Raw genomic sequence first — 52,961 nt, forward strand, 5'->3', positions numbered from 1 at the left:
AGATGGTGATGCCGGGCGACAACCTGAAGTTCAATGTTGAACTGATCGCTCCGATCGCGATGGAAGAGAAGCTGCGCTTCGCCATCCGCGAAGGCGGCCGCACCGTTGGTTCGGGCGTTGTGTCGAAGATCATCGAGTAATCGAATCTCCGATGCTTGACCGGAAAGGGCGTCCAGAGGGACGCCCTTTTTGTGTCACGCCGAGAGATGATCCCGAGACGCACAATCAAACACGTGTCGAAGATCATCGAGTAAGAAAGCCCAGCGTTCTGACAGCGACAGGCGATTTGGCGGCGACGCCAAATCTGCCGAGAGCCTGATCGACAGAAGATAACGAAAGGGCGCCCAGAGGGCGCCCTTTTGCGACTGTGTTACGCGGTGTGATTGACGGATCGTGAAGTTACCCATCCAGACGTTTGACAACATGATCTGCGAACGCGGCAATTATACCATCATAATATTCCTTGCTGTCCGTGGTCAGGGCCGTCACGTCAAAATCTTCGGGCAGGAACAGGATGGCCTGATCGAACGTCACCGACAGATCATAGGTTTCGAACTTGGAATTATCGTTCGGGCTAAGGATCTTTACGGTGCCCGACAGGGATGAATCGGCAACCCCGGCAGCAGATTGTAGCGTGCTGGCTAGCTCGACCTCATCTATGTCGATGCTGACACGCACGCCTTCATCGTCAGTCCGGCCCACCAAACGCTCGACAATCGCGTTTTCCAGATCGTCCGAAATCATGTTCCAGTGTTGAGCAGCCTTGGCGTTGGCCAAGTCCTCCAGCTCCACTTCAACCTCGACCTCTTTCACCATGGTCATATCTGCGAACGCGGCGGTGCTCAGCATGGTTGCGGCCATCAGGCCAGCGGTTATGGTCTTGAAATTCATCATCGGATTACTCCTTTGCTGTGACGAGGCACCATCGGCGCCTTTCACTGTCACAACGTGAACCCGGCACATTGGTTCCATTAAAGAAGAAGTTGAATGGTCGTAGTCTGATGGATGCAGCGTTGAATGACCGAATATTGGCATTGCCCCTTGCCACACTGATCCAACCCCTGTAAGACGCGCGAGTTCGCTGGGGAAAGCGGCGTTGGCGGGATTCGGTCCCGCTTTTCGTTTTTCCTCGGGGTTCGACGAGGGCAGGGGGAATGAGCTTCCTGTCGTCCTATCAACTCTCTGCCTGAAAGGGCGAATGCTATGACAAGTCAAAACATTCGTATCCGTCTGAAGGCGTTTGACTATCGCGTGCTGGATGCCTCCACACAAGAGATCGTCAACACTGCCAAACGGACCGGTGCAAACGTTCGCGGCCCCATCCCGCTGCCGAACAAAATCGAGAAGTTTACTGTTCTTCGTGGCCCCCACGTTGATAAAAAATCCCGCGATCAGTTCGAGATCCGCACGCACAAGCGTCTGCTCGACATCGTTGACCCGACCCCGCAGACCGTGGACGCGCTGATGAAGCTCGATCTGGCTGCTGGTGTTGACGTCCAGATCTCGGTCTAAGGAGGGTATCACAGATGCGCTCTGGAATTATCGCAAAGAAAGTCGGCATGACCCGGCTTTTCATGGAAGACGGCAAGCAGATCCCTGTGACCGTTCTTCAACTGGACAACTTGCAAGTTGTGGCCAACCGCACCGCGGAACAGGACGGGTATACCGCTGTTCAACTGGGTGCCGGTGACGCCAAGGCAAAACGCACCTCGAAGCCGATGCGCGGCTACTTCGCCAAGGCGGGCGTGGCCCCCAAGCGTAAGCTGGTGGAGTTCCGCGTTGACGCTGACAACCTGATCGCCGTTGGTGAAGAGATTTCGGCCGAGCATTATGTGGAAGGTCAGAAGGTCGACGTTGCGGGTACGTCCATTGGTAAAGGCTTTGCCGGCGCCATGAAGCGCCACAACTTCGGCGGTCTGCGTGCCACGCACGGTGTGTCGATCAGCCACCGTTCGCACGGTTCGACCGGTCAGTGTCAAGACCCGGGCCGCGTGTTCAAAGGCAAGAAGATGGCCGGCCACATGGGTTCGGTCCGCGTGACCACACAGAATCTAGAAGTTGTGAAGACCGATGCCGATCGTGGCCTGGTGTTTATCAAGGGCGCTGTTCCCGGCTCGAAAGGTGGCTGGGTCACCGTGAAGGATGCCGTGAAGAAAAAACTGCCAGAGAACGTTCCGTTCCCGGCGGCGCTGAAATCGGCTGCAACTGCTGCAACTAAAGCACCTGCGGAAGAAGCACCTGCGGAAGGTGGTGAAGCATGAAACTTGACGTAATCAAACTTGACGGCAAAAAAGCCGGTTCGGTTGATCTGGACGAGGCCCTGTTCGGTCTTGAGCCGCGCGCAGATATTCTGCACCGTGTGGTCCGTTGGCAGCGCAACAATGCGCAGGCTGGCACCCACAAGGTAAAGACGCGTTCGGAAACCAGCTATTCGACCAAGAAGATCTATCGCCAAAAAGGCACCGGTGGCGCACGTCACGGTGACCGTAACGCGCCGATCTTCCGTAAAGGTGGTATCTACAAAGGTCCGACACCGCGTTCGCACGGCCACGACCTGACCAAGAAATTCCGCAAACTGGGTCTGAAACACGCCCTGTCCGCCAAAGCGCAAGCTGGCGAACTGGTTGTGATCGACACCGCAGATGCTGACGGCAAAACTGCCGTACTGGCCAAAGCGGTGAAGGATCTGGGCTGGAAACGCGCTCTGGTTATCGACGGCGCTGAAGTGAACGAAAAGTTCGCTATGGCGGCTCGTAACATCGACGGGCTGGATATCCTGCCGTCGATGGGCGCCAACGTCTATGACATCCTGAAACGTGACACGCTTGTGCTCACCAAAGCAGGTGTCGAAGCTCTGGAGGCTCGCCTGAAATGACCGATAAAGCTGCACTCTACGACGTGATCCGCAAGCCGCTCATCACTGAAAAAGCAACCATGGCATCCGAAAACGGTGCTGTTGTTTTCGAAGTCTCGATGGACGCTAACAAGCCGCAGATCAAAGAAGCTGTTGAAACCCTGTTCGGTGTGAAGGTGAAAGCCGTCAACACCTCGATCACCAAGGGTAAAGTCAAACGCTTCCGCGGCCAGTTGGGCAAGCGCAAAGACGTCAAGAAAGCCTATGTGACCTTGGAAGAAGGCAACACGATCGACGTGACCACCGGTCTCTGATCGCTAAGTTGAATTGAGAAACAGAAAAGCCCCTGCCGAAAGGTGGGGGCTTTTTCTTTGTGGGATAAAGTCTGCAGGATCCTATTTCCGAAACCGAGACTTCACTTGGACAAACTCAGGCATCATGTTTAGCGTGATGCGATCAGATAAACCGAGCAGGAACTAAAGAGAATGCCAGAGTGGGGCTTAACTGAAGAACACTGCACGTCTGCAGGAAGGGTGGCAGCTGGAAAAGCCGGACAGGGACCGGCATTGGTCTTGGCACATGGGTGGCCATGGTCGTCCTATTCCTGGCATCGGGTAATCCCGCGGCTCTCAGAACGATACACCGTGCACTGGTATGATATGCCCGGATATGGCCAGTCAGAGAAACGAGGCAGTCAACGTACTTCTTTGGATGTCCAAGGTAAGGTCTTTGCAGAGATGCTTGCTCATTGGGGCTTGGAAGAGCCAACGGTCATTGCGCACGATTTTGGTGGAGCAACGACCCTACGGGCGCACCTTCTTCATGGATGTGAATTTCATCGCTATGTCCTTATGAACGTCGTTGCAATGCGACCTTGGGGGTCGGATTTTTTCGACCATGTCGGACGGCATGTTGAAGCATTTGAAGGGCTGCCGCCTCATATCCACAAAGCTATTGTCGAAGCATATATATGTGGCGCGCTAATCCGTGAAATATCGAAAAAGGACACTGGTAATCTTGTAGCGCCCTGGCTCACAGAAGAAGGCGCCAAAAGCTTCTATCGGCAGTTTGCACAGGCAGATGAAAAATATACGGCCGAAGTTGAACCGATGTTTGGCGAAATTCGATGTCCTGTGAAAATCATCTGGGGTGAAGATGATCCCTGGATTCCCGTAGAACGTGGCATTGAGCTTTACAGTTTGATCGGCCAGGAACGTCTGCAGATCATGAGTGGCATCGGCCATTTGCCGCAGCTAGAATCGCCTGAGCAGGTTTTGGAAGTACTGTCCGACTTTCTCTGAGTGGCACAAAAAACCATCAGGCTTTTCGTTGTCCGCTACCCTTCCATTGGGGACATCAGGTCACGCATAGCTTTCCCTTTGCACCCCACACAGTATTTTGACTCGCGATTTGCGCCGATTTGAATAAGTTAGAGCGGTTCGATGATCTGCTCATCTGGAAATGAGGTTTGTACTAATGTTGACCCGACGCCATTTTGTTATCACGTCTGCCGCGATGTTCTCGGCGCCGATTGCTACGCCTGTCTGGGCACAGGACGCGACGCCTACGCCGACTGCCGCGCCTGCACCGACGAAAACCAAACGACGTCCGGTGTCAGATAGTTCAAGATGGGCGGCGTATGACGCGCAAGTGACGCCGGCAAACTACGATCCGGCAACGTCAAATCCGTGGGGGTTGCACCCGCGTTTCCTGCCGAAACTGGTGCAAGCGAATTCTGGGCTGAAGCCGGGTGACATTCACGTCGATGCAGTTGCGCGCTATCTTTATCACATCCGGGATAACGGCACCGCGATGCGTTACGGTGTGGCGATTGCACGCGGTAATTTGTACGAGCCGGGCACTTACACGATCCGTCGCAAAGCCAAATGGCCAACCTGGATTCCGACCAAAGAAATGGTGAAACGCGATCCGAAGGTCTATGGCCCACTTGAAGATGGTATGGATGGTGGCCCACGCAATCCGTTGGGGTCGCGGGCATTCTATCTTTATAAAGGCAATCGCGACACCTATCTACGCATCCACGGTTCACCTGCTCCACGATCCATCGGTGGTCGCGCAAGTTCGGGCTGTGTGCGTATGGTGATGGCGCATATCATCGGGCTGTATGATCAGGTTGAGACCGGTGTGACCGCGCATCTTTACCCCGCCGAAAGCATCACGGCGCGCAGCTAAGGCACGCCGTCTGGACGTTAGGCAGCGGGTGTCTCTTCACGCTTGGCGCAGATTGGCTGACCCTTGCGGTTTCTGAGCGGCAGATAGGTTGTCTCGACCGGGCCTTGATAGCGATAGACAAAACATCCGTCCGCGTTGTTGAGCCGCACATCGCTAAGGTCTTGCCCCGGCGCCGCAATCGCGCGCACGTTTTCTGGCACTGATCCAAACGACCGTGTGTCCGCCCCACCGCTGGCACCTTCTGGACTGACGCAGGCCGACAGTGAAATCACAACCGCGCCTGTTAGAATACCCAACTTCTTCATCACAAATGTCCCCATAGACTGCTTTTGGGGAGGATGGGGGATTTTGCGGCAGAGGGGAAGGGGGTTGTTGTGCCACACTTGATGCATGATCAACGTATATTGTACGAGGCACTGAAACCTCAACAAAGAAACATTCACACATCATCTCTGCCTGAACGAGGGAACTAGACAATGGCCAAGCTAGCAAAACCGGTGCTTTCGATCATTGTCAGGCGGTTTCAGTTCGAACAAAAAGAAGAGATTATGCTTTCACTAGGTCAATTGCAGAAGGCTGCCGGTGAATACCCCGGATATCTGGGAGACCAAAACAGCCTTGTCGAAGATGATGACAACTACGAACTTGTTAATGTATTCGCCTTCAATTCTCGAGAGAACCTTAAAAAATGGGAGGAATCTGAACAGCGACGCTCGCTTCTGGCTGATCTCGATCGACATCCCCAGAGTTTCACAAGACACGAGAATTTGGATGAAATCACCCAGCTTTTGCACCCCACTTCTTCGGTGAGTAAGTTTGAAATCGTCCTCATCCTGATATTCTGGATTCTTGTGGCTGGCGCTGCTCTAGGCATGATTGCAGACCTAATACTGCCGACAACATTCCCACCGATGTGGCGATCCGTATTTTTAGTGTCGGTGAATGTTATATTGATAAGCTACTTTCTGCTTCCGTGGTCAAGCAGTCTGCTTGGCAAAATGAAAGCAAAAGTGTTTGGGCCAAAATCGAGCTACTGAGAAGCAGACTTTGCGGAACATCTAACAGGTGAGGCTGGATATATGTCGTGTGTCAGGGCGTGCTTTGTAACGAACGGCCAATATTTTCGGAATCTGTTGAAGTACTATGGTGAGGTGAGGCGGTAATGCACCCGAAAACCCAACCGATCCCCTAGACACCCCCCACCAACCCTGATACATCGCGCAGGTCGCGTGGCCTCGGATTCGTTCCGGGGCCTTGTGACATTTGGAATTTGGGGACCTTCGGGGCCCTGTAACTCAGGCAGGTGACTGCCTCAAAGCAACGGAAGACAGAAAGCATGGCACTCAAGTCGTACAAACCGACGACGCCAGGCCAGCGTGGGCTGGTTCTGATCGACCGTTCGGAGCTTTGGAAAGGTCGCCCGGTTAAGTCCCTGACAGAGGGTCTTACGAAATCGGGTGGTCGGAACAATACCGGACGGATCACGTCGCGCCGCCGTGGTGGTGGTGCAAAGCGTCTCTATCGTATCGTGGACTTCAAACGGAACAAGTTCGACGTTACCGCAACGATCGAGCGTATCGAATACGACCCCAACCGCACCGCGTTCATCGCGCTCGTGAAATACGAAGACGGCGAACAGGCTTACATCCTGGCCCCGCAGCGCTTGGCTGTTGGCGACCAGATCATTGCATCGGCCAAGGCCGACGTGAAACCCGGTAACGCGATGCCCTTCTCGGGCATGCCCATCGGAACCATTGTGCACAACATCGAGATGAAACCAGGCAAAGGCGGCCAGATCGCCCGTGCAGCCGGCACATATGCTCAGTTTGTTGGTCGTGACGGCGGTTACGCTCAGATCCGTCTGAGCTCGGGTGAACTTCGCCTCGTACGTCAGGAATGCATGGCCACCGTAGGTGCCGTTTCGAACCCCGATAATTCGAACCAGAACTACGGTAAAGCCGGTCGTATGCGCCACAAAGGCATCCGCCCAAGCGTCCGTGGTGTTGTCATGAACCCGATCGACCACCCCCATGGTGGTGGTGAAGGCCGGACTTCGGGTGGTCGTCACCCGGTGACCCCGTGGGGCAAGCCGACCAAGGGTGCGCGCACTCGCAACAAGAACAAGGCGTCGTCGAAGCTGATCATCCGCTCGCGTCACGCCAAGAAGAAGGGGCGTTAAGATATGGCACGTTCTGTCTGGAAAGGCCCTTTTGTTGACGCTTACGTCCTCAAAAAAGCCGAAAAAACCCGCGAGTCGGGTAAAAACGAGGTCATCAAGATCTGGTCGCGTCGTTCGACCATTCTGCCCCAGTTCGTGGGTCTGACCTTTGGCGTTTACAATGGTCAGAAGCACATTCCGGTGAGTGTGACGGAAGACATGATCGGCCAGAAGTTCGGTGAGTATTCGCCGACCCGTACCTATTACGGTCACGCGGCTGATAAAAAAGCGAAGAGGAAGTAAGCCATGGGTAAGGATAAAAATCCCCGCCGCGTGGCCGATAACGAAGCAATGGCGAAAACTCGCATGCTTCGCACGTCCCCGCAAAAGCTGAACTTGGTTGCTGGCATGATCCGCGGCAAGAAGGTCGACAAGGCTCTGAATGACCTGACCTTCTCGAACAAGCGCATCGCGCAGGACGTGAAGAAATGCCTTCAGTCCGCTATCGCCAACGCCGAGAACAACCATAACCTGGACGTTGATGAACTGATCGTGGCGGAAGCCTATGTCGGTAAGAACCTGACCATGAAACGCGGTCGCCCGCGTGCCCGTGGTCGTTTCGGCAAAATCATCAAACCGTTCTCGGAACTCACCATCAAGGTGCGTCAAGTTGAGGAGCAAGCCTAATGGGTCAGAAGGTAAATCCGATTGGCATGCGTCTTCAGGTCAACCGCACCTGGGACAGCCGCTGGTACGCAGACACGAAAGATTACGGCGATCTTCTTATGGAAGACCTGAAAATTCGTGACTTCATCAAGACCGAATGCAAGCAAGCCGGCATCAGCCGTGTGATCATCGAACGTCCGCACAAAAAGTGCCGCGTTACGATCCACACTGCCCGCCCCGGTGTGATCATTGGTAAGAAAGGCGCAGACATCGAAACCCTGCGCAAGAAAATCGCCAAGATCACCGACTCGGAACTGCACCTCAACATCGTTGAAGTTCGTAAGCCCGAGCTGGATGCCGCATTGGTCGCAGAATCGATCGCTCAGCAACTTGAGCGCCGTGTGTCCTTCCGTCGTGCCATGAAGCGCGCCGTGCAGAACGCAATGCGTATGGGTGCTCTTGGCATTCGTGTGAATGTTGCTGGCCGTCTTGGTGGTGCTGAAATCGCCCGTACCGAATGGTATCGCGAAGGCCGCGTGCCGCTGCACACCCTGCGCGCTGACATCGACTACGCCCACGCCGAAGCAATGACGCCTTACGGCATCATCGGCATCAAAACCTGGATCTTCAAAGGCGAAATCATGGAGCACGACCCTGCTGCTCGTGATCGTCGTCAAGCGGAACTCCAGGAAGGTCCCGCGCCCCGTGGCGCCGGCGGCCGTCGTTAAGGAGGGCTGAGATATGCTGCAACCAAAGCGTACAAAATTCCGCAAGATGCACAAAGGCCGGATCAAAGGTGAGGCCAAAGGCGGCTCTGACTTGAACTTCGGTTCTTACGGTCTGAAAGCGACTGAGCCTGAGCGTGTGACTGCACGCCAGATCGAAGCTGCCCGTCGTGCCATGACGCGTCACATGAAGCGTCAGGGTCGTGTATGGATCCGCATCTTCCCGGACACCCCGGTCACCGCCAAGCCCATCGAAGTTCGTATGGGTAAAGGTAAAGGTTCCGTGGACCGTTGGACCTGCAAAGTGAAGCCGGGCCGCGTGATGTTCGAAATCGACGGCGTCAATGACGAAGTGGCACGCGAGGCCCTGCGCCTTGCTGCGATGAAGCTGCCGATCAAATCACGCGTCGTGGTTCGCGAGGACTGGTAAGGTCGAAAGCGCTCAGCATTTTGACCTAGGTTAAGAAAAGAAACCCCCGCCGAGAAATCGGCGGGGGTTTTGGTTTGTGCGCTGACAAAATCGCAAAGCCAGATTGGTCAGTCGCAGCTCGGCCTACAGTTGCTTATCGCAACAACTCATCCATCAACCCAATCACCTCGAGCACTTTGAACGTGGTTGGATCGGCGCGATAAATCATCTCGCCTACGCGGTAATAGCGATAGTTGGGGTCGAGTCGATAGCGGTCATAATCGGTAAAGCGACGATACGTGTAATCGTCGATGTAATCGCCAACCCTCGGTTTCACGTGTCCGGGCGGGATGCAGGGCGGGTTCTTCTTGGCAAGGCCAGGAGGGCAACCTTTGGCAAAGGCACCCATGTTCTTTGCATGACCCTTCCCTTGACCTTGCCCCTTGCCGTTACCGGCAAAGCTGGCCGTTGCCATCAGCGGGACCAAGACGAGAGCCAAGGCAGTTTTTGTTGCGGTTTTCATCATTCACTCCGTCCATTGTTTGCGCGACCTTGGGTTAAACAACGGCCAGCCAACCTGCGGGTTCCAATCGTGATGAAATTGGGCGAGACCGGATTGATATACAATATCACCCGCTGATTTGCCTGCGCGGATTGCGGCTTTCCGCCCGTGTCGGGGTCTGGTTACGCAGAATGGCTCCGACAAACGTGCTTACTCACCCCACTTATAGTTAAAGCTGACCGACAACCGCTCCTCATCCCCGGTGTTCTGCATCACCTCGTGACGCAGCCAGCTTTCCCACAGCAGCACGTCGCCCTCGGCGGGGCGTTTGGTGATGAAGCTCTGCAGTTCTTCACGCGCGTTTTTGCGGCGAGGTGGGGCGGCCATCATCATGGCGTGGCGGGGGTCTTCATAGCGCAGTGCGCCCGCGCCTTCGGGCAGGGCCAGATAGGTGGTGCCAGAGATCACGGAATGCGGGTGGATATGGGCTGAGTGATAGCCGCCGGGCGGCAGGATGTTGATCCAGATGTCCTCCAGCACCAATTCGCGTCCATCAAGGTTGAATTCTAGATCCTCAGCAAAGGCCGCAACGTGCTTGTCCAGGCTTTCGACCAGATCCTTGAAGATCGGGAACCGCCACGGCAGGTCAGTCAGGGATGCGTAGGAGGTATAACCAGGATACCCCTCGGCCTCGCACCATTCCTGCCCCGCCTCGTCATCCTCGGCGATCGAGTAGCAGCTGTCATAAAGCTCGCCCTGGTCGACCTTCGGGTCAAACTCGGACAGTTGAGCATGGTAAAGGCGGGTCACGAAGAGGGAGGATATATTGGGCATGGGGCAGGGGTACCGGATTTGTTTGGAAAAGGCGAGCAGTGCTAAGCGCCCATCATCCACACTATGTGGAAAAGTAGGTGACTATTCCGATTGCACCTATAACTGCGATGGTGGCAGAAACTGCTTGCAATATACAAAGCGTCTTATCCACCTTGGCTTCTATTCGTTCCTGACGTTCTAGGACGATTGCCAATCAGCGCGATGATGTTCTTGCCTCAATAGCACTGGTCAAAATCGTCTAGGGATTTCCTTCATGGTAAACGGCATCTGTCATGACGCTTTCGTAGGCGCGGATTCCTTGGAATTCGTAAAGATAGTTGGGATCATTTTTATCTAATTCGCGAAAACGTTGCTCCACGGCTTTTTCGACCTTTTTCATCTCGCTCACTATCTCGGACATTGTTAGCCTTCTAAGTTGATCATCCTTGCTGACGAACCTTAGGCGCGACAATCATGCTTCTGCAATACAGTCCAGTCCCGTCGCCGAGATCTATCCGGGTTAGCCAATTTCACTGGCCAATCGAAACTTTCCCTTGCCCCCACCCCCTAACACTCCTATAGAGCCACATCTCATGGATTCCGGCGACGGGATTCGTGTGTTTTGACATTCACCCACCAGACATAGGGTGACCTGCTACAAACTGGGCAGAGCTCTCTGGTGCAAGGAAAGGAATAGGCGAATGAACGCCAAGGAACTGCGTGATCAGTCTCCTGACCAGCTTCGTGAAAAGCTGGCAGAGCTGAAAAAAGAGGCCTTCAACCTGCGTTTCCAGCAGGCAACTGGTGCAATCGAAAACACTGCCCGTATGCGTACAGTACGTCGCGACGCCGCGCGCGTTAAAACCGTATTGAACGAACAAGCCCGCGCTGCGGCTGAGTAAGAGGAGCCTGAAGAATGCCCAAACGTATCCTGCAAGGTGTTGTCACCTCGGCCGCCAACGAACAAACCGTCACTGTTTCAGTTGAACGCCGTTTCAAGCACCCGCTGCTTCAGAAAACCGTTCGTAAGTCGAAGAAATATCGCGCTCACGACGAAAAGAATGCCTTTAAGGCAGGCGACACCGTCCGCATCATCGAATGCGCGCCGAAGTCGAAAACCAAACGTTGGGAAGTTTTGGAAGGCTAAGTTCTGCCTTCCCGGACGACTTAACAAGTCGAAACCCTGGGGGTTACGCCACGCATCGGCGCCCCAAAGGTCGGGAGAAACCACATGATCCAGATGCAAACAAATCTGGATGTAGCTGACAACAGCGGCGCTCGCCGAGTTCAGTGCATCAAGGTTCTGGGTGGTTCCAAGCGTAAGTACGCATCCGTTGGCGACATTATTGTCGTCTCGGTTAAGGAAGCCATCCCGCGCGGTCGCGTAAAGAAAGGTGACGTCCGTAAGGCCGTCGTCGTGCGCACCGCCAAGGAAGTCCGTCGTGAAGACGGCACCGCCATCCGCTTCGACCGCAACGCGGCCGTTATTCTGAACAACAACAACGAGCCTATCGGCACCCGGATCTTCGGCCCGGTTGTTCGCGAACTTCGCGCGAAGAACTTCATGAAGATCATCTCGCTGGCTCCGGAGGTGCTGTAAGATGGCTGCTAAGTTGAGAAAAGGCGACAAGGTTGTCGTTCTGGCCGGTAAAGACAAAGGCAAAGAAGGCGAGATCACTTCGGTTGATCCCAAAGCCGGAAAAGCTGTTGTTGACGGTGTGAACGTTTCCATCCGCCACACCCGTCAGAGTCAGAACAGCCAAGGTGGCCGTATCCCGAAAGCGATGCCGATCCAACTGTCGAACCTGGCCCTGCTGGACAAGAACGGCAAAGCAACGCGCGTCGGCTTCCGCGAGGAAGACGGCAAGAAAGTGCGTTTTGCCAAAACCACAGGGGAGACTGTCTGATGCTTGATACTGCAAACTACACCCCCCGTCTGAAAGCCGCTTACAAGGACAGCATCCGTGCCGCCCTGAAAGAGGAGTTCGGTTACAAGAACGACATGCAGATCCCGCGTCTGGAAAAGATCGTTCTGAACATAGGTTGTGGCGCTGAGGCCGTTAAGGATTCGAAGAAAGCCAAGTCGGCGGTTGCTGACCTGTCGATCATCGCAGGTCAACAGGCATTGACGACGAAAGCCAAGAAATCCATCGCTGGTTTCCGTGTCCGCGAGGACATGCCGCTGGGTGCGAAAGTAACCCTGCGCGGCGACCGGATGTATGAATTCCTGGACCGTCTGATCACTATTGCGATGCCCCGTATCCGCGACTTCCGTGGCGTTTCGGGTAACTCGTTCGACGGCCGTGGCAACTATGCCATGGGCCTGAAAGAGCACATCGTGTTCCCGGAAATCGACTTTGATAAGGTTGATGAGAACTGGGGCATGGACATCGTGATTGCCACCACCGCGAAAACCGACGCGGAAGCAAAGAGCATGTTGAAGCACTTCAATATGCCCTTCAACAGCTGATCCGCGGGAAGGAATAGACATGGCTAAAAAAGCAATGATCGAACGCGAGAAGAAGCGTCAGAAGCTGGTGGAAAAATATGCCGCCAAGCGTGCTGCGCTGAAAGAGATCGCAAACGACGAAAGCAAGACGATGGAAGAGCGTTTCACCGCCCGCCTGAAGCTTGCACAACTGCCGCGCAACAGCTCGGCGACCCGGCTGCACAACCGTTGCCAGCTGACCGGTCGTCCGCACGCTTACTATCGTAAGCTGAAAGTGTCGCGGATCGCGCTGCGGGATCTTGGGTCGAATGGCCAGATCCCCGGCCTGGTGAAATCTAGCTGGTAAGGGAGAGACAGATATGAACGATCCTATCGGCGATATGCTCACCCGTATCCGCAACTCGCAAATGCGCGGCAAATCGGTTGTTTCGACACCGGCTTCCAAGCTGCGTGCTTGGGTTCTGGATGTTTTGGCTGACGAAGGCTACATCCGCGGTTACGAAACTGGCACTGACGAGCGTGGGCACCCCACCCTCGAAATCAGCCTCAAATACTTCGACGGTGTTCCGGTGATCCGCGAACTCCAGCGGGTTTCGACCCCTGGCCGTCGCGTCTATATGGGCGTGAAAGACATCCCGCAGGTCCGTCAGGGCCTTGGCGTTTCGATTGTCTCGACCCCCAAAGGCGTCATGTCCGATGCAAACGCTCGCAGCCAGAATGTTGGTGGCGAAGTGCTTTGCACCGTATTCTAAGGAGGCCTTCGAATGTCTCGTATTGGTAAAAAACCGGTCGAGCTGCCCGCTGGCGTAACAGTTACGCAGTCGGGTCAGACCGTAGAAGTAAAGGGCCCGAAAGGCGTCCTTAGCTTCACCGCAACCGATGATGTCACCATCACCGTTGAAGACAACCAACTTAACGTCGAGCCGCGTGGCAAGTCCAAGCGCGCCCGTCAACAGTGGGGCATGAGCCGCACAGTGGTTGCCAACATGGTCACCGGTGTCACCGACGGTTTCAAGAAAGAGCTGGAAATCAACGGTGTTGGTTATCGTGCTCAGATGCAGGGCAACGTCCTGAAACTGAACCTCGGCCTGTCGCATGACGTTGATTTCGTTGCACCGGAGGGCGTCACCGTGACCGCTCCGAAGCAAACCGAAATCGTCGTTGAAGGCATCGATCCACAACTCGTCGGACAAGTCGCGGCCAATATCCGCGCATGGCGCAAGCCCGAGCCTTATAAAGGCAAGGGTATCAAATACAAAGACGAGTATATCTTCCGCAAGGAAGGTAAGAAGAAGTAAGGACCAGACAGATGGCAAACAGCAAACGGACCCTGTTCCTCAAGCGCCGCCTGCGCGTCCGGAACAGCCTGCGCAAGCACAATGTAGGCAAGATGCGCCTGTCGGTGCACCGCTCGAACAAGAACATCAGCGCACAGCTGATCGACGATGTGAATGGCGTCACCCTGGCTTCGGCTTCTTCGTTGGAGAAGGATTTGGGCGTGGTTGGCAAAAACAACATCGATGCAGCCAGCAAAGTGGGTGCAGCGATCGCAGAACGTGCCAAGAAAGCTGGCGTCGAAGAATGCTATTTCGACCGCGGCGGCTTCCTGTACCACGGCAAAGTGAAGGCTCTGGCCGACGCTGCGCGCGAAGGTGGCCTGAAGTTCTAAGTGAACTGAGAGGGGCGTCGGACCTGATCCGCTGCCCCTCCGATGATCCGGGGGTACATTTCGTGCCCACCAGGATTGAGACTAACGGCGCACAGCGCGCCACCATGAAAGGAATGCCTGATGGCAGAACGTGAGAACCGCCGGAACCGTCGCGACCGCGACGAAACTCCGGAATTTGCTGATCGTCTGGTCGCGATCAACCGTGTGTCGAAAACCGTGAAGGGTGGTAAGCGCTTTGGTTTCGCCGCTCTTGTCGTAGTTGGCGACCAAAAAGGCCGTGTTGGCTTTGGCAAAGGTAAAGCGAAAGAGGTCCCCGAGGCCATTCGCAAAGCCACCGAGCAAGCCAAGCGTCAAATGATCCGCGTGCCGCTGCGCGAAGGCCGCACCCTGCACCACGACATCGAAGGTCGTCATGGCGCTGGTAAAGTGGTGATGCGGACCGCTCCGGAAGGTACTGGTATTATTGCTGGTGGTCCGATGCGTGCCGTGTTCGAAATGCTGGGCATCAAAGACGTCGTGTCGAAGTCGATCGGTTCGCAGAACCCATACAACATGATCCGCGCCACCATCGACGGCCTGAACAAAGAGGCCAGCCCCCGCATGATCGCCCAACGTCGCGGCAAGAAAGTCGCCGACATTCTGGGCGCTAAATCTGAAGCTCCGGCAGACGCCGAAGCTGCAGACGCGTAAGGAGACTGATCCATGGCTAAAACCATCGTCGTCAAGCAGATCGGTTCCCCGATCCGCCGCCCCGCCAAACAGCGCCAAACGTTGATCGGCTTGGGTCTGAACAAGATGCACAAAACTCGCGAACTCGAAGACACCCCTGCCGTGCGCGGCATGGTCTCGTCGATCTCGCACATGGTTGAGATCATCGAAGAGAAGGGCTGAGTTCAGCCGCTTTCTTGAAGATTTGAAGCACCCCGGTCAGAAATGGCTGGGGTGTTTTCTATTCAGCACCTATCAACTCTGTCTCTAGAGTTCTAAGTTGATGTCGCCACCAGTAAACGGCTTCTCTGAATTTATGTAGTTTTTGATAGACAATGGGTTCCACCACATATTCTTCGGGCTCGAGGTACGGGCCGAGAATAAATCCCAGTTCAAATTCTTTGAGAATGTTGTTTCGTTCTTTTTCGATGAACTCAAAAAACACCCAATTCCGGTCCTTATCAGCTTTCCATGATTTCCACCGGCGATCTATTGTTGCCGCCCGATCATCAGAGCTTTCACAATCAATTTTTGCAAGCACATGCCCGGTCGCGCGCAGGAGGCTCAATCCAGCCACCCATTTGATTTTCCAGTGGCCCCAGCGAGGTTCTACTTCGGAGTGCTGAAAATCGAACAAAAGGTCAACACAGAGGTCGTAGGGGCGCCATGCCTTCAGCGTTCTTGCGCTTTCGGATGACGTGAATATGTCTCCAGTTATGTGGGAATGGTTGTAGTTGGCCATATTAATTTCCCGTAGTAGTGGGCAGTTACATGCAAATCTTTCACTGGCATCCACGCGGGTACGGACATTAGCTTAAGATCATGGGCAATGTATCCGACGCTCTCCGCCGCGAAAATGGTGGACTTCAGACTTAATTGAGCGCTTTACGTCCATCCAGGGTCAGGCACTGCCCTCTGTTGCGTACTCTTTCACATCAACCCATGCATTCCCCGCAACGCGGGGTTTCGGATTCAACTGTGGTCCCCTCCGCGCACACCTCCTATCAGGGCGCGAACACATCACCCCCGTTTAGGACCACAGACATGAACGCCCTCGTTACCCCCGTCGCCCCGCTGGCCAATGCCATCGCCGAGGTGATTACCGCCGTCCAATCGGCCACGCATCGTTTCCTGACCTCGGACTGCGTTCCGACCTGGACCGAGTATCTGCGCGGCTGCAACAAGTAACGTCCGCCAACAGCGCATCGCGATGGACGCCAGACTTGCGCGGAGCGCGACGAGGGTCTATACGCCCCCGGTGGCGTGTTGCGCCACAGAATCAAAATCAAGAAAAGCCGTGTTTGGCCCCTTCCGCTTCGTGGGTCAGTTCCGGCAAGGAGAAGCGAAATGAAATTGAATGAACTGCGCGACAATCCTGGCGCAACCAAACCCCGTAAACGCGTTGGTCGTGGTCCCGGCTCGGGCATGGGTAAGACCGGTGGTCGCGGTATCAAGGGTCAGAAATCGCGTTCGGGCGTTGCCATCAAGGGTTTTGAAGGCGGGCAAATGCCCATCTATCAACGTCTGCCCAAGCGTGGATTCAACAAGCCGAACCGCAAAAAGTTCGCTGTTATCAACCTGGGCCTGATCCAGAAATTCATCGACGAGAAGAAGCTGGACGCCAAAGACATAACCGAAGACACGTTGGTTGCTTCGGGTCTGGTGCGTCGCAAGCTGGACGGTGTGCGCGTTCTGGCCAAAGGCGAGATTACCGCCAAAGCCGCAATCACTGTTACCGGTGCGTCGAAGTCGGCTGTTGAAGCTGTTGAAAAAGCTGGCGGTAAATTGACCGTCGCTGCTCCGGCTGCAGCTGAATAAGACCTTGTGAGGGGCGACGCTGCCCCTTACATATCTTGCTATGTTTTCAAGCGCCGCCGGAGCCGGGAACGGTCCGGCGGTGTTTTACTTGACGAGGGGGCCTTATGGCATCTGCAGCAGAACAAATGGCCGCAAACATGAGCTGGGGCGCCTTTGGTAAGGCGACCGAGCTGCGTCAGCGGATTTTCTTCACGATCGGGCTTCTGATCATTTACCGCCTTGGCACCTATATTCCCATTCCGGGAATCGACGGCACGGCCCTGCGCGAGTTTATGGATCAGGCACAATCCGGCATCGCGGGCGTGCTTGGCATGTTCACCGGTGGCGCGCTGAGCCGCATGGGTGTGTTCGCCCTTGGTATCATGCCCTATATCTCGGCTTCGATCATCGTGCAGCTTCTGTCTTCTATGTGGGAGCCGTTGAAGCAACTGAAGAAAGAAGGCGAGCAAGGCCGCAAGAAGATCAACCAATACACGCGCTATGGCACTGTTCTGCTGGCTACGGGACAGGCGTTTGCACTGTCAAACAGCTTGCAGGCTGGCGACCTTGTTACCAACCCCGGTGGGTTCTTCATTGCTGCCTGCGTGATCACCCTTGTCGGTGGCACCATGTTCCTGATGTGGCTGGGCGAGCAGATCACTGCACGCGGGATCGGAAACGGAATCTCGCTGATCATCTTCGTCGGCATCGTGGCCGAGATCCCGGCGGCTTTGGCACAGTTCCTGGCTTCAGGCCGGTCTGGCGCAATCAGCCCGGCCGTGATCATTGGTGTACTGGTGATGATTGTCGCCGTAATTGCCTTCGTTGTATTCATGGAACGCGCGCTGCGCAAAATCCACATTCAATATCCCCGCCGTCAGGTGGGCATGAAAGTCTATGACGGTGGTTCGTCGCACCTGCCGATCAAGGTGAACCCCGCCGGCGTTATCCCGGCTATTTTTGCTTCGGCACTTCTGCTGCTCCCGACGACGATCTCGACCTTCTCTTCGGGGCAGGCGGGTCCGGTCATGTCGGTCATTCTGGCTTATTTCGGGCCAGGTCAACCGCTGTATCTGCTGTTCTTTACGGCCATGATCGTGTTCTTCACCTTCTTCTACACCCGCGAAGTGGCGTTCAAGACGGATGAGGTCGCCGACAACCTGAAAAACCAGAACGGTTTTGTACCTGGCATCCGCCCTGGCAAGAAAACGGCCGAGTACCTTGATTACGTCGTCGTGCGTTTGTTGGTACTTGGGTCGGGCTATCTGGCCGCCGTCTGTCTGCTGCCCGAGATTCTGCGCAGCCAATTGGCCATTCCGTTTTACTTTGGCGGAACGTCGGTTCTGATCGTTGTGTCGGTGACGATGGACACGATCCAACAGGTTCAGTCGCATCTGCTGGCGCACCAGTATGAGGGTTTGATCGAGAAGTCGCAGCTGCGCGGTAAAAAACGCTCGAAGAAGGCTCCGTCGCGTCGATGAACATCATTCTGCTTGGACCGCCCGGTGCCGGCAAAGGCACGCAAGCCCGCCTGCTTGTTGAGGAGCGTGGCATGATCCAGCTCTCAACGGGTGACATGCTGCGCGAGGCGAAAGCCTCTGGCACCGAGATGGGCAAGAAGGTCGCCGCGATCATGGATGCGGGCGAGCTTGTCACAGACGAGATCGTCATCGGCCTGATCGAGGAGAAGCTGGAAGGCGACAACGGAGGAGGCTTCATCTTTGACGGCTTCCCCCGGACGCTGGCGTAAGCGGACGCTCTGGGCGAGCTGTTAGCCCGGCACGATACAAAGTTGGATGCCGTGATCGAAATGCGCGTGGATGATGAAGCGCTGGTTGCGCGCATCACCGCCCGGTCGACCTGCGGCAATTGCGGCGAAGGCTACAACGACGTTTCGAAGCCGATCCCCGCGGATGGCAAATGTACGAATTGCGGCGGGACCGACTTCAAGCGCCGCGCAGACGACAACGAAGAAAGTCTGCGCACTCGGTTGATGGAATATTACAAGAAGACGTCGCCTCTGATCGGATACTACCATGCCAAGGGCGATCTGCGGTCGGTGAACGGGCTGGGCGAAATTGACGAAGTGAAGGCTTCGATCGCGGGTGTCCTCGGTTGATTTGACCCAAAGCGAGCTTCTGATACTGGTTTTCTTTCGGCTCCCGTGATCTGTTTGTCAAAATCACTGGAGCCGTTGATGTTTTCAAAACCCCTTGTTGCGGGCATTATCCTTGGCCTTTTGCCTTCCATCGCAACCGCGGACGGCATGATCGTCACCTTGCCTGAGTATTGTGATTTGGATGAAAGCGCCGTCTTGGATAATGGTGGATATGTCCTGCATTCGAATGACATTGAGGGGATAGAATACATCTGCGAGTTTGACCCACTTCCGGCGCGATTTTGGGAAGATAACAATGTTGACATACGCACTGGCTATTGTGCGTCTGGAATTGAGTTTACGCCTCAGGTGTTTGCATTCACCGAAGGACACCAAATGCCTGGCGAAATTCGGGTGATTGGGGCCGGAGGGCTAAGGGAAATGAAGATCTTTTACGTTTGCGATCTTCAACCTTCGAGGTGACCCGAACACAGGCCCTTGACCGCCGGTCCAAAACGCATTAGTTCACGCCATCCCTAACGGGAATCGGTGTGTATTCGGGGTCGCTCCCCTATCCCACCAGACCAGAAATTCAGCGCGGCCCGCAGGAATAATCCGGCGGGCTTCCGTTGTGAAAAAAGGTTCCGGCATTACGGAACCGCAACGAAAAGGAAAGTGACACGTGGCACGTATCGCCGGCGTAAACATCCCGACCCATAAGCGGGTCCCGATCGCCCTGACATATATTACCGGAATTGGTCATACTTCGGCCAAAGCTATCTGCGAAGCCGTTAAAATCGACGAAACCCGTCGTGTTAACGAACTGTCGGATGCTGAAGTTCTTGCCATCCGCGAGCACATCGACGCGACCTACACCGTTGAAGGTGACCTGCGTCGTGAAGTGCAAATGAACATCAAGCGTCTGATGGATCTGGGGGCCTATCGTGGCCTGCGCCATCGCCGCAACCTTCCCGTGCGCGGTCAGCGTACCCACACCAACGCTCGTACACGCAAAGGCCCCGCAAAGGCCATTGCCGGTAAGAAGAAATAAGGGAGGGTTTGACCAATGGCTCGCGAAAAGACTCGTGCAAAGAAGAAAGAGCGTAAGAACATCGCCTCTGGCGTTGCTCACGTAAACTCTTCGTTCAACAACACCAAGATCCTGATTTCGGACGTTCAAGGCAACGCTATTTCGTGGTCGTCGGCTGGAACCATGGGTTTCAAAGGGTCGCGTAAATCGACGCCTTATGCAGCTCAGATGGCGGCTGAAGATGCTGGTAAAAAAGCACAAGAGCACGGCGTCAAGACGCTGGAAGTCGAAGTGCAAGGCCCCGGTTCGGGTCGTGAATCGGCTCTGCGTGCTTTGGCTGCTGTCGGTTTCAATATCACGTCGATCCGTGACGTGACGCCGATTGCCCACAATGGTTGCCGCCCGCCGAAGCGCCGCCGCGTGTAATCAGATTTTTCGCCGGGCTGCGGTTGTCGCGGCCCGGTTTCCGTCATTTTAACCTCGGGCGTCCTGCCCTTTGGACATGGGGACAGGACTGGTATGGAGGGACGCATGATCCATAAAAATTGGGCTGAACTGATCAAGCCGACACAGCTGGAAGTTAAACCCGGCAACGACCCTGCGCGTCAGGCAACCGTGGTCGCAGAACCGCTGGAGCGTGGCTTTGGTCTGACTCTGGGCAACGCCCTGCGCCGTGTTCTGATGAGCAGCTTGCAAGGTGCGGCTATTACATCAGTTCAGATTGACAATGTGCTGCACGAATTCAGCTCGGTCGCAGGTGTGCGTGAAGACGTGACCGACATCGTTCTGAACCTCAAAGGTGTTGCGATCAACATGGAAGTCGAAGGCCCCAAGCGTCTGTCGATTTCGGCCAAAGGGCCCATGGTTGTCACTGCTGGAGACATCTCGGAAACCGCTGGCATTGAGATTCTAAATAAAGATCACGTGATCTGTCACCTCGACGATGGCGCCGACCTGTTCATGGAACTGACCGTTAACACCGGTAAAGGCTATGTCGCGTCGGACAAGAACAAGCCGGAAGATGCGCCGATCGGCCTGATCCCGGTCGATGCGATCTATTCGCCGGTCAAGAAAGTCAGCTATGACGTTCAGCCGACCCGTGAAGGTCAGGTTCTGGACTATGACAAGCTGACGTTGAAGCTGGAGACCGATGGGTCGGTCACGCCGGAAGATGCCGTCGCATTCGCTGCGCGTATCGTTCAGGATCAGTTGTCGATCTTCGTGAACTTCGACGAGCCGGAAGCAGCTGGTCGCCAAGACGAAGATGACGGACTTGAGTTCAACCCGCTTCTGCTGAAGAAAGTGGACGAGCTGGAACTGTCTGTCCGTTCGGCAAACTGCCTGAAGAACGACAACATCGTGTATATCGGTGATCTGATCCAGAAGACCGAAGCAGAGATGCTGCGCACACCGAACTTCGGCCGCAAGTCGCTGAACGAGATCAAAGAAGTGCTTTCGGGCATGGGTCTGCACCTCGGTATGGATGTCGAAGAATGGCCGCCTGAGAACATCGAAGAGCTGGCCAAGAAATTCGAAGACCAGTTCTAAAGTATTCAGGGGCTGCTTCGGTGGCCCCTTAATGCCCGCCTGATGCGGGGAACATCTGGGCAATCCTGCCCCAAGGAGAGGGACCGACACGCATCGGTTCTCGGACAAAGCACCGCTCGTTCAAGAGCACCAAAGAAGGATTAAGAAAATGCGTCACGCTCGTGGTTACCGCCGCCTGAATCGCACACATGAACACCGCAAAGCGATGTTTGCAAACATGGCTGGTTCGCTGATCGAACACGAACAGATCAAAACGACCCTGCCGAAAGCGAAAGAACTGCGCCCGATCATCGAGAAGATGATCACGCTGGCCAAGCGCGGCGACATTCATGCCCGTCGTCAGGCCGCGTCGCGCCTGAAGCAAGACCAGCACGTCGCCAAATTGTTCGACGTCCTTGGCCCACGTTTTGCTGAACGCCAAGGCGGCTACGTTCGCGTTTTGAAAGCTGGCTTCCGCTATGGCGATATGGCGCCGATGGCGATCATCGAGTTTGTTGACCGCGACGCAGACGCCAAAGGCGCTGCTGATCGTGCACGTCTGGAAGCAGAAGAAGCTGCTGACGCGGCAGGCGAATAAAGATTATCCCCAACGGGATTTAGGAAGCCCCGCGCTGTCTGCGCGGGGTTTTTTTATTTGTTGATCGCGTAAGATCTGCAGAAAAAGTCATTGCGCGCTCAGAAAAACTGAATAAACAATTTAGGGTTGTTTGACTCCAGCGCGACTGTCTAAAAGGATAGGTGTGGGGATTGGGGATACGAACGATGGTCGAAGAATTTGGCCTTGATCAAGGTTTGGCCAAGCTGTCTGACTTGGCGCCAAAAGGCTATGCGTTGGGGCTGCATATTCGGTATGCCTCGGCGCATATCATGATTCAGACCTATGACCCACGTTGGAGCCAGCTTTACACCGAAAAAGGGTATATGTTGGCGGACCCTATGGTGTTTTGGGGCTTCGGCAACGAAGGTTCCATCCGGTGGAGCGAATTGAACTTGCCTGACCCGCATGGGATCCTGTCGCAAGCAGGGGGCTTTGGTCTGAAATTCGGGGTGGCGGTTTCGCACGGGTCCACTGCATCGCGCACCATCGGCGGCTTCGCACGGGACGATCGGGAATTCACAGATGACGAAATCAAGAAAATCCACGATCTGGTAGTGGAGTTGCACGAGAAGTCGACGCCGCCCGAACACCTGACCTCCGCGCAACGAATGGCATTGCGCCTGATTGCCAAAGGCAGCAGACATGCTGAGGCTGCCGCCCTTCTGGGCATATCGGAAAGTGCGTTGAAGGCACGGTTGCGCAGCGCGCGAGAACGCTTGTTTGTGCGAACAACCGCCGAAGCAATTCAACGCGCGCAAGAATATAACCTTCTGTAACCCACGCAAAGCGGCGGTTTTCGCCTTTCAACTGGCGGGCGGCATCCTTAGATTTGGATCATGGCTGACCTGTTTGATAATGATCCTGCGTCCAAGACGTCCGAAGGTGGAAAAGACGCGCCGCGCCCTTTGGCCGATCGGCTTAGGCCGAAATCCCTGTCCGAGGTCATCGGACAAGAGCAGGTTCTGGGGCCGGAGGCGCCGCTTGGCACAATGCTTACAGCGGGCAGCCTTGGGTCGTTGATCTTCTGGGGGCCGCCCGGTGTTGGCAAGACCACAATCGCGCGCCTGCTGGCACAGGAAACCGACCTGCATTTTATCCAGATCAGCGCGATCTTCACCGGCGTGCCCGAGTTGCGCAAGGTGTTCGAGGCTGCACGGCATCGGAGATCTAACGGACAAGGCACGTTGCTGTTCGTGGATGAAATCCATCGCTTCAACAAAGCACAGCAGGATGGGTTCCTGCCGCATATGGAAGACGGCACGATATTATTGGTCGGCGCGACCACGGAAAATCCGTCATTCGAGCTGAACGCTGCTGTGTTGTCACGCTCGCAGGTCTTGGTGCTGACTCGTCTGACGCTTGCTGATCTGGAACGGCTTGCCCAGCGGGCCGAAAAAGAACTCGACCGCCCCTTACCGCTGACTGGTGAAGCCCGTGAGGCACTGTTGGAAATGGCTGATGGAGATGGCCGCGCCGTTTTGAACCTTATCGAGCAGGTCTTTGCGTGGAAGGTTGAAGGTAAGCTGGATGTCGAAAGCCTGTCCAAGCGTTTGATGAAACGCGCGACGATCTATGACAAATCAGGGGATGAACACTACAACCTGATTTCGGCGCTGCATAAATCGGTGCGAGGGTCTGACCCGGACGCCGCGCTTTACTGGTTTGCCCGGATGCTTACAGGTGGCGAAGACCCCCGTTTCCTTGCCAGACGCATCACGCGAATGGCGGTCGAGGATATCGGTCTGGCTGATCCGCAGGCCCATCGGGTCTGTCTGGACGCGTGGGAGACTTATGAGCGTTTAGGTAGCCCCGAAGGTGAATTAGCGCTGGCGCAGGCGGTCACCTATTTGTCGCTGGCGCCGAAATCCAATGCGACTTATGTCGCGTACAAAGCGGCAATGGCAGCAGCAAAGAAAACAGGGTCGGAACCTCCACCCAAACACATCCTGAACGCACCGACGTCCTTGATGAAGGATCAGGGCTACGGGGATGGATATGCCTATGACCACGACGCGCCTGATGGCTTTTCCGGGCAGAACTACTTCCCCGACGGGATCAAGCGTGGTGTGTATTACGTGCCGGTTGAGCGAGGGTTTGAACGTGAGTTGAAGAAGCGTGTCGACTATTTCGCGCGGCTTCGATCCAAGCGGATAGATTAAGTCAGCCTGCGCGGTCAGTGGGGCGCAACGACCACCCTAGCGCTTGACAAGAGCGGCTTGTGGCCTCAGTCAGACCGCATGATGACACCCCTTCTTCAAGTTGCCCTTGGTGGCGCAATCGGCGCGTCGGCCCGGTATCTGACGGGCAACGCCGTCACGCGATGGCTGGGCCATGGTTTCCCTGCGGGTACGATGGTCGTTAATATACTTGGTTCGTTCCTGATGGGCCTTTTGGTGGTCACGCTGACCCGCAAAGGCGGTCAAGCGGTAGCGCCATTTTTGATGACCGGCCTACTGGGCGGGTTTACTACTTTCTCTGCGTTTTCGTTGGATGTGATCACGCTATATGAGCGGGGACAGATCGCCGCCGCCAGTGGTTACGTGTTCGGGTCTGTGATTCTGTCGCTGGCCGGCCTTGTCGCAGGTCTACAGGTCGCGCGTATGGTGCTGGCATGAGCGGTGTTCAGGTAATCACAATCGGCCCAGACGAAGCCGAGCAACGGTTGGACCGCTGGGTCAAGCGGGTGTTCCCGCATGTGGGACAGGGTCGGATCGAAAAGGGATGTCGCAAAGGCGAATTTCGCGTCAATGGCGCGAAGGTTAAAACCTCGACCCGGATTGCGCCGGGGGACGAAGTGCGCGTGCCCCCATTGCCGGTGCCGGAAGCTGGGCAAGAGCGTCCGAAAGCTCAGCCGAGCGTGTCCGATGCTGATGCCAAACTGATCCAATCCTGCGTGTTGTATCGAGATGATCATATTATTGCATTGAACAAACCGCCGGGACTGCCCAGCCAAGGCGGCAGCAAACAGACACGTCATGTGGATGGGTTGGCCGAAGCACTGAAGTTCGGTCGCGATGACAAACCTCGCCTTGTGCATCGGCTGGACAAGGACACATCCGGCGTTCTGCTTCTGGCGCGCAGCCAGAAAATGGCGTCAGAGCTGACGCAGGCGTTCCGATCCCGCGACACTCGCAAGATCTATTGGGCCTTGGTGGCAGGTGTGCCGCAGCCACGTTGGGGCACGTTGCGCTGGGGGCTTGTTAAAGCGCCCGGCCATGGCGGCAAAGGCGAGGCGGAAAAGATGATTTGCGTGCATCCGCGACATGTCGATGAAACACCGGGTGCCAAGCGTGCGACCACCGATTATGCAGTGTTGACGACACTTGCCAGCCGTGCGGCATGGGTCGCGTTGGTGCCGGTGACAGGCCGAACTCATCAGCTTCGCGCCCATATGGCCGAGCTTGGTCATCCGATTGCCGGGGATGGGAAATACGGTGGGTCGAGCCAAGAAAACCTTGGTGACGGTTGGGGTGCGCAATTGGGGGGTGAGCTGTCGAAAAAGCTTCATCTTCATGCCCGCTCGATCGAATTTACGCACCCTGTCACGAAAAAGCAGGTGACGATTGTCGCACCTCTGCCCGACCATATGCAGCGCACGTGGGACTATATGGGGTGGCAGGATGGTGACGTGCCCGCCGACCCGTTCGAGGATCTGGAATGAGCGATACGCCGTTGCGGTTGGCAGTCTTCGATGTCGATGGCACGCTGATCGACAGTCAGGATTTCATCGTCGAAGCAATGAATAGGGCGTTTGGTGCGATGGGCGTTGCGTTGCCCACACGGGCCGAGGTTCTGTCGATCGTGGGCCTGTCGCTGCATGACGCGATCCAACGACTTGTGCCCAGACTGTCAGAAGCCGAGGTTGCCGAAGCCGCACATCAATACAAAGACATGTTTATCCAGTTGCGCGCCGAAATGGGTGGCGAGGCGTCTGCGCCGATTTATCCCGGCGCGCGCGCTGCCTTGGAGCATCTGCATGGACGGGATGAGGTGCTGTTGGGTGTGGCCACTGGTAAAGCGCGCCGCGGGTTGGATCATGCCTATGACGCTCACAATCTTCGCCACTTTTTTGTCACCAGCCAAACGGCAGACAACCACCCGTCGAAACCGCACCCGTCGATGTTGCGTGCCGCGCTGTCGGAAACCGGAGCCGATGCTGCGCATGCCGTGATGATTGGCGACACCAGTTTCGATATGGAAATGGGCCGCGCTGCGGGCTATCGCACAATCGGTGTCACCTGGGGGTATCACCCGCGGGAAGGGTTGATTGCAGCCGGGGCCGATCTGTTGATTGATACTTATGCAGATCTCGCAGCGGCCTTGGACGAACTTTGGGGGACAGTATGAGCGACTGGGCAGCAAAACGGTTCTGGAAGCAGGCACAGGTCGTAGAAACCGAAGGTGGATACTCGGTCGAATTGGATGGTCGCTCTATCAAGACGCCCGCTAAAAAACTTCTGCGCGTGCCGACTTTGACGTTGGCTAAGGCAATCGCCGAGGAATGGGATGCTCAGGTCGACAAGGTTGATCCCGGCACCATGCCAGTCACCCGCACGGCAAATTCGGCGTTGGACAAAGTGGCACATCAATTTGACGATGTGGCTGACATGTTGGCCGCCTATGGTGATAGCGATCTGCTGTGCTACCGCGCGACACATCCGGAAGAGTTGGTGGCCCGACAGTCTGATCTCTGGGATCCGATGTTGGAATGGGCGGCAAAAGATTTGGGTGCACGGTTGCAGCCTGTGGCGGGAATCGTGCATCAACCGCAGGATGGCGTTGCGCTCTCTCGGCTCTCGGTACAGGTGCATGCGCTATCGGAATTCGAGCTGGCAGGCTTCCACGATCTGGTAGCAATCAGCGGATCGCTTGTGCTGGCGCTGGCGGTTACCTCCGAAAGGATATCTGTTGAGCAGGCATGGGAATTGTCCCGGCTGGACGAAACCTGGCAAGAGGAACAGTGGGGCGTGGACGAAGAAGCCTCGGAACTTGCAGAGAAAAAACGTATCGACATTGTGAACGCGGCATGGTTCTTCCACGCATGTCGCCGCGAAACATAACGCAACCAATGCGTTAGCTTCGATAATATTCTTGCTTTCCCCTAGGTTAGGCATCGCATTTCGCGATGTTGCCCTTGACGATAACTGATCAATTCTTTCAAACTCCACCCCATGCCGAAAGGGCTCAATCCTTTCGCTAACATCTTGCGGCCACAATGGTTGCGAATTCAGCCCGAAACTACGGGTAACTATCAGGAAGAGGTAAACATGAAAAAATCCGTTTTTCTTGGCGCACTGACTGTCGCCAGCATCGCTGCTGGCGCTTCGGCAGCTGCGACCCTTGATGACGTCAAGGCGCGTGGCAAGCTGAACTGTGGTGTGACCACCGGTCTTGTCGGCTTCGCCGCACCGGATGCAAACGGCAAGTGGGAAGGTTTCGACGTCGGCATCTGCCGCGCTGTGGCTGCTGCCGTTCTTGGCGACGCTAACGCGGTCGAATTTGTTCCGACCACCGGCAAAACACGCTTTACAGCTCTGGCTTCTGGCGAAGTCGATATGCTGGCACGTAACACCACCTGGACGCTGTCGCGCGATGTCGACCTGAAGTTCGACTTCGTCGGCGTGAACTATTATGACGGCCAAGGTTTCCTTGTCTCGAAAGAGATGGGTGTAAGCTCGGCCAAGGATCTGGACGGTGCAACCGTTTGTATCCAGACCGGCACCACCACCGAGCTGAACCTGGCGGACTTCTTCCGCGCAAACAATATCAGCTACGAGCCCGTGCCGATCGAAACCAACGCTGAAGGTCAGCAACAGTACCTTGCCGGTGCTTGCGACACCTACACCACCGACGCTTCGGGTCTGGCTGCAACGCGTGCAACCTTCGAAGACCCTTCGGCACACGTCGTTCTGCCTGAAATCATCTCGAAAGAGCCGCTGGGCCCGCTGGTCCGTCACGGTGATAACGAGTGGGGCGACATCGTTCGCTGGACACTGAATGCGCTGATCTCGGCAGAAGAGCTGGGCATCACGTCGACTAATATCGGCGAGCTGTCGGCTGCACCCGGCGACAACCCGGAAATCAACCGCATGTTGGGCACCGAGGGCAACTTGGGTGAAATGCTCGGCCTCGACGCTGACTGGGCCAAGCGCGCCATCATGGCGGGCGGCAACTACGGCGAGCTGTTTGCCAAGAACATTGGCGAAAGCACTCCGATCGCTCTGGCCCGCGGCCTGAACGCTCAGTGGAAAGATGGCGGTCTGATCTATTCGCCGCCGTTCCGGTAATAACATTCTTGGAAAGGGCGTGGTTTACCCACGCCCTTTTCGTATCTATCTGAACGCACCTTGGCACAGCGGTAAAATCCGCATCTTAAAGAAACAAAGCCAAGGGCAACGGGGACGTCATCTATGACAACTATAACCGACCCTCATCAGGGCAAGTTTCGGCTATCCATGCTGTTGTATGACAGCCGGTATCGCTCGATGACCATCCAGATTGTCGCCTTGATCGGCTTTCTGATGCTTATTGGCTGGCTGCTGTCAAACACCGCTCAAAACCTGGCCGATCTTGGGAAAGAGCCCAGTTTCAGCTTTATGATGGAACCTGCCGGCTACGACATCAACCAGCGTCTTCTGGATTACAACTCTCAAGACAGCCACTTGCGTGCATCGCTTATGGGGCTTCTGAACACACTTCTTGTCGCCGTGATGGGCTGTGTTGCCGCAACGGTGATTGGGGTGGTTATCGGCGTGCTGCGCCTGTCGCCAAACTGGATGATTTCGCGCCTATCTGCCGTCTATGTGGAAGGTTTCCGAAACGTCCCTGTCCTGCTTTGGATCGTTTTCATAATGGCGGTGCTAATTGAAACGCTGCCGCAACCCAGCGCGTTCCGTAAGGGTGAAGCCACCATGTCAATGTGGGACAGCGTGGCCATTACCAACCGCGGGGTATACATTCCCGAGCCACTGTTTTCGCGCAGCCTTGGCGACATCCATCTGCTTGGCAACTCCAGTCTTCGTTTTGATGTCAGTCTTGATCTGCTGACCCTATTGGCTGTGTTGATAGCGGGCATTCTAACTTCGGTTCTGATCAAACGCCGCGCAGATATCATTCAGGAGGCCACTGGCGTGCGCCCCCGCACATGGCATTGGCGTTTGGTCGCGATTGCTGTGCCGTTTCTGCTGGTGCTGGGGGTTTTGGGGTTCTATCTGGGATATCCCGCACTGAAGGGCTTTAACTTTCAGGGCGGTACACATCTGAGAAACTCTTTGATCGCCTTGTGGCTTGCCTTGTCGCTTTACACAGGCGCCTTCATCGCCGAGATCGTCCGGGCTGGCATTCTGGCTGTCTCGAAAGGACAAACCGAAGCCGCTGGCGCGCTGGGCCTTCGTCCCAATCGCACGATGAGCCTTGTGGTCCTACCGCAGGCTTTGCGGGTCATCATTCCGCCGCTGATCTCGAACTACCTGAACCTAACAAAGAACAGTTCGCTGGCGATTGCCGTGGGCTACATGGACATCACGGGCACCTTGGGTGGCATCACAATGAACCAGACGGGCCGCGAGCTTGAGACGGTTCTGTTGCTCATGCTGGTGTATTTGGCCATCTCGCTGACCATCTCAGCGGTGATGAACTGGTACAACGAATCCGTGAAGCTGAAGGAGCGCTGATATGTCTGATCTATCTTACGTCCGCTCTGAAATGTTGCCCGAACGCGCTCCGCCTGCATCGCAGATCGGCATCGTGGGCTGGGCACGCGTCAATTTGTTCAACGGGATCGGCAACTCGATCCTGACCATACTGTCGCTCATCTTTCTTTGGTCGGTACTATCATTTCTGATCCCGTGGGTGTTTTCACCAACGTGGAACAGCACGTCCCTGAACGAATGTCGCGAGATTTTCGGTGCCGACGGTGGCCACAGTTCCGCCTGCTGGGGGGTGATCCGGGAGCGCTGGGTACAGTTGCTATTCGGTTTTTATCCTGAAGCAGAACGCTGGCGGCCAATCGTAGCCTTCGCACTGCTGTTCGTGGCGCTGATCCCGGTGCTGTTTAACATGATCTCGCGTCGGATGAACTGGGTGCTGCTGTCGGCAGTGCTTGGACTGGCCGCTCTCTATCTTGGAGGCGTGCTGGGGATCATCGTTGGTTTGGCATTGCTGGGTACTGCAGGTTTTATCGGCTTCAAAGCGTTTTCGACCACGAAAGAGGATCGTGCCGCCCAAATTGCGTCCGGTGCCAAGCGATTGCCCAATCCGCTTGTTTTCTCGGCGATCTTTCCCTTCATCGCACCTTGGTTGCTTTGGGGCGGGTCGGTCTGGATGCCAATCGGTGCCGCTCTGGGCTTTGTAGTCGGCTATTTTGCGTTTCGCTTTCTCGCGCCCATCACAGGCACTTTGGCTGGGTTGATCATCGCTGTCTTGGCCGCATTGGCCTGGTGGCTGGTCTTCACAGTTGGGTTCGCAGAACTCATGCATAGCATCATTCCCATCGGGCTTGAGACTGTTGAAAGCCGAAATTTCGGTGGCTTCATGCTGTCGATCACCATCGGGGTCGTGGCCATTGCTTGCTCGCTGCCCATTGGCATCGTTCTGGCTTTGGGGCGTCAATCGGACCTGTTGATCGTCAAAGCGCTGTGTGTCGGCTTTATCGAGTTCATTCGCGGTGTGCCGTTGATCACGCTTTTGTTCGTCGCCTCAACGCTTTTGAACATCTTCATGCCACCCGGTACCAATTTTGACATCATCTTGCGTGTTCTGATCATGGTGACGCTCTTCGCTGCGGCTTATATGGCCGAAGTGGTTCGGGGTGGGCTTGCAGCACTTCCGAAAGGCCAATACGAGGCTGCGGATGCGCTGGGGCTTGATTACTGGAAGGCGCAGCGCCTTATCATCATGCCGCAAGCCTTGAAGATATCGATCCCCGGGATCGTGTCGACCTTCATTGGCGTGTTCAAAGACACTGTGCTGGTGTCGATCATCGGCCTTCTTGACCCGCTGGGTTTGTCAAATGCCATCCGTGCAGATCAGGCTTGGAACGGAGTTGTGTGGGAGCTTTACGGCTTCATCGCATTCATGTTCTTCATCTTCTGTTTCTCGATGTCGCGTTATTCGATGTATCTCGAACGCCGGCTTCGCACGGACCACCGTTAAAGGAGAGACTTATGTCTTCTATTACACTCGAAACCCAAGCCGATCGTTCAAAAATGGAAGTGTCGGACGAGGTCGCAATTGAAATCAGCGGCATGAACAAGTGGTATGGTGCTTTCCACGTGCTGCGTGACATCGATCTAACCGTATATCAGGGCGAACGGATTGTTATCGCCGGGCCGTCTGGATCGGGTAAATCGACTCTGATCCGCTGCATCAACCGACTCGAGGAGCATCAGGAAGGAAAAATCATCGTCGATGGGACCGAACTGACGTCGGACCTGAAAAACGTCGATAAGGTGCGCTCGGAAGTGGGGATGGTGTTTCAACACTTCAACCTCTTCCCGCACTTGACCATACTGGAAAACTGCACGCTCGCGCCGATCTGGGTGCGCAAGACGCCCCGCAAAGAGGCCGAAGAGGTGGCGATGCATTTCCTCGAGAAGGTAAAGATCCCCGAGCAAGCCCATAAATACCCGGGCATGTTGTCGGGTGGTCAGCAGCAGCGTGTGGCAATTGCGCGTTCGCTGTGCATGATGCCGCGGATTATGCTTTTCGACGAACCAACTTCGGCGCTTGATCCCGAGATGATCAAGGAAGTGCTGGAAACCATGGTGGAGCTTGCCGAAGAAGGCATGACCATGCTTTGCGTGACCCACGAAATGGGCTTTGCAAAAGAGGTCGCCAACCGTGTGATCTTCATGGATGCCGGTCAGATTGTGGAACAGAACGAACCCAACGAGTTCTTCAACAACCCGCAAAACGAACGCACCAAACTGTTCCTCAGCCAGATCCTCTGATCCGCGCTGAGACCAAACACGAAACCCCGCATGTGTTCCTGTGCGGGGTTTTTTGTTACCAAGGCTTCTTCTGGCGAAAAATATCCCGGGGTGAGCAGTTCCGCAGCGAAGGGCAGCGCCCCTATTCAGTAGTCTGTTTCCTGATCGTTTGGATTGGGATTTTGGCGATATCTGCGGGTACCGTGAAATCTCGGCAACCAATCTTCTCTTCGTTCGGTCCATAATTCATAGCCGGGTTTGAATTGGCTTTGGTGGTCGAGCGCGCCAAGGTGAATTTCAATCTCGTTCCAACTTCGGGCAAATACGGAAGAACCACATATGGGGCAGAAATGACGCCCTTCGTAACTGCTTGTTTCGCCCATGATACTCACAGCATCCTGCAAGAAGATCGCTGCTGCGAAGAACAGTGCTCCGTGGTGTTTGCGGCAGTTGAGGCAGTGACAGATTCCGACGCGAAGAGGCACGCCAACAGCAGTGATCCGTACTGCGCCACACAGGCAACCGGCTGAACAACTATCCATCATCTACCCTTTCTTTACAGGGCGTTCGCCTCAGATCAATTCGCGCGGCACGATGAAATCGACCACGCGACCGGTACCCCATTCCACATCGCTCCACTTATCCGCGTCAAACTCGATCACTGCCGTTGCGGCGGTCGGATAGTGATTGAACTTCGGGTGTGGGTGGGGTTTAGCGGCTAGACGCCGAGCCATGAAGGCCGAACCGGGGTTGTGGGCAACGATCATCACAGTGTCCGTCTGCGCGGTCTTAAGGGCCGCCAGCATGACCTCGGGGTTCGCCAGATAAAGCGCGGGCAGATATTGTGCTTTAGGTGTCTTGATGAACTTATCTGCAATCAGCGCCCAGGTTTCGCGCGTGCGCTCGGCATCCGAACACAGGACGGTTTCCGGCACACGTCCTTGCGTGGCAAGCCAACGTCCAATTGCTTTGGCCGAAGCGCGGCCACGCTTGTTCAACGGCCGGGCATGATCGTCCAGATCAGCGTCACCCCAGCTGGATTTTGCATGCCGGGTCAGAATCAAAGTCAGTGTCATGTTGGGTTAAACGCTTTCATGTGAAATGCAGACTGAGCAGCCAACCTGCCATAGTTTAGACTGATGGGGCAAGCACGGCGCGCGGCGCAGCCAGTTTCCATGCAATCGGCGCTGTCCGCCCCGTTGAGGTGTGAAAGACATGTGTCGACATCGTACCGCTCAGGTTCCAAGGCGCTTACGGGACAGGCCGTTCGGCACGGAGCAGAGCAGCCGTCGCAGGGACATATTTCAGTGGGCGGCAAGTCCAGGTGACCGGACAGCCGCACTGCACCGCGATAGCTGACCCATAAGCCCGCCGTGTCATGAACCAACAGCGTCACTGGTGATTTCCACGCCCGCTCTGATTGCAGTGCCCAGTCGAAAAACGGTGGATAGGGTGGCCCGTCCGAGGGAAAGATGGCCTGACCCGCCCAGCGGTCTGCCAAGTCAGAGATCACGGATTTTGACCAGCGGTCCATCGGGTCTGGCAAGCCATCCGCGTACTCGAGGCAATCGATGAAACAGGCCCAGAATCCCGGCTCATACGGACCCAAAAGGATCACCGTATCCGGTCCATCATGCAAAGCTCCAAAAACATCCATCTGTCGGGCGCGTACATCGCGCGTCAGGGTGTCAATGGTCACTTCCGTCGAAACGGCAGCATCAGGCTCCAGCCCAGCTTTGATGGATTGTCGTCTTGCCATTGCAGCCCAATCACCATGTCATCATGCCCATCACGGGGCTGATCTGTGTATGTCTTGAACATACGGTCCCAGATCGACAAGCAGAAGCCATAGTTGCTGTCTGTTTCATCTCTATGAATGGAGTGATGGACGCGGTGCATATCTGGCGTGACCAAAATCAACCGAAGCCATCTGTCCATTCCAAGCGGCAATCGCATATTCGCGTGGTTGAACATGGCTGATCCGTTCAGAACGACCTCGAACAAGATCACGCCAAGGGCGGGGGCACCCAGCAGGTACACCATGCCGATTTTAATGATCATGGAGGCCGCAATTTCGACCGGATGAAACCGAAGTGCGGTGGTGACGTCAAAGTCGCGGTCGGCATGGTGCACCCGGTGCAGCCGCCACAGAACGGGCACCTTGTGAAATGCAACGTGTTGCGCCCAGATTGCCAGATCGAGGAGGAGCATGGAGGCGACAATCTTGACCCACATCGGAAGACTAAGCGCGTTGAATGCGCCCCACCCCTGTGCTTCCGCGTCCAGTGCTGCGCCCACTGCCAATAGCGGCATCAACAGCGCCATCAGGCGTAGGGTCAGGCTGTCGATCACGATGATGGACAGATTGGTAAACCAGCGTGTTTGCCGCGGCTGGGTGCGTGGGCGACGCGGCACCTTGGCCTCGATGATTGCAAACAGCGCAAAAAGGCCAAGAAAGGTGCCCAACCGAAGAAAAAGCTCGTATTCCATGGGATGAAGTTATGGTCTGGCACCCTGAGCGCAAGACACATTCGCGCGAAAAGCGGTGCCAAGTCGATCAGGCGCGGATCAACGACCCGGCACCGTGATCTGTGTAAAGCTCCAACAAGCAGGCATTGGGTGCGCGACCATCAAGGATAACGACCGCCCGAACACCACCTTCGATTGCTGCCAGTGCGGTCTCGGTCTTGGGAATCATCCCGCCCGCAATCACGCCAGATGCCGTCATATCGCGAATCTGCGTGGGCGTCAGCTGGGTCAGGACAGCGCCATCGGCGTTCTTCACACCTTCAACATCGGTCAAAAGAAGCAAGCGATCTGCCTTCAAACCAGCAGCAATAGCACCCGCCATCGTGTCGCCGTTAATGTTATAGGTCTCGCCATTTCGGCCAGCGCCCAAGGGTGCGATCACGGGAATAGCCTCGGCGGCAGCCAGATCGCGCAGGATCGAGACATTCACATCCACGGGCGTGCCAACGAAGCCCAGATCCGGGTTGGCTTGATCGCATGTGACCAGCCCAGCGTCCTTACCCGACAGACCAACTGCCTTGCCGCCCTCGGCGTTAATGGCCTGCACAATCCGCTTGTTGACAGCGCCGGACAGAACCATCTCTACCACTTCAACGGTGGCCGCATCGGTCACTCGCTTGCCGTTTACAAACTCGCTTTTGATCTGCAACCGGTCCAGCATCGCGTTGATCATTGGGCCGCCGCCATGCACGACCACAGGTTTCACGCCGACCTGCCGCATCAGAACAATATCGCGCGCAAAACTGGCCATTTCTTCGTCATCACCCATGGCATTGCCGCCAAACTTGATGACAACGGTCGCGCCGGTATAGCGCTGCAGATACGGCAGGGCTTGGGACAGTGTGCGGGCGGTGGCGATCCAATCGCGGTTCATATCTTGGGTCTTCATTCCGTTATCCTTGTGCCTCACCGTGTTAGAGCGTTGGTTCCTCCATGCCAAGGCCCATTGCACGTTGTCCGTGTGCTGATAGGGTTGCGCCGAAACCAAGCGATGGGAACCCGGATCATGGCCGAACGACAAAAGACACTTCTTCTGACCGGAGCCAGCCGTGGGATTGGTCACGCAACCGTGCGCCGGTTCAATCTTGAAGGTTGGCGGGTCATTACCTGTTCGCGTCATCCCATACCCGAAGAATGCCCATGGGGCGGTGCTGGCGAAGATCACGTGCAGCTGGATCTGTCCGACCCCACCGATACGATAAATGCCGTTGGGGTCATCCAAGAAAAGCTGGATGGTCGCCTTGACGCATTGGTCAACAACGCCGGTATCTCTCCGAAGAGGCCGAATGGAGAGCGGCTGAGCACGCTGAACACCGACCTGATGGATTGGGGCAAGGTGTTCCATGTGAACTTCTTTGCATCTGTGGTTCTGGCGCGGGGGTTGAAAGACGAACTAGCGGCGGCCAAAGGGGCTGTGGTGAATGTGACGTCGATCGCGGGTGTGCGCGTGCACCCATTTGCTGGCGCGGCCTATGCGACCTCGAAAGCGGCTCTTGCCGCGCTGACCCGAGAAATGGCGCATGATTTCGGGCCACTCGGCGTCCGGGTCAATGCGATCGCGCCCGGAGAGGTTGAAACCTCGATCTTGTCGCCTGGAACTGAAAAAATTGTCGAGAAACTTCCCATGCGCCGCCTCGGCCAACCCGAGGAGGTCGCCGCCGCGATCTACTTCTTGTGTTCGGATGACAGCTCTTACATCTCGGGAACCGAGATCGAGGTAAATGGTGCCCAGCACGTGTAGGCAGTTGCTTGGTCAGTCCAGCGACGCGATGATGGCGCGCAAAGTCTCGATGCCCAGGCCTTTTTCCGAGGATGTGAGCACCATTTCCGGAAAGGCCGCCGGGTGTTTGGACAGTGCGCTTCGCACTTGAGCCAGCATCTTCTCGCGGTCTTTTTCTTTCACCTTGTCCGCTTTGGTCAGCACCGCTTGGAATGTGACGGCGGATTTGTCCAAAAGCGACATGATCTCGTCATCCACGGGTTTCACGCCGTGGCGGGCGTCGATCAAAACGAAGGCACGGCGCAGGTTTTGACGCCCCGATAGGTAAGATTTCAGCAGCCGCTGCCATTTCTCGACCACCTTTACCGGTGCGTTTGCATAACCATAGCCGGGAAGGTCCACCAGATAGGGGCCATTCGTCGTCGTGAAGAAGTTTATCTCTTGCGTCCGGCCTGGCGTGTTTGACGCGCGTGCGAGTCCCTTGCGACCCGTCAAGGCGTTGATCAGGCTTGATTTCCCTACGTTAGATCGTCCTGCAAAACAGACTTCAATCCGGTCCGGGGCGGGCAGCCCGTCCATTGCGACAACACCTTTAACAAAATCGGTCTCGGCAGCAAACAAAAGCCGACCGGCCTCTTGCTCTTGCTGATCGGGTTCTTCGGCTAAGGGGAATGGAAGTTGGGTCATGAAATCACCTTAACCGGGCTATCGACATGCACAATGCCGGGTTTGGTGACGTAGCCGTAAACGCCAAATTCCTGATGTCCCCAGCCCTGCTTCAAAGCCCCCAAAGTATCTGCGTCACGTTCACCTGTGCGGGTGTTCGCGGTGGTCGCAAGACAACGTGTGATCTCTTCGCGTATCTCCATCTCGGCCTCGCCGACCCGAATGTGTTTGCCAACCCAGCTTTTTTCGTCCCACGCATCAAGCCCTGCAAGTTGCAGGTTTCCGCGCCAGCGCAGCGGCGAAAGTTCTTGGCTCAGATGCTCCTCCACTGCTTTGTGTGACGCCAGATTGATCAGCGAGATCGAGGGGAAATCCGTATCCGTCATGCCCCGATCCGCCTTAATGATGCGCGCAGGTGCTGCCCGGTCGGGCGGGCAAAGGGGCGTGATCCACTTAAGAAACCGCGCGTTGACATCAGGTAGGTCCGGGTTGATCGTGATGCCGGGTTGGTGTGGATGGGTCAGTGTGACCGTGTTGCTGACGGGATCAAAGCTGGCATTCAGTGCCATCAGCAAAGGACCCTTAGACCCACGCGAAAAATTCACGCAAGGAGCCCATTGGCCAGAATCGCCCAGCTTTGCGGCTTCGAGCGCCACGGCCCAATGACGGTCGTAGGGCAGGCATTCGCCCGCCCTCAACATTACGTTCAACAGCGCTTCTCGCCCGTGCGACTTGATGGGATGTCGCCAGATTTCGGCGACATGCGCCATTAACTCGCATCCTTCGACTTGCGCTTGAAGGTCTTCAACACATTGCCCAACACGTCAGGTTTGTGCCCATGGCTGCGCATGATTGTGTATTGCTGAATGAACGTGATCGTGTTGTTCGCAATCCAGTAAACCACCAGACCAGAGGCAAACTGACCCAGCATGAACATGAAGACCCAGGGCATCCACGCAAAGATCATCGCCTGCGTAGCATCGGTGGGGGCTGGGTTCAGCTTCTGTTGCAGCCACATCGAGATACCAAGAATAATCGGTAAGACGCCGAGCGACAGGATCGCCAGAAGGCTTTCTGGGCCCGGAGGTGCATAGGGCAGCAAGCCAAACAGGTTAAGGATTGAGCTGGGGTCGGGCGCCGAAAGGTCCTTGATCCAACCGATCCACGGGGCGTGGCGCAGTTCCAGCGTCACAAAGATAACTTTGTAAAGCGAGAAGAAGATTGGGATCTGAAGCAGGATCGGCAGACAGCCCGACGCAGGGTTAACCTTTTCCTTCTTATAGAGCTCCATCATTTCCTGCTGCAGCTTTGCCCGATCATCGCCTGCGCGTTCTTTTAACTTCTCCATCTCGGGCTGAAGCTCTTTCATCTTCGCCATGGAGACATAGGATTTATAGGCCAGCGGGAACAGGATCGCTTTGATGACCAAGGTGAGGCCGATGATGGCCCAGCCCATGTTACCGATAACGGCATTCAGCCAGTGCAGAACGGCAAAAATCGGCTTGGTCAGGAAAAAGAACCAGCCCCAATCGATGGAGTCGATGAAGCGATAGATACCGTCTTCGTTCTGATAGTTGCGGATGGTTTCCCATTCCTTAGCGCCGGCAAACAAACGGGTCTCGACGCTAGCAGAGGCACCGGGCGCGACATCTTGGGTCTGCAATCGAATTTGGGTCTGATAGATATCCGATTTTTCGGCATAGCGCACGACCGAGGTAAAGCCCTGACCCGGTTCCGGGATCAGAGTGGTCATCCAGTAGTGATCTGTAAAGCCGACCCAACCGTTTTCTTCCACCTGAACCACATCAGCCTTCGCACCTTCGCGGTCATCAAAGGAAAGATCAGCCACATCAGAGTAGTCCGTTTCCTCTAACTCTTTATCGACCTGACGGATGACGCCTTCATGCAAGATGAAGAACCCTTTAAGGTTTGACGGTTCGCCATGACGCGCCAAAACGCCATAGGGTGCCATGCGGTGGGCGGTTGTGCCGGTGTTTTCGACCGATTGATTGATCGTGAACATGAAATTTTCATCGATTGACACAGTGCGGCGAAAAATCAGGCCACTGCCATTCTCCCAACGCAGTGTAACTGGTGTTTGCGGTGTCAACTTGGTGCCAGCTTCTACCGACCAGATGGTTGTTGGTCCGGGGACGTCTTCAAGTGTCGTCTGTCCGCCGGGTGTCCAGCCATAGAGCGCGTAGTAAGCCTCGGCCTCGCCGGTGGGGCGCAACAGTTTGACGATGTCGCTCTCTTTCGAAAGTTCGACGTGATAGTCCTTAAGCTTTAGGTCATCCAGCCGCCCGCCCAGAAGCGAGATCGAACCGGCGAGCGCGGGTGTGTCGATTTCTACGCGGCCAACATTTGCCTGTTCGGCTGACACATCGGCTGTCGTAGCCGCAGGGGCGGTCGCGCTGTTGGCGTCAGGAAGGGCCGGGACAACTTGACCTTCGGCAGTCACTTGTTCAGTCGGCGTGGTGCCTTCGACGGGATCTGCCGGTGGAAACATGATCATCCATCCAGTGATGACGAGAAAACTCAGCACTGTTGCGAGGATCAGGTTCTTATTTTGGTCGTCCATCGGGGCCTACCACTCATCAATTTCGGTCAGAGTGGTTCAACAGGGCAGGGCGCAAAAGGTCAAGCAGTTTTAGGGCGCACCCCGTGTGGATTCTCGGGGTTTCGTGTCTTATGCGAGCTTGGGAACAACCACATCCGCTGTCCTTTTTTGCTCATGCGTCAAAGCCCATTGCAGGAACGTTTCGGCTGGCATTGGTTTTGCGATTGAATAGCCCTGTGCATGGTCGCAACCCAACGTTGCCAGCATCGCATGTTCCGCATGCGTTTCGACTCCCTCTGCCACGGTTCCAATGTCCAATTGCTTCGCAATGGTCAGGATGGCCGATATCATGTTTTGTTGGTCGATATCGGTGTCGATATGGGTGACATAAGAACGGTCGATCTTGATCCGATGGACGTTGAAGCGTGCAATGCTGGCGATTGCGGCGTTTCCAGTGCCAAAATCATCAAGATCAATCTTGCATCCCAATAGCGCCAGCGCCTTAACGTTGTGGATCGCAACGTCATCTTCCGTTTGAGTAATCACATTTTCAAGAATTTCAACAACCAGACGCTCTGGCGAGGTATCGAACCGGTCCAGTTCCCACTTGATCTTGTCGCTCAGCGTGGGGTTGTTTAACTCATCAGCTGAGACATTGACCGCCACAGTGGAAACGTTGATCCCTTCATTGTCCCAGTCGCGTACGGCCGATAGCGCCCCATAAAGCACAACTTCACCCAACCGTTCCAGTAGTCCTGCCTTGGCGATGGCTGGTAAAAAAGCTCCGGGTGCGATCAGCCCCATAGTTGGATGTTGCCAGCGGGCTAACGCCTCGCACCCAGTGATGCGCCCCGTCTTTACGCAGACCTGAGGCTGAAACCATGGTTTGATCTGGCCTTCATCCAGCGCACGAAGCAACGTTTCGCGGTTGTGCTCAATGCGTCCGACGCGGGGTGCCATTCCGTTTGAGAAGGCGCGAATCGATCCCGGGCCGGACTGAATCGCAAATGAAAGCGCACTTTCAGCTGCCGAAAGTAGCGCTTCGCCATTGGCTTCGGGGGAGCGGCCGGGCATAGCGAAGCCCAGACAGGACGACAGCAATACCCGTGTTTGATCAAGCGAGATCGGGTCGCTGACCGCGGCCTGTAGACGGGCTGCCAGTTGAAGTGTGGCTTCCAGGTCGACGCGCTGACGTTTGTCGATTGAAAACCCGAACCGGCCCACGTCAAGCACACAGACCAGATCTGTTTCACGCAAAGCTGTCCGCAGACGACCAGACACGATACGCAACACGTGCTCAATACCAACAGGTCCAAGCTGATCGGCCAATTTGGTAATCTCGTCGATTTCAAGGACAAGGCAGGATTTTTCATATTCCGCGTCTGGCATGAACCCGAAGTCCAGATGTTCAATGAGTTTGGTGCGTTTCGGCAGCCCAGTGGTCGCATCAATCTTTTGAGGCGACGCCGGTGACGGGCGGGTTAAAGTGCCGCCAATGGCCAGCAGACCTGGAAACAGAATGGCGACCAAAACCATCAGATGCTCGCCACCATACCAATAAGCGAAGATCATGGTCGCGGGCAGAAAGGCTGCCAAATGAGGCGCTGTCAATATCGCGCGAATACGTTTTTTTACTTGCTCAGCACCCTGAACTACCGCCATGACAGGTTCCTTTTGTCGTGCGTCTTGCAGTCGAGGCGGCGATACAGATGCGCCTCTTGCTAACGGACAAAGTAGGAACGTGTGGTCAATCAGAAGTTAATGCGTCGAGGAAAACTAGAGCTAATTGTCATGATCTTCTGCAAGGCTTCGCATCAGACCTTTGAAGTCAAACAGTTGCGGGTCCAGAAGATGGCTGGGGCGCGAGTTCATCAGAGCCTTGAACATGATCTGGCGACGGCCGGGGAAATTTGCCTCCCACCCATCGAGGATTTTCTTAACCTGCTGACGCTGCAATCCGTCTTGAGATCCGCACAAGTCACAAGGGATGATCGGATAGTTCATCTGGCTGGCGAACTTTTCGCAATCTGCCTCTGCGACGTGGGCGAGCGGGCGATACACGAACAGGTCGCCTTCTTCGTTCACCAGTTTTGGCGGCATCGTCGCCAATCGTCCACCGTGAAACAGATTCATAAAGAAGGTTTCCAGTATATCATCGCGGTGATGGCCCAGAACCACGGCTGAACAACCTTCCTCGCGTGCGATGCGATACAGGTTTCCCCGGCGCAGGCGAGAGCATAGCGAACAGAAGGTGCGCCCGTGCGGGATCTTGTCCATCACGATTGAATAGGTGTCTTCGTATTCGATCCGATGCGGCACCTGCATCTTTTCAAGGAATTCGGGCAGAACCGTTGCCGGAAAACCCGGCTGCCCCTGGTCAAGGTTGCAGGCGAGCAGGTCGACCGGAAGGACACCCCGCCATTTCAACTCGTACAAGGCAGCGAGCATCGTGTAGCTGTCTTTGCCGCCAGACAGACAAACCAGCCATTTCGCGCCGCGTTCAATCATACCGTACTGGTCTACAGCCTCGCGCACATTGCGCATGATGCGCTTGCGCAGCTTCTTGAACTCGGTGGTCGAGGGCGCGCCGTGAAACAGCGAGTGAATGTCGTCCAGTTGGTTGCTGATAAGATCGGTCATGGGCGCGCGTCTAAGCATTTTGTAGGCATCTGGCAAGCGTTCCCGGTATAAACGGCGCGCTGTTGCGCGCCACTTAAAGCAGGTTTTGCCAAGGGTGTGCTTTGACCGCACAGTCCGTTGGTAAGCCCATGTCGCGTTTCAGCGCGGGGTGCATACCGTACAGATCAAACTGCCGGCGAGGCCGCGCAAAGAATGCGGCCCGGATGACGCGCCAACGACCATGCCGCCTGATCAGCCCGATCAGCGTGGCCTCAAGCCGAAACGGTATTTTGTGAGCACGAGGTGGTAGGGTCAGTGTTTTAGCCATTATCCGTCTCCTGTCGCGATGTCAGTGCTTTGTCAGACCTCAAGTAGACTTGAGGTCAAGAAATTTTCGCTGCCCCGCGATCAAAACCACGGGGCAGGAAAATTAAAACCTTGGACCTTGAAGCCGAGGCGGAGGATGCCCGGGTGGAAGCCCCACGTCACGGCGCAGGTGATCGGACAGGTGATCTGTCTGCGGTCGCCGGTGGCGCCGGGTTACCATGTTCGCGATCAAGACGCGGACGACGCGCCATGCGCCGTGACGGGTGACAAGATCGTCAACAAGATCGTTGAGCCGCAGGGGCTCGGAATGAAAATTAGAGTCCATCATGGGTTGGTTGCCGGCAAAGATACCGGCCCTCTTGGGTTGGATTGTGGTTAGTGGGACTCTCTGATGCGAATGCGAGCCTTGAACACAGATATGGTGTCAGGACGCACTTGTTTCAGAGATGTCAGAAATGCCCGTCACGGGCTGCTTAGCGGGGCCGTCATGCGCGCGATGCGAAGATCACGAGGTGAAAATGCCCCACAAACCCGAAACGCGACAGGCGAGTTGGAGAACGCTGGTATTGATCATGTAACGCCTCCTTCTGATTTGTGCGTTGCGAGTGGGGATGTTCTAGCGTGACAGCCTGAGATTTCAAGAACTGTGTTCAAGAAGCCTCAGGTTGTGACCGTCAGGGCACGATCAGGTCAATCCGAGTGATTGCAGTCTTGATCCGAGCCGGGCACCGGGTCGTATCCGCACGATCCCCATGGGTTGCAGCGCGCGATCCGCTTAGTCGCCAACCAGCCGCCCTTGATCGCGCCGTGCTTTTGCAACGCCTCAAGTGCATAAGCGCTGCAGGTCGGTTGATAACGGCAACTCCAACCGACCCACGGGCTGAGGACCATCCGATAGGCCCGGATCGGCAACGATAATAGATAGGCAGCGGGGGTCATGGTTTCTGGCGCGATGCGTGGATCTGTTTGATGACGCGGAGTAGATCCGCTTGCAGATCAGAGTAAACACGACTGGCCGTCTTTTCAGCGCGACCAATCAGCACGTAATCCCATCCGGGCTGACCATGTGTCGGGAGAATATCGCGGGCAATGGCGCGTAGTCGGCGCTTGGCGCGGTTCCTTGCGACGGCGTTACCGACTTTCTTTGAGCAGGTGAAGCCGACACGAATCTGGGAAGGCGGGGCCGTTTCCGTGTCGCGTCGCTTGCGCGCTTGCAGCAGAAATGCGGGCGCGGATGCACGCCTCGCGCGCGCAGCTGCCAAGAAGTCCCGACGTTCAGTCAGAGTTGCGATGATAGGATCATCCGCACAAACGGAAACCGCCGCAGACCCTTCGGTCTCGGCGGTCTTCGTTGTGTCAGCTTTGGGCGCAGACATGACTGCGGCCCGAGCGCTTATGCGCTCAGCGACTTCCGGCCACGCGCACGGCGCGCGTTCAGGATCTTACGACCGGCTTTCGTTGCCATACGCGCACGGAAGCCGTGGCGGCGTTTGCGAACCAGGTTCGAAGGTTGGTAGGTGCGTTTCATCGCCCGTCTCCGTCAATTGCTTCCCAATCCCGGTGGATTCGGAGCGTGTGTCATTCGAAGTCCGGTCTATAGGGGGCATTGACGGGCAAGTCAAATGCCTGATGAAGAATTTTCCGCCCTTTGTTACAGGCGGGAACGTTTTGGTCATCACAGTTCAACCACGCGTGATGTGGGTGGGCAAGGGGACTGTTTCGCCCCATCCTGTGGTCAAGCAAATGCAGACTGTCGCCGCACTGGCACCGGAGCCGCATATGATGATGACCGAACCAAAAGCACAGACCCCCAAAGAGGCCCAGCATACGATTCTGCGCCGCCTTCCGATCATTGCGATACTGGTCGTGGCTGTTGTTGGGGCGTTCACCCTGCGCGACTACCTTAGCTTCGAGACTTTGGCGCAAAACCGCGAGGCGCTGTTGGCGTTTCGAGACGCAAATTATCTGATGACTGTGCTGGTGTTCATTGCGGCCTATGTGGTGATCGTCAGCTTTTCTCTACCCGGTGCGACGATTGCGACACTGACCGGTGGTTTCCTGTTCGCTACCTTTCCGGGAGTCGTTTTCAACGTTGCAGGTGCGACGATCGGGGCCACAATCATCTTTTTTGCGGCACGTTGGGGATTGGGCGAAAAACTTGCCGCCCGGATGGAAGCCAGTGAGGGTAAGGTGAAGGTAATCAAAGATGGGATTGACGAAAATCAATGGTCGGTCCTGTTCCTGATCCGGCTTGTACCCGCCGTGCCGTTCTTCGTGGCCAACCTGATCCCCGCGTTGGTCGGCGTTCCGCTTTATCGTTTTGTGATCTCAACCTTCCTCGGGATCATGCCCGGTGCGCTGGTCTATACATCTGTCGGCGCTGGGCTGGGCGAGGTTTTTGCGCGCGGCGAAACTCCGGACCTTGGCATCATCTTTGAACCCCACATCCTTCTGCCGATCTTGGGACTGGCCGCGCTTGCTGCCCTTCCCATGGTGCTGAAGCGTTTTAAAAAAGGAGCCTGAAATGGCCGAACGTATCAAGGTCGATGTCTGCGTAATCGGGGGTGGATCGGGTGGTTTGTCCGTGGCGTCAGGCGCGGTTCAGATGGGGGCGTCAGTGGTGCTACTGGAGGGTCACAAGATGGGCGGGGATTGCCTGAACTATGGCTGTGTGCCCTCAAAGGCATTGCTTCATGCAGCCAAGGTCGGGATGGGGTGGGATGATGCCCATGGGCATGTAAAGCAGACTATTGCGACTATTGAGCCGCACGACTCGGTTGAGCGGTTCGAACGGTTGGGCGTGCGTGTCATACAGGAGTATGGCCGGTTTACGTCGCCAACCGAAGTTGAGGTCGGTAATCGTATCATCGAGGCACGGCGCTTCGTGATTGCCACTGGATCGTCGCCCTTGGTGCCGCCCATTCCCGGGTTGGACAAGGTGCCGTATCTGACGAACGAAACGCTTTTTGACCTGAAGGAACAGCCCAAGCACCTGCTGATCATCGGCGGGGGGCCCATCGGGTTGGAGATGGCGCAGGCGCATCGTAGTTTCGGTTGTGATGTGACCGTCATAGAAGGGGCGAAAGCGCTGAGCAAAGATGACCCGGAACTGGCAGCACAGGTGTTGGACACATTGCGCAACGATGGCATCGCTATCGAAGAAGAGGCGCTGGCCGCCGAGGTGCGCGGCAAATCTGGTGCTATTGAAGTCGAGGTCAAAGACGGCCGCGTGTACAAAGGCACCCATCTGTTGGTCGCCGTGGGACGCAAAGCCAATACCGACAAGCTAAACCTGAAGGCCGCAGGGGTAGAGCCGACGCATGCTGGCATCAAAGTGGACGCGGGATTGCGCACCACCAACCGCAAGATCTATGCCATTGGTGATGTTGCAGGCGGGCTTCAGTTTACCCATGTGGCGGGATACCACGCAGGGGTTATCATCCGTTCAATGTTGTTTGGGCTGCCATCTTCGGAACGCACCGATCATATCCCTTGGGCAACTTATACGTCACCAGAATTGGCGCAAATCGGGCTGACCGAGGCCGAAGCACACGAAAAACATGGTGACAAGCTTGAACTCACCCGGTTCGACTTTTCCGGCAATGACCGCGCCATTGCCACGCAGCAAACCAACGGTCTGATTAAGGTGATGATCGTGAAAGGTCGTCCTGTGGGCGCATCCATTGTTGGACCCGGGGCGGGAGAAATGATCAACCTGTGGGCACTTGCACTGGCCAATAATCTGAAGATGAGCCAGATCGCAGCAATGGTTGCGCCCTATCCTACGATAGCGGAAGTTAGCAAACGTGCAGCAGGGGCCTATTTCTCGCCGCGACTGTTTGATAACCCTTGGGTCAAGCGGATTGTTGGACTGGTACAACGGGTCCTGCCATGATGACATAACAGCGGAGCGCGCGCCGTGTTTAACACCCTTTCAGGCCGTTTCCTGATCCTGACGACCCTGTTCGTCATGCTGGCAGAAGTGCTGATATTTGTGCCGTCCGTGGCGCGCTTTCGCGAAGATTACCTTCGCACCCGTCTGGAACGCGCGCAGATTGCGTCCCTTGTGCTGTTGGCCGACGACATGATCGCACCAGAGCTTGAGGCCGAGCTTCTGGAAAACGCCGAAGTCTACAACGTCGTCCTGCGCCGCGATGAGGTGCGGGAGTTGATGTTGTCCTCGCCCATGCCCGCAGCGGTCGACAAAAGCTTCGATTTGCGGCATTCGACACCCTTTATCCTTATCCGCGACGCGATGGGCCGGTTGTTCACCCCAGAACCCGAGGTGATCCGCGTGATTGGCGACCCGGTGCGCGAAGGCGGATTGGTGATTGAAATCACCATGATGACGGTTAAATTGCGCAGCGCGATGTTGGAATATGGCCTGAACATTCTTTATCTGTCGGCAGTCATTTCGGTGATCACAGCTGGTCTTTTGTTTGTTGCAGTGCGCTTTCTGATGGTGCGACCGATCAAGCGGGTGGTGGGCAATATGAAAGATTATGCCATCGACCCTGAGGATGCGCGCAGGATCATCCAGCCCAGCACCAATGTCACCGAGCTGCGCGAGGCTGAGCTTGCCCTTAAAGGCTTACAGACTGACCTGACGGGCGCTCTGAAACAGAAAGAACGGTTGGCGCAACTGGGGGGGGCAGTGGCCCGGATCAGCCACGATCTGCGAAATATCCTGACGACCGCGCAACTATTTGCCGACCGTATGGAAAGCAGCAAGGATCCGATGGTCAAACGTGTCGGACCAAAGCTGGTGAATTCGATCCACCGTGCCGTCAGTCTGTGTGAAAACACACTAACCTTCGGGAAGGCAGAGGAACCTGCACCGTCGCTGGGTTGGGTGGTGCTGTCCGATCTGGCGGGTGATATTTTCGACAGCGAACGACTGGCTGCTGGCGATCATGACCTATCCTTTGCCGAAGACATCCCGGCTGGCATGACACTGCGCGCCGATTCCGAGCAACTCTATCGTATCTTGTCCAATCTTGTGCGTAATGCCCGTCAGGCGATAGTCGCGACAGGCAAAGCGGGTGAGATTGCCGTTCAGGCCATAGAGACTGACACGGATTGGCAGATCCGGGTGGCCGATACCGGACCGGGTCTGCCGAAACCGACACAGGACCATCTGTTTCAGCCTTTTGCCGGAACGAACCGCAGGGGCGGGTCTGGCCTTGGCCTTGCGATCGCTGCCGAACTGGCGCGCGGACATGGCGGCACACTGGCACTGGAACAGACAGGTATTAAAGGCACCACCTTCCTGCTGACCTTGCCGAAAGAGGTTGCACACGCCGAATAGTGTGATCAAGGCGATAAAACGTCAGGCAGACGGAAAGGGGACATCCAGCATCTTGCAGATCGCCCCGTTCATTGACCTGTAGGTGCGAAATCCCATTGCTTCGTAATAGGCTAGGCCTTCGCCGTTTGTAGCGCCGATGGTTGCATCAATGTTTCCGATGCCCGCATTCTGGGCTGCTTTGATCGTTGCGGCGAACAGGGCTCTCCCAACGCCCCGACGGGCGGCGCTGGGTTTGACATGCGTGCCGATAATACCCCAGCCGGGTGTGACGTCGTAAACGTTGCCTTCGGCCGCGCGGGTGAGGGACTGCAGCCCAAGGATTGCACCGTCGTCACCCACGGCAACGCTGCATTGGATGCTATCGGGATTACCAATATAATACTCGCGTACGTAGGCTTCATCCCATGGTCTTTGTCGTTTTCCAAGGTCCGCCAACTCCTTCAGAAACGCGCTAATCTCTGCCGCGTCTTCTAGCGTCGCATGTATTGTTTCCATTCACGGCTTTCCGTTTTTCGATTGGCTAAAGGTCAATTTCGATCTCGCCATTCGGGTCAGCAGCCCTGCTTTGGCACAAGATCATGTTTTCTGCACGCTGTGCGTTGGACAGTACGAAGTCGCGATGTTCAATACCACCAGAGATTACACCGCATTTACAGACGCCACAGATGCCGTCCGAACATTTCACATCAACATGGATGCCCGCCGCGTTCAGGGCATCTGCTGCTGTTTCGTCACTTGCCACTTCTATCCGTCGCCCATCTTTGAGTTTGAGCGTAAACGGGTGGTTTTCGTGTTCGCGTTGGTCAGGTGGATTGAAATACTCCAAATGGCGCGCTGCTTCCGGGATTCCCTGCCGTTCCGCGGCCTCCATCACTGCCGACATGTAGCGGTCCGCCCCACAGCAATAGACTTGGGTGTTTGTTGGAGCACCTGACAGGATAGCATCGAACTCCGCCCGCGAGCCTTCATCCGAGAAATGCAAATGGACACGGTGCGCCCATGGCATCGCCGCAAGATCGTTCAGAAATCCGGCATCCACCCGGCGACTGACCGAGTAATGCAGCGCGAAATCGGCCTCAATGGCGTGCAGGCGGTGAGCAAATGCGATCATCGGCGTGATGCCGATCCCACCGCCCATCAGGAAGGTTTTGGTCGCGTTTTCGTCCAACTCAAAATGGTTGATCGGCTTGGCGACGAACACCTTCCGTCCTTCAGTGAAAATCCGATGAAGCAATGCTGACCCACCGCGTCCATCAGGTTCGCGCAATACTCCGATCTGATAGGACATCCGGTCCGCCGGGTCGCCAGAAAGAGAATACTGGCGCAGAAAATCGGGCGAGACCAACACATCCAGATGCGCCCCGGCTGTCCATGCAGGAAGTGGCGCACCATCAACGGATGAGAACTCGTATTTGGTGACACCTTCGGCCATGGGTTCAACCCGGTTCACAACCAACTGCACCACGGGGGCTTCGTTGGGCATTGTGTAACGGTGGATCATGGAGCTTTCGCCAGCCGCCAGCCGCGCGCGATACTCTTTGGCCGAGATCATCGCCTGATAGGCTGCGATTCCGGCCTCACGATCCATCGGGAAGGGATAGGGATAAGGCGGAGGGGCGAGAGGGGCGGGGTACACCGCCAGCGTTTGATCTTCGTATTTCAGATCCAGATTACGGTTCAGACCGCGCCGGTTCACGGGTTCGTCAGACGGATGATAGCCGCCATCTGGTCCGAGTTTCAGATCCCACCACCATTTCTTCGTGTCGTTCAGCTCTCCGTTGCCGATGGCATCATCCAGCTTGGCCAGCACCGGGGCAGCCCCGGGAAGGTTCGAAGCCGCCCACCTGAATGGGGCTTGGGCAAATAGGCCTTCAAGGTTCCACGGGCAGGTTTTCATACAGCGCCCACACATTGCCCCACCGGGTTGGGTCACGCGATAGGTCGTGCATTTCTGGCTGTCTGACTTCCAGATCTCATAACCGTTGAACATCAGCTTCGGCCCGGCGGTGATCGCGCCTGACGGACATTCTCGCGCACATTTGTTGCAGGCTTCGCAGAACCGTTGCAGGCCGAAGTCGATCGGCTTGTCATGCGCCATCGGCATGTCCGTCGTCACAACCCCCGATTTTAGCCTCGGGCCGAGATAGGGGTTCAGGATGACTTCGCCGATCCGGCTGACCTCGCCCAACCCTGCAAGTAACAAAAGGGGTGGTTGCAGAACGGTCCCGTCCATCACTGTATGCGCCTTGGCAGAATAGCCAAGGTTGCGGATTTGCTGTGCGATCACGCCACCGATCAGCGAGAACCGCAGATAGGCGCGCATGGATTGACTGACGGCGATCCAGTCATCGCCCGACGCGCCCTCCATCGTCTCAAATCCCTGATCGACGATCATTGATACCGCCTGATCATGCGTGGGTTCAATCTCGGCTCCCGTGGTGTCGTGGCTGTACCACGTCCAGTCCGGGCACTGGCTGGTACCTACCGCGTCGATGCCAAGGAAATAGCTGGCGGCCTTCAGAGCATTGGCGTTTCCGACCGGATCATTGGGTCGCCTGTCCTGATCCGCTATCGGTCCATCTTGCAATGGCGTTAGCAACCCTAGCGCGCGGCGCTGGGCATAGCTGGGGGCTGCCTTGCGAACATACATACCGCCGGATGAATGCTCTTGCAGCTGTTTTCCCATATCCCCGAACTGGGCGCGGGCGAACATGTCGGCACGTTTCGGAACGCGGGCCACATTGGGTTCATCAATGTATGTGGTCGGCGTGTCGACCCGCTTCAATCGCTCGAACGGGTGGGCACCCATCGCATAGTCACGTTTCGCATAAGGATCGCGGTTCAGTGCCGATTTCGTTGTCTTTGTTCCCAACCACCACGCCGGGCCGTTGATCTGGTGCCAAGGCTGTTTCGACAAAGGCGCAAGAGGTTTATCGGCCAACAGCGCCATATCCGTCGTTACTGCCGCCAACCCAAACCGCGGACCGATCCAAGGTGCAACGATCTGTCCGTTTTCCTCAGTTGCCAACCCGCCTGCCACTGCCAACCGGTTTAAATCCACATCCGTCGCAGCTCCGGTATGGGCTTTGGCATCAAAGCCCAAAAGGCGGATGTAGTTTGCGATGACAATCGCGGTCTCTGCCCCCAACAGACAGGCGCGTTGGTTCTGTGCATCCATGATCCAGGCAGCGCCCGGTTCATCCGGCTTGGGATCGCGGTGGTGCTCATACAGAAACACGATGGCATGCCGGTGGTTGCTTCCCGGACGGGGTGTGGCCTTGAGGCTTGCACGCAGCTCGGCCATCAATGTGTCGATCCCGGCGGCCAACGTGCGGACTTCGCGATGTTCCAGCGAGGTTACGAGCGCTTCGATGTTCGTGTTGATGATTGGCTGGTCAAGAAAATCATCTGATTCCAAATCCGCGATGCCCACCATGGACGCATCCGAGAAGTATCCAAAGGCTTTAAGATGTTCACTTCGCTCAGCAAGATCATCAGGGATGGTTGCCCGTGCCGGGTTCACATCGCCGTCACGAATTGCGTCCAGCGCGGCTTGATAAGGGGCCATGGCGTTGACGATGCTGTCGGGCTTGTCCGGGCGATCAAACCGGACGGGCAACACAGGGGGGATGCCGGACAAATCGGGGGAAGCCTGCGTGCGGATCAGCCCTTCAAGCGGATAAGGCCCCATATGCACCGGGCGGGTCTTAGTCGAAAACAGCCGCATATCAGGACGGGTCAACAGGCGTAGCTTTGCCGGAATAAGCGGTTAGATGGTCTGGTGGTATCTCCTCATCCCCATAAAGGCCCAGAAGAATGCCAACTTGTCCCGAACCGCCCTTGCGACGCTCTGCGATCTGCGCGTCAGAGATTGTGGTGCACTGAGATTGCCGCCGCACCCAGCAAAACAGCTTATCATACATCGCGGCAATAAGGTCGGCGTGGTCATCGGATGCGCCGAAAACCGGGTGTGGATCGCGGCGTTCGTCTTCGGACCGGACCACCGGCTTGATGTGGTTGTGGCCATACATGTCATGATAGGGCGCAGGCACGATATAGGGCCAGTTGGGCTTGATGAAGCTGACATGGGCGCACCACGGAGCTTTGCCTTTCTGCGTCTCGATGAAATCTATGGTGCGGCTGGTCAACCAAGGGGTTTCGCGGTCTTCTTCACGAATATTGGCGGGTTTGTCGGCATGCATCACCAGAAACCCTGAGGCGATGTCGCCTTCGTCGGTCACGCCCGCGTTTGCATTATCATGCCACGGGTTTGCAGATGGGTAACCTTTGGCCTTAAGGTATTCGTTATAAGGTGATCGTTTCTGATCATAGAAGCCCGCCGGCCCCTCGGCCCAAAGACCTTCATCACGGATCCAGACATCAAAGCCGCATTCCTCGACCCGCGCACCGATCACGCTGTCGTGCGACAAGCCCAGCCAGGCCATGCCTTCGACATCGGCTTTCATATGGGTCTTACTGATCAACCAACAGCCCATGCCAGCTTTGCGCAGATGATCGCCTATTGTCATTTCTCCGACCTTCAGCGGGAAGTTGTTGAACGACGCGCCGTGAGACGAGACATAGCGCCCTGTATACGTGCTCATCCGACTGGCACCACAAACAGGAGACTGGCAGTAAGCACGATTAAACCGCACGCCCCGTGCGGCCACACGATCAAAATTTGGCGTCCTTAACGTTGGGTGCCCCGCGCAGCTGAGGTAATCGAACCGCAGCTGATCATACATGATGAAAAGGATGTTTAGAGCCATGCCCGCGCCTCCTCCGGCATATCATTCTGTTCGCAATGGAATCAGTTGAGCATGGACGGAAAGGGGGCGCTACCCCATATTGGATTCAATATCCAAATCTGGGGACGGTTGTTAAACCTGATATCGATCAGGTCGCTTGTTGGACCCGTTCGATATAGGCACGAAGCTCGCCCGCTTCTTGCCGGGCATCGCGTAGACCATCCATGGCGGCGCTCAGTTCTGCTTCGGTCTGTTGCAACTGGTTGGACATCTCCGCTTCACGTTGCTGCAGATATGTCATGGCCTGATCGCGGGTTTCTTCGGCTTCATGAAGGGCT

69 protein-coding genes and 3 pseudogenes (1 of these 72 running past the window's edge) are annotated in these 52,961 nt (G+C 56.0%); 48 read left to right on the forward strand and 24 right to left on the reverse strand.

Annotated elements, in window-relative coordinates; translation table 11 throughout:
- A pseudogene (gene tuf / locus MWU51_RS00005) lies at window positions 1-140 on the forward strand (elongation factor Tu); the annotation flags it as partial.
- A 259-nt stretch (window positions 141-399) separates the two neighbouring features.
- On the opposite strand, the gene MWU51_RS00010 reads toward tuf, so the two are convergent.
- Window positions 400-894: a hypothetical protein gene (locus MWU51_RS00010; protein WP_247032892.1), complete on the reverse strand. Its 495-nt coding sequence runs from the start codon at window positions 892-894 to the stop codon at window positions 400-402.
- A gap of 309 nt (window positions 895-1,203) precedes the next feature.
- Here MWU51_RS00010 and rpsJ point away from each other — a divergent pair, with 309 nt between their 5' ends.
- From rpsJ to MWU51_RS00040, 6 genes are all read left to right on the forward strand, one after another.
- Entirely contained in the window at window positions 1,204-1,512 is a 309-nt protein-coding gene (gene rpsJ / locus MWU51_RS00015) for a 30S ribosomal protein S10 (protein WP_091428130.1), read from the forward strand.
- Window positions 1,513-1,526: 14 nt separating this feature from the next.
- Complete coding sequence (gene rplC / locus MWU51_RS00020; protein ID WP_247032894.1) at window positions 1,527-2,261, forward strand: 50S ribosomal protein L3; 735 nt, start codon at window positions 1,527-1,529, stop codon at window positions 2,259-2,261.
- Window positions 2,258-2,875: a 50S ribosomal protein L4 gene (gene rplD, locus MWU51_RS00025; protein ID WP_247032896.1), complete on the forward strand. Its 618-nt coding sequence runs from the start codon at window positions 2,258-2,260 to the stop codon at window positions 2,873-2,875. Before rplC ends, rplD begins: the two co-directional genes overlap by 4 nt.
- Window positions 2,872-3,168 carry a 50S ribosomal protein L23 gene (locus tag MWU51_RS00030; RefSeq protein WP_191285953.1) on the forward strand — a complete coding sequence of 99 codons (297 nt, stop codon included), beginning with the start codon at window positions 2,872-2,874 and terminating at the stop codon, window positions 3,166-3,168. Before rplD ends, MWU51_RS00030 begins: the two co-directional genes overlap by 4 nt.
- Before the next feature lie 171 nt (window positions 3,169-3,339).
- On the forward strand, window positions 3,340-4,155 hold the full coding sequence (locus tag MWU51_RS00035; protein WP_247032897.1) for an alpha/beta hydrolase: 816 nt from the start codon (window positions 3,340-3,342) through the stop codon (window positions 4,153-4,155).
- 175 nt (window positions 4,156-4,330) lie between these two features.
- Window positions 4,331-5,047, forward strand: a complete 717-nt coding sequence (locus MWU51_RS00040; RefSeq protein ID WP_247032898.1) for a L,D-transpeptidase — start codon at window positions 4,331-4,333, stop codon at window positions 5,045-5,047.
- Between the two features lie 17 nt (window positions 5,048-5,064).
- Here the strand turns inward: MWU51_RS00040 and MWU51_RS00045 are convergent, their stop codons facing one another.
- On the reverse strand, window positions 5,065-5,352 hold the full coding sequence (locus tag MWU51_RS00045; protein WP_247038615.1) for a hypothetical protein: 288 nt from the start codon (window positions 5,350-5,352) through the stop codon (window positions 5,065-5,067).
- Between the two features lie 171 nt (window positions 5,353-5,523).
- On the opposite strand from MWU51_RS00045, the gene MWU51_RS00050 reads away from it, so the two are divergent.
- The 6 genes from MWU51_RS00050 (at window position 5,524) to rplP (ending at window position 9,026) form a co-directional block, all read left to right on the forward strand.
- Window positions 5,524-6,084, forward strand: coding sequence for a hypothetical protein (locus tag MWU51_RS00050; RefSeq protein ID WP_247032899.1), 561 nt, complete (start codon window positions 5,524-5,526; stop codon window positions 6,082-6,084).
- A gap of 299 nt (window positions 6,085-6,383) precedes the next feature.
- Entirely contained in the window at window positions 6,384-7,226 is an 843-nt protein-coding gene (rplB, locus tag MWU51_RS00055) for a 50S ribosomal protein L2 (protein ID WP_247032900.1), read from the forward strand.
- A gap of 3 nt (window positions 7,227-7,229) precedes the next feature.
- Entirely contained in the window at window positions 7,230-7,508 is a 279-nt protein-coding gene (gene rpsS, locus MWU51_RS00060) for a 30S ribosomal protein S19 (RefSeq protein ID WP_191287449.1), read from the forward strand.
- A gap of 3 nt (window positions 7,509-7,511) precedes the next feature.
- Entirely contained in the window at window positions 7,512-7,892 is a 381-nt protein-coding gene (rplV, locus tag MWU51_RS00065) for a 50S ribosomal protein L22 (RefSeq protein WP_191287448.1), read from the forward strand.
- Window positions 7,892-8,599, forward strand: coding sequence for a 30S ribosomal protein S3 (rpsC, locus tag MWU51_RS00070; RefSeq protein ID WP_247032901.1), 708 nt, complete (start codon window positions 7,892-7,894; stop codon window positions 8,597-8,599). The genes rplV and rpsC overlap by 1 nt, the downstream gene beginning before the upstream one ends.
- Before the next feature lie 13 nt (window positions 8,600-8,612).
- Entirely contained in the window at window positions 8,613-9,026 is a 414-nt protein-coding gene (gene rplP / locus MWU51_RS00075; protein WP_247032902.1) for a 50S ribosomal protein L16, read from the forward strand.
- A 133-nt stretch (window positions 9,027-9,159) separates the two neighbouring features.
- Here rplP and MWU51_RS00080 read toward each other — a convergent pair whose 3' ends face one another.
- The 3 genes from MWU51_RS00080 to MWU51_RS00090 all read right to left on the reverse strand — a co-directional run bounded on the left by MWU51_RS00080 (window position 9,160) and on the right by MWU51_RS00090 (window position 10,741).
- Window positions 9,160-9,528, reverse strand: a complete 369-nt coding sequence (locus MWU51_RS00080; protein WP_247032904.1) for a hypothetical protein — start codon at window positions 9,526-9,528, stop codon at window positions 9,160-9,162.
- A gap of 189 nt (window positions 9,529-9,717) precedes the next feature.
- Window positions 9,718-10,341 (reverse strand): TIGR02466 family protein, encoded by a 624-nt coding sequence (locus MWU51_RS00085; RefSeq protein ID WP_247032905.1) that lies wholly within the window; start codon window positions 10,339-10,341, stop codon window positions 9,718-9,720.
- 238 nt (window positions 10,342-10,579) lie between these two features.
- On the reverse strand, window positions 10,580-10,741 hold the full coding sequence (locus MWU51_RS00090) for a hypothetical protein (protein ID WP_247032906.1): 162 nt from the start codon (window positions 10,739-10,741) through the stop codon (window positions 10,580-10,582).
- A gap of 280 nt (window positions 10,742-11,021) precedes the next feature.
- Between MWU51_RS00090 and rpmC the strand changes: the two genes are divergently transcribed.
- The 11 genes from rpmC to rpmD all read left to right on the forward strand — a co-directional run bounded on the left by rpmC (window position 11,022) and on the right by rpmD (window position 15,329).
- The gene (gene rpmC / locus MWU51_RS00095; protein ID WP_247032914.1) at window positions 11,022-11,222 is read left to right on the forward strand and encodes a 50S ribosomal protein L29; all 201 of its coding nucleotides are present in this window, start codon (window positions 11,022-11,024) and stop codon (window positions 11,220-11,222) included.
- 14 nt (window positions 11,223-11,236) lie between these two features.
- The gene (rpsQ, locus tag MWU51_RS00100; protein ID WP_091428159.1) at window positions 11,237-11,467 is read left to right on the forward strand and encodes a 30S ribosomal protein S17; all 231 of its coding nucleotides are present in this window, start codon (window positions 11,237-11,239) and stop codon (window positions 11,465-11,467) included.
- Window positions 11,468-11,551: 84 nt separating this feature from the next.
- A complete protein-coding gene (gene rplN, locus MWU51_RS00105; protein ID WP_011567679.1) occupies window positions 11,552-11,920 on the forward strand; it encodes a 50S ribosomal protein L14 in 369 nt (122 codons plus the stop codon).
- A 1-nt stretch (window position 11,921) separates the two neighbouring features.
- The gene (gene rplX, locus MWU51_RS00110; protein ID WP_247032916.1) at window positions 11,922-12,227 is read left to right on the forward strand and encodes a 50S ribosomal protein L24; all 306 of its coding nucleotides are present in this window, start codon (window positions 11,922-11,924) and stop codon (window positions 12,225-12,227) included.
- A complete protein-coding gene (rplE, locus tag MWU51_RS00115) occupies window positions 12,227-12,790 on the forward strand; it encodes a 50S ribosomal protein L5 (RefSeq protein WP_247032918.1) in 564 nt (187 codons plus the stop codon). Before rplX ends, rplE begins: the two co-directional genes overlap by 1 nt.
- Before the next feature lie 19 nt (window positions 12,791-12,809).
- Window positions 12,810-13,115 carry a 30S ribosomal protein S14 gene (gene rpsN / locus MWU51_RS00120; protein ID WP_247032921.1) on the forward strand — a complete coding sequence of 102 codons (306 nt, stop codon included), beginning with the start codon at window positions 12,810-12,812 and terminating at the stop codon, window positions 13,113-13,115.
- Between the two features lie 13 nt (window positions 13,116-13,128).
- Window positions 13,129-13,521 carry a 30S ribosomal protein S8 gene (gene rpsH, locus MWU51_RS00125; RefSeq protein WP_247032923.1) on the forward strand — a complete coding sequence of 131 codons (393 nt, stop codon included), beginning with the start codon at window positions 13,129-13,131 and terminating at the stop codon, window positions 13,519-13,521.
- A 12-nt stretch (window positions 13,522-13,533) separates the two neighbouring features.
- Window positions 13,534-14,067, forward strand: coding sequence for a 50S ribosomal protein L6 (gene rplF, locus MWU51_RS00130; protein ID WP_247032925.1), 534 nt, complete (start codon window positions 13,534-13,536; stop codon window positions 14,065-14,067).
- An 11-nt stretch (window positions 14,068-14,078) separates the two neighbouring features.
- Window positions 14,079-14,438 (forward strand): 50S ribosomal protein L18, encoded by a 360-nt coding sequence (rplR, locus tag MWU51_RS00135; protein WP_247032927.1) that lies wholly within the window; start codon window positions 14,079-14,081, stop codon window positions 14,436-14,438.
- Between the two features lie 120 nt (window positions 14,439-14,558).
- Window positions 14,559-15,128: a 30S ribosomal protein S5 gene (rpsE, locus tag MWU51_RS00140; RefSeq protein ID WP_247032932.1), complete on the forward strand. Its 570-nt coding sequence runs from the start codon at window positions 14,559-14,561 to the stop codon at window positions 15,126-15,128.
- A gap of 12 nt (window positions 15,129-15,140) precedes the next feature.
- The gene (rpmD, locus tag MWU51_RS00145) at window positions 15,141-15,329 is read left to right on the forward strand and encodes a 50S ribosomal protein L30 (RefSeq protein ID WP_247032933.1); all 189 of its coding nucleotides are present in this window, start codon (window positions 15,141-15,143) and stop codon (window positions 15,327-15,329) included.
- A gap of 58 nt (window positions 15,330-15,387) precedes the next feature.
- On the opposite strand, the gene MWU51_RS00150 is transcribed toward rpmD, so the two are convergent.
- Complete coding sequence (locus tag MWU51_RS00150; protein WP_247032934.1) at window positions 15,388-15,888, reverse strand: hypothetical protein; 501 nt, start codon at window positions 15,886-15,888, stop codon at window positions 15,388-15,390.
- Between the two features lie 302 nt (window positions 15,889-16,190).
- Between MWU51_RS00150 and MWU51_RS00155 the strand changes: the two genes are divergently transcribed.
- From MWU51_RS00155 to MWU51_RS00245, 19 genes and pseudogenes are all read left to right on the forward strand, one after another.
- Entirely contained in the window at window positions 16,191-16,334 is a 144-nt protein-coding gene (locus MWU51_RS00155) for a hypothetical protein (RefSeq protein ID WP_247032935.1), read from the forward strand.
- A gap of 159 nt (window positions 16,335-16,493) precedes the next feature.
- Entirely contained in the window at window positions 16,494-16,964 is a 471-nt protein-coding gene (gene rplO, locus MWU51_RS00160; RefSeq protein ID WP_247032937.1) for a 50S ribosomal protein L15, read from the forward strand.
- 104 nt (window positions 16,965-17,068) lie between these two features.
- Entirely contained in the window at window positions 17,069-18,424 is a 1,356-nt protein-coding gene (secY, locus tag MWU51_RS00165) for a preprotein translocase subunit SecY (RefSeq protein ID WP_247032938.1), read from the forward strand.
- Window positions 18,421-19,062: pseudogene (locus MWU51_RS00170) on the forward strand (adenylate kinase). The gene secY and the pseudogene MWU51_RS00170 overlap by 4 nt, the downstream one beginning before the upstream one ends.
- 78 nt (window positions 19,063-19,140) lie before the next feature.
- Window positions 19,141-19,524 carry a hypothetical protein gene (locus tag MWU51_RS00175; protein WP_247032939.1) on the forward strand — a complete coding sequence of 128 codons (384 nt, stop codon included), beginning with the start codon at window positions 19,141-19,143 and terminating at the stop codon, window positions 19,522-19,524.
- A 199-nt stretch (window positions 19,525-19,723) separates the two neighbouring features.
- Entirely contained in the window at window positions 19,724-20,092 is a 369-nt protein-coding gene (rpsM, locus tag MWU51_RS00180) for a 30S ribosomal protein S13 (protein WP_247032940.1), read from the forward strand.
- 15 nt (window positions 20,093-20,107) lie between these two features.
- Window positions 20,108-20,497: a 30S ribosomal protein S11 gene (gene rpsK, locus MWU51_RS00185; protein WP_247032941.1), complete on the forward strand. Its 390-nt coding sequence runs from the start codon at window positions 20,108-20,110 to the stop codon at window positions 20,495-20,497.
- A 105-nt stretch (window positions 20,498-20,602) separates the two neighbouring features.
- Window positions 20,603-21,619 (forward strand): DNA-directed RNA polymerase subunit alpha, encoded by a 1,017-nt coding sequence (locus MWU51_RS00190; RefSeq protein WP_247032942.1) that lies wholly within the window; start codon window positions 20,603-20,605, stop codon window positions 21,617-21,619.
- Between the two features lie 148 nt (window positions 21,620-21,767).
- Window positions 21,768-22,196 carry a 50S ribosomal protein L17 gene (gene rplQ / locus MWU51_RS00195; protein ID WP_247032943.1) on the forward strand — a complete coding sequence of 143 codons (429 nt, stop codon included), beginning with the start codon at window positions 21,768-21,770 and terminating at the stop codon, window positions 22,194-22,196.
- A gap of 185 nt (window positions 22,197-22,381) precedes the next feature.
- Window positions 22,382-22,993 carry an autoinducer binding domain-containing protein gene (locus MWU51_RS00200; protein ID WP_247032951.1) on the forward strand — a complete coding sequence of 204 codons (612 nt, stop codon included), beginning with the start codon at window positions 22,382-22,384 and terminating at the stop codon, window positions 22,991-22,993.
- A 60-nt stretch (window positions 22,994-23,053) separates the two neighbouring features.
- A complete protein-coding gene (locus tag MWU51_RS00205; protein WP_247032953.1) occupies window positions 23,054-24,376 on the forward strand; it encodes a replication-associated recombination protein A in 1,323 nt (440 codons plus the stop codon).
- 78 nt (window positions 24,377-24,454) lie between these two features.
- On the forward strand, window positions 24,455-24,832 hold the full coding sequence (crcB, locus tag MWU51_RS00210; RefSeq protein ID WP_247032955.1) for a fluoride efflux transporter CrcB: 378 nt from the start codon (window positions 24,455-24,457) through the stop codon (window positions 24,830-24,832).
- Window positions 24,829-25,878, forward strand: coding sequence for an RluA family pseudouridine synthase (locus tag MWU51_RS00215; RefSeq protein WP_247032957.1), 1,050 nt, complete (start codon window positions 24,829-24,831; stop codon window positions 25,876-25,878). Before crcB ends, MWU51_RS00215 begins: the two co-directional genes overlap by 4 nt.
- Window positions 25,875-26,564 (forward strand): HAD-IA family hydrolase, encoded by a 690-nt coding sequence (locus tag MWU51_RS00220; protein ID WP_247032959.1) that lies wholly within the window; start codon window positions 25,875-25,877, stop codon window positions 26,562-26,564. The genes MWU51_RS00215 and MWU51_RS00220 overlap by 4 nt, the downstream gene beginning before the upstream one ends.
- Window positions 26,561-27,277, forward strand: a complete 717-nt coding sequence (locus tag MWU51_RS00225) for an ATP12 family protein (RefSeq protein ID WP_247032961.1) — start codon at window positions 26,561-26,563, stop codon at window positions 27,275-27,277. Before MWU51_RS00220 ends, MWU51_RS00225 begins: the two co-directional genes overlap by 4 nt.
- 207 nt (window positions 27,278-27,484) lie before the next feature.
- Window positions 27,485-28,504, forward strand: a complete 1,020-nt coding sequence (locus MWU51_RS00230; RefSeq protein ID WP_247032962.1) for an amino acid ABC transporter substrate-binding protein — start codon at window positions 27,485-27,487, stop codon at window positions 28,502-28,504.
- Between the two features lie 123 nt (window positions 28,505-28,627).
- Window positions 28,628-29,890 (forward strand): ABC transporter permease subunit, encoded by a 1,263-nt coding sequence (locus tag MWU51_RS00235; RefSeq protein ID WP_247032963.1) that lies wholly within the window; start codon window positions 28,628-28,630, stop codon window positions 29,888-29,890.
- Between the two features lies 1 nt (window position 29,891).
- Window positions 29,892-31,370 (forward strand): amino acid ABC transporter permease, encoded by a 1,479-nt coding sequence (locus tag MWU51_RS00240; RefSeq protein ID WP_247032964.1) that lies wholly within the window; start codon window positions 29,892-29,894, stop codon window positions 31,368-31,370.
- An 11-nt stretch (window positions 31,371-31,381) separates the two neighbouring features.
- Complete coding sequence (locus MWU51_RS00245; RefSeq protein ID WP_281502622.1) at window positions 31,382-32,167, forward strand: amino acid ABC transporter ATP-binding protein; 786 nt, start codon at window positions 31,382-31,384, stop codon at window positions 32,165-32,167.
- A gap of 125 nt (window positions 32,168-32,292) precedes the next feature.
- On the opposite strand, the gene MWU51_RS00250 is transcribed toward MWU51_RS00245, so the two are convergent.
- The 5 genes from MWU51_RS00250 to argB form a co-directional block, all read right to left on the reverse strand.
- Window positions 32,293-32,688 (reverse strand): GFA family protein, encoded by a 396-nt coding sequence (locus tag MWU51_RS00250; protein WP_247038619.1) that lies wholly within the window; start codon window positions 32,686-32,688, stop codon window positions 32,293-32,295.
- Between the two features lie 30 nt (window positions 32,689-32,718).
- Window positions 32,719-33,222 carry a histidine phosphatase family protein gene (locus MWU51_RS00255; protein ID WP_247032966.1) on the reverse strand — a complete coding sequence of 168 codons (504 nt, stop codon included), beginning with the start codon at window positions 33,220-33,222 and terminating at the stop codon, window positions 32,719-32,721.
- Window positions 33,219-33,905 (reverse strand): ferredoxin, encoded by a 687-nt coding sequence (locus MWU51_RS00260; RefSeq protein WP_247032969.1) that lies wholly within the window; start codon window positions 33,903-33,905, stop codon window positions 33,219-33,221. Before MWU51_RS00260 ends, MWU51_RS00255 begins: the two co-directional genes overlap by 4 nt.
- Complete coding sequence (locus MWU51_RS00265) at window positions 33,842-34,636, reverse strand: sterol desaturase family protein (RefSeq protein ID WP_247032971.1); 795 nt, start codon at window positions 34,634-34,636, stop codon at window positions 33,842-33,844. The genes MWU51_RS00260 and MWU51_RS00265 overlap by 64 nt, the downstream gene beginning before the upstream one ends.
- A gap of 67 nt (window positions 34,637-34,703) precedes the next feature.
- Complete coding sequence (gene argB, locus MWU51_RS00270) at window positions 34,704-35,564, reverse strand: acetylglutamate kinase (protein ID WP_247032973.1); 861 nt, start codon at window positions 35,562-35,564, stop codon at window positions 34,704-34,706.
- Between the two features lie 117 nt (window positions 35,565-35,681).
- Between argB and MWU51_RS00275 the strand changes: the two genes are divergently transcribed.
- Window positions 35,682-36,416 (forward strand): SDR family oxidoreductase, encoded by a 735-nt coding sequence (locus MWU51_RS00275; protein WP_247032974.1) that lies wholly within the window; start codon window positions 35,682-35,684, stop codon window positions 36,414-36,416.
- 12 nt (window positions 36,417-36,428) lie between these two features.
- Here the strand turns inward: MWU51_RS00275 and yihA are convergent, their stop codons facing one another.
- From yihA to MWU51_RS00305, 6 genes are all read right to left on the reverse strand, one after another.
- Window positions 36,429-37,082 (reverse strand): ribosome biogenesis GTP-binding protein YihA/YsxC, encoded by a 654-nt coding sequence (gene yihA / locus MWU51_RS00280; RefSeq protein ID WP_247032980.1) that lies wholly within the window; start codon window positions 37,080-37,082, stop codon window positions 36,429-36,431.
- Window positions 37,079-37,831, reverse strand: coding sequence for an MOSC domain-containing protein (locus MWU51_RS00285; RefSeq protein ID WP_247032981.1), 753 nt, complete (start codon window positions 37,829-37,831; stop codon window positions 37,079-37,081). The genes yihA and MWU51_RS00285 overlap by 4 nt, the downstream gene beginning before the upstream one ends.
- A complete protein-coding gene (gene yidC / locus MWU51_RS00290; protein WP_247032983.1) occupies window positions 37,831-39,642 on the reverse strand; it encodes a membrane protein insertase YidC in 1,812 nt (603 codons plus the stop codon). The genes MWU51_RS00285 and yidC overlap by 1 nt, the downstream gene beginning before the upstream one ends.
- A 108-nt stretch (window positions 39,643-39,750) precedes the next feature.
- Entirely contained in the window at window positions 39,751-41,283 is a 1,533-nt protein-coding gene (locus MWU51_RS00295; RefSeq protein ID WP_247032985.1) for a bifunctional diguanylate cyclase/phosphodiesterase, read from the reverse strand.
- A 120-nt stretch (window positions 41,284-41,403) separates the two neighbouring features.
- Entirely contained in the window at window positions 41,404-42,249 is an 846-nt protein-coding gene (gene ttcA / locus MWU51_RS00300; RefSeq protein ID WP_247038621.1) for a tRNA 2-thiocytidine(32) synthetase TtcA, read from the reverse strand.
- Window positions 42,250-42,334: 85 nt separating this feature from the next.
- Window positions 42,335-42,568, reverse strand: a complete 234-nt coding sequence (locus tag MWU51_RS00305; RefSeq protein WP_247032987.1) for a hypothetical protein — start codon at window positions 42,566-42,568, stop codon at window positions 42,335-42,337.
- 135 nt (window positions 42,569-42,703) lie between these two features.
- Between MWU51_RS00305 and MWU51_RS00310 the strand changes: the two genes are divergently transcribed.
- The gene (locus MWU51_RS00310; protein ID WP_247032993.1) at window positions 42,704-42,946 is read left to right on the forward strand and encodes a hypothetical protein; all 243 of its coding nucleotides are present in this window, start codon (window positions 42,704-42,706) and stop codon (window positions 42,944-42,946) included.
- 311 nt (window positions 42,947-43,257) lie between these two features.
- Here MWU51_RS00310 and yidD read toward each other — a convergent pair whose 3' ends face one another.
- Genes yidD through rpmH form a run of 3 tightly spaced genes read right to left on the reverse strand, consistent with a single transcriptional unit; the run spans window position 43,258 to window position 44,095 of the window.
- Window positions 43,258-43,506: a membrane protein insertion efficiency factor YidD gene (gene yidD, locus MWU51_RS00315; protein ID WP_247032995.1), complete on the reverse strand. Its 249-nt coding sequence runs from the start codon at window positions 43,504-43,506 to the stop codon at window positions 43,258-43,260.
- Window positions 43,503-43,943, reverse strand: coding sequence for a ribonuclease P protein component (rnpA, locus tag MWU51_RS00320; RefSeq protein WP_247032997.1), 441 nt, complete (start codon window positions 43,941-43,943; stop codon window positions 43,503-43,505). The genes yidD and rnpA overlap by 4 nt, the downstream gene beginning before the upstream one ends.
- Before the next feature lie 17 nt (window positions 43,944-43,960).
- Window positions 43,961-44,095: a 50S ribosomal protein L34 gene (rpmH, locus tag MWU51_RS00325; protein WP_005980833.1), complete on the reverse strand. Its 135-nt coding sequence runs from the start codon at window positions 44,093-44,095 to the stop codon at window positions 43,961-43,963.
- 257 nt (window positions 44,096-44,352) lie between these two features.
- Between rpmH and MWU51_RS00330 the strand changes: the two genes are divergently transcribed.
- From MWU51_RS00330 to MWU51_RS00340, 3 genes are read left to right on the forward strand one after another with little or no spacing between them, the layout of a single operon-like run.
- Window positions 44,353-45,090: a TVP38/TMEM64 family protein gene (locus MWU51_RS00330; RefSeq protein WP_247038623.1), complete on the forward strand. Its 738-nt coding sequence runs from the start codon at window positions 44,353-44,355 to the stop codon at window positions 45,088-45,090.
- Between the two features lies 1 nt (window position 45,091).
- On the forward strand, window positions 45,092-46,462 hold the full coding sequence (locus MWU51_RS00335; protein WP_247032999.1) for an FAD-dependent oxidoreductase: 1,371 nt from the start codon (window positions 45,092-45,094) through the stop codon (window positions 46,460-46,462).
- A gap of 24 nt (window positions 46,463-46,486) precedes the next feature.
- Window positions 46,487-47,875 (forward strand): HAMP domain-containing sensor histidine kinase, encoded by a 1,389-nt coding sequence (locus tag MWU51_RS00340; protein WP_247033001.1) that lies wholly within the window; start codon window positions 46,487-46,489, stop codon window positions 47,873-47,875.
- A gap of 21 nt (window positions 47,876-47,896) precedes the next feature.
- Here the strand turns inward: MWU51_RS00340 and MWU51_RS00345 are convergent, their stop codons facing one another.
- The 4 genes and pseudogenes from MWU51_RS00345 to MWU51_RS00360 all read right to left on the reverse strand — a co-directional run.
- Entirely contained in the window at window positions 47,897-48,370 is a 474-nt protein-coding gene (locus MWU51_RS00345; protein WP_247033003.1) for a GNAT family N-acetyltransferase, read from the reverse strand.
- 25 nt (window positions 48,371-48,395) lie between these two features.
- On the reverse strand, window positions 48,396-51,566 hold the full coding sequence (locus MWU51_RS00350; protein ID WP_247038625.1) for a reductive dehalogenase: 3,171 nt from the start codon (window positions 51,564-51,566) through the stop codon (window positions 48,396-48,398).
- Between the two features lie 265 nt (window positions 51,567-51,831).
- Window positions 51,832-52,644: pseudogene (locus tag MWU51_RS00355) on the reverse strand (sulfatase-like hydrolase/transferase); the annotation flags it as partial.
- A 127-nt stretch (window positions 52,645-52,771) separates the two neighbouring features.
- Window positions 52,772-52,961: the 3' portion of a hypothetical protein gene (locus tag MWU51_RS00360; protein ID WP_247033005.1), read on the reverse strand. The gene runs 140 nt beyond the window's last position; 190 of the gene's 330 nt are visible here — the last part of the coding sequence; the start codon falls outside the window, past its right edge; it ends in the stop codon at window positions 52,772-52,774.

This window comes from Aliiroseovarius sp. F47248L (genome assembly GCF_023016085.1).
In the GTDB taxonomy this organism is placed as follows: domain Bacteria; phylum Pseudomonadota; class Alphaproteobacteria; order Rhodobacterales; family Rhodobacteraceae; genus Aliiroseovarius.

Excerpts from the sequence above, each read along its gene's own strand:
- rplX (WP_247032916.1), top strand. The coding sequence starts at position 11,922 with ATGGCTGCTAAGTTGAGAAAAGGCGACAAGGTTGTCGTTCTGGCCGGT.
- MWU51_RS00030 (WP_191285953.1), top strand. The coding sequence starts at position 2,872 with ATGACCGATAAAGCTGCACTCTACGACGTGATCCGCAAGCCGCTCATC.
- MWU51_RS00040 (WP_247032898.1), top strand. The coding sequence starts at position 4,331 with ATGTTGACCCGACGCCATTTTGTTATCACGTCTGCCGCGATGTTCTCG.
- MWU51_RS00080 (WP_247032904.1), bottom strand. The coding sequence starts at position 9,528 with ATGAAAACCGCAACAAAAACTGCCTTGGCTCTCGTCTTGGTCCCGCTG.
- MWU51_RS00260 (WP_247032969.1), bottom strand. The coding sequence starts at position 33,905 with ATGGCAAGACGACAATCCATCAAAGCTGGGCTGGAGCCTGATGCTGCC.
- MWU51_RS00245 (WP_281502622.1), top strand. The coding sequence starts at position 31,382 with ATGTCTTCTATTACACTCGAAACCCAAGCCGATCGTTCAAAAATGGAA.
- rplD (WP_247032896.1), top strand. The coding sequence starts at position 2,258 with ATGAAACTTGACGTAATCAAACTTGACGGCAAAAAAGCCGGTTCGGTT.
- MWU51_RS00155 (WP_247032935.1), top strand. The coding sequence starts at position 16,191 with ATGAACGCCCTCGTTACCCCCGTCGCCCCGCTGGCCAATGCCATCGCC.
- MWU51_RS00150 (WP_247032934.1), bottom strand. The coding sequence starts at position 15,888 with ATGGCCAACTACAACCATTCCCACATAACTGGAGACATATTCACGTCA.
- rpsS (WP_191287449.1), top strand. The coding sequence starts at position 7,230 with ATGGCACGTTCTGTCTGGAAAGGCCCTTTTGTTGACGCTTACGTCCTC.
- MWU51_RS00335 (WP_247032999.1), top strand. The coding sequence starts at position 45,092 with ATGGCCGAACGTATCAAGGTCGATGTCTGCGTAATCGGGGGTGGATCG.
- MWU51_RS00190 (WP_247032942.1), top strand. The coding sequence starts at position 20,603 with ATGATCCATAAAAATTGGGCTGAACTGATCAAGCCGACACAGCTGGAA.
- MWU51_RS00085 (WP_247032905.1), bottom strand. The coding sequence starts at position 10,341 with ATGCCCAATATATCCTCCCTCTTCGTGACCCGCCTTTACCATGCTCAA.
- rplF (WP_247032925.1), top strand. The coding sequence starts at position 13,534 with ATGTCTCGTATTGGTAAAAAACCGGTCGAGCTGCCCGCTGGCGTAACA.
- MWU51_RS00350 (WP_247038625.1), bottom strand. The coding sequence starts at position 51,566 with ATGGGGCCTTATCCGCTTGAAGGGCTGATCCGCACGCAGGCTTCCCCC.
- MWU51_RS00285 (WP_247032981.1), bottom strand. The coding sequence starts at position 37,831 with ATGGCGCATGTCGCCGAAATCTGGCGACATCCCATCAAGTCGCACGGG.
- MWU51_RS00345 (WP_247033003.1), bottom strand. The coding sequence starts at position 48,370 with ATGGAAACAATACATGCGACGCTAGAAGACGCGGCAGAGATTAGCGCG.
- MWU51_RS00175 (WP_247032939.1), top strand. The coding sequence starts at position 19,141 with ATGTTTTCAAAACCCCTTGTTGCGGGCATTATCCTTGGCCTTTTGCCT.
- crcB (WP_247032955.1), top strand. The coding sequence starts at position 24,455 with ATGATGACACCCCTTCTTCAAGTTGCCCTTGGTGGCGCAATCGGCGCG.
- MWU51_RS00255 (WP_247032966.1), bottom strand. The coding sequence starts at position 33,222 with ATGACACTGACTTTGATTCTGACCCGGCATGCAAAATCCAGCTGGGGT.
- rpmC (WP_247032914.1), top strand. The coding sequence starts at position 11,022 with ATGAACGCCAAGGAACTGCGTGATCAGTCTCCTGACCAGCTTCGTGAA.
- MWU51_RS00330 (WP_247038623.1), top strand. The coding sequence starts at position 44,353 with ATGACCGAACCAAAAGCACAGACCCCCAAAGAGGCCCAGCATACGATT.
- rplP (WP_247032902.1), top strand. The coding sequence starts at position 8,613 with ATGCTGCAACCAAAGCGTACAAAATTCCGCAAGATGCACAAAGGCCGG.
- MWU51_RS00250 (WP_247038619.1), bottom strand. The coding sequence starts at position 32,688 with ATGGATAGTTGTTCAGCCGGTTGCCTGTGTGGCGCAGTACGGATCACT.
- MWU51_RS00215 (WP_247032957.1), top strand. The coding sequence starts at position 24,829 with ATGAGCGGTGTTCAGGTAATCACAATCGGCCCAGACGAAGCCGAGCAA.
- rnpA (WP_247032997.1), bottom strand. The coding sequence starts at position 43,943 with ATGTCTGCGCCCAAAGCTGACACAACGAAGACCGCCGAGACCGAAGGG.
- MWU51_RS00235 (WP_247032963.1), top strand. The coding sequence starts at position 28,628 with ATGACAACTATAACCGACCCTCATCAGGGCAAGTTTCGGCTATCCATG.
- rpsJ (WP_091428130.1), top strand. The coding sequence starts at position 1,204 with ATGACAAGTCAAAACATTCGTATCCGTCTGAAGGCGTTTGACTATCGC.
- MWU51_RS00275 (WP_247032974.1), top strand. The coding sequence starts at position 35,682 with ATGGCCGAACGACAAAAGACACTTCTTCTGACCGGAGCCAGCCGTGGG.
- rplV (WP_191287448.1), top strand. The coding sequence starts at position 7,512 with ATGGGTAAGGATAAAAATCCCCGCCGCGTGGCCGATAACGAAGCAATG.
- rplB (WP_247032900.1), top strand. The coding sequence starts at position 6,384 with ATGGCACTCAAGTCGTACAAACCGACGACGCCAGGCCAGCGTGGGCTG.
- rpsE (WP_247032932.1), top strand. The coding sequence starts at position 14,559 with ATGGCAGAACGTGAGAACCGCCGGAACCGTCGCGACCGCGACGAAACT.
- rplO (WP_247032937.1), top strand. The coding sequence starts at position 16,494 with ATGAAATTGAATGAACTGCGCGACAATCCTGGCGCAACCAAACCCCGT.
- argB (WP_247032973.1), bottom strand. The coding sequence starts at position 35,564 with ATGAAGACCCAAGATATGAACCGCGATTGGATCGCCACCGCCCGCACA.
- secY (WP_247032938.1), top strand. The coding sequence starts at position 17,069 with ATGGCATCTGCAGCAGAACAAATGGCCGCAAACATGAGCTGGGGCGCC.
- MWU51_RS00205 (WP_247032953.1), top strand. The coding sequence starts at position 23,054 with ATGGCTGACCTGTTTGATAATGATCCTGCGTCCAAGACGTCCGAAGGT.
- yihA (WP_247032980.1), bottom strand. The coding sequence starts at position 37,082 with ATGACCCAACTTCCATTCCCCTTAGCCGAAGAACCCGATCAGCAAGAG.
- MWU51_RS00265 (WP_247032971.1), bottom strand. The coding sequence starts at position 34,636 with ATGGAATACGAGCTTTTTCTTCGGTTGGGCACCTTTCTTGGCCTTTTT.
- MWU51_RS00305 (WP_247032987.1), bottom strand. The coding sequence starts at position 42,568 with ATGGCTAAAACACTGACCCTACCACCTCGTGCTCACAAAATACCGTTT.
- rplN (WP_011567679.1), top strand. The coding sequence starts at position 11,552 with ATGATCCAGATGCAAACAAATCTGGATGTAGCTGACAACAGCGGCGCT.
- rpsN (WP_247032921.1), top strand. The coding sequence starts at position 12,810 with ATGGCTAAAAAAGCAATGATCGAACGCGAGAAGAAGCGTCAGAAGCTG.
- rpmH (WP_005980833.1), bottom strand. The coding sequence starts at position 44,095 with ATGAAACGCACCTACCAACCTTCGAACCTGGTTCGCAAACGCCGCCAC.
- rplC (WP_247032894.1), top strand. The coding sequence starts at position 1,527 with ATGCGCTCTGGAATTATCGCAAAGAAAGTCGGCATGACCCGGCTTTTC.
- rpsC (WP_247032901.1), top strand. The coding sequence starts at position 7,892 with ATGGGTCAGAAGGTAAATCCGATTGGCATGCGTCTTCAGGTCAACCGC.
- MWU51_RS00310 (WP_247032993.1), top strand. The coding sequence starts at position 42,704 with ATGCCCGGGTGGAAGCCCCACGTCACGGCGCAGGTGATCGGACAGGTG.
- MWU51_RS00220 (WP_247032959.1), top strand. The coding sequence starts at position 25,875 with ATGAGCGATACGCCGTTGCGGTTGGCAGTCTTCGATGTCGATGGCACG.
- rplQ (WP_247032943.1), top strand. The coding sequence starts at position 21,768 with ATGCGTCACGCTCGTGGTTACCGCCGCCTGAATCGCACACATGAACAC.
- rpsK (WP_247032941.1), top strand. The coding sequence starts at position 20,108 with ATGGCTCGCGAAAAGACTCGTGCAAAGAAGAAAGAGCGTAAGAACATC.
- MWU51_RS00230 (WP_247032962.1), top strand. The coding sequence starts at position 27,485 with ATGAAAAAATCCGTTTTTCTTGGCGCACTGACTGTCGCCAGCATCGCT.
- MWU51_RS00050 (WP_247032899.1), top strand. The coding sequence starts at position 5,524 with ATGGCCAAGCTAGCAAAACCGGTGCTTTCGATCATTGTCAGGCGGTTT.
- rpsH (WP_247032923.1), top strand. The coding sequence starts at position 13,129 with ATGAACGATCCTATCGGCGATATGCTCACCCGTATCCGCAACTCGCAA.
- rpmD (WP_247032933.1), top strand. The coding sequence starts at position 15,141 with ATGGCTAAAACCATCGTCGTCAAGCAGATCGGTTCCCCGATCCGCCGC.
- MWU51_RS00090 (WP_247032906.1), bottom strand. The coding sequence starts at position 10,741 with ATGTCCGAGATAGTGAGCGAGATGAAAAAGGTCGAAAAAGCCGTGGAG.
- rplE (WP_247032918.1), top strand. The coding sequence starts at position 12,227 with ATGCTTGATACTGCAAACTACACCCCCCGTCTGAAAGCCGCTTACAAG.
- rplR (WP_247032927.1), top strand. The coding sequence starts at position 14,079 with ATGGCAAACAGCAAACGGACCCTGTTCCTCAAGCGCCGCCTGCGCGTC.
- MWU51_RS00200 (WP_247032951.1), top strand. The coding sequence starts at position 22,382 with ATGGTCGAAGAATTTGGCCTTGATCAAGGTTTGGCCAAGCTGTCTGAC.
- MWU51_RS00045 (WP_247038615.1), bottom strand. The coding sequence starts at position 5,352 with ATGAAGAAGTTGGGTATTCTAACAGGCGCGGTTGTGATTTCACTGTCG.
- MWU51_RS00295 (WP_247032985.1), bottom strand. The coding sequence starts at position 41,283 with ATGGCGGTAGTTCAGGGTGCTGAGCAAGTAAAAAAACGTATTCGCGCG.
- MWU51_RS00010 (WP_247032892.1), bottom strand. The coding sequence starts at position 894 with ATGATGAATTTCAAGACCATAACCGCTGGCCTGATGGCCGCAACCATG.
- yidC (WP_247032983.1), bottom strand. The coding sequence starts at position 39,642 with ATGGACGACCAAAATAAGAACCTGATCCTCGCAACAGTGCTGAGTTTT.
- rpsQ (WP_091428159.1), top strand. The coding sequence starts at position 11,237 with ATGCCCAAACGTATCCTGCAAGGTGTTGTCACCTCGGCCGCCAACGAA.
- MWU51_RS00035 (WP_247032897.1), top strand. The coding sequence starts at position 3,340 with ATGCCAGAGTGGGGCTTAACTGAAGAACACTGCACGTCTGCAGGAAGG.
- MWU51_RS00240 (WP_247032964.1), top strand. The coding sequence starts at position 29,892 with ATGTCTGATCTATCTTACGTCCGCTCTGAAATGTTGCCCGAACGCGCT.
- yidD (WP_247032995.1), bottom strand. The coding sequence starts at position 43,506 with ATGACCCCCGCTGCCTATCTATTATCGTTGCCGATCCGGGCCTATCGG.
- MWU51_RS00225 (WP_247032961.1), top strand. The coding sequence starts at position 26,561 with ATGAGCGACTGGGCAGCAAAACGGTTCTGGAAGCAGGCACAGGTCGTA.